Here is a 57671-nt window from a genome sequence, read left to right as displayed (position 1 = left end):
ATATACAAACCAATTGATACCAGCAACAGTAAAATCTTTTCCAATACCTAAAACTGTATTGGCAACTATAAGTAATACACAACCTATTAGAAACAAAACAAAATGCGCATACAAACGTTTCTTTTGCTTAACGCGTTTTTGAGCATTTTCAATGAGTTGAAGTTGTTCTCTGTCAATTTGCGGTTGTTGTTTTTTCTTCCCGAACATATCGTATATTAAAAGGGTAAAGTTAAAGCTTTTTTGGAGAAACCTATAATAAGAAAAACGAAAACGTTTTAGTTTGGAAAGCTCTGTAAATCAGTATAAAACAATATTTTTTTATTGTTAATACCTTAATTTTGCTCTTGTTTTTTTGCATACTGTAAATTAAACAGAGTGCATATTAACAAATTGATAATTCTTTAGATATAAGCCCTTTAAATGTAGATGACATAACAATCTTTTATAAATTTGTTTCATAATTAAACACTTATATTATGGCTATTAAAAAACAGTATTTAAAGAGTAAACCTATATGTAAAGTAACATTTTCTATTGAAGCTCCAGAAGCAAAGAAAGCTGTTGTTGTAGGAAGTTTTAATGACTGGAACGTTAAAAAAGCACCTCTTAAAAAATTAAAAAACGGCACATTTAAAGCTACTGTAGATTTAGAAAAAGATAATTCTTATGAGTATAAATACATCGTAGATGGCGAGTATGTAAATGATGCTGCTGCTGATGCTTATGCTTGGAATGATTATGCTGGTGCTGAAAACAGTGTTGTTACAGTTTAATAAGTTTACCTTAAAAACCACATTAAAAAAGCGCTTCCTAAGAAAGGGAAGCGCTTTTTATTTAGCTTTTTTCAGTGCTATAAAGCCTCTATGAGTTATTAAAACTTGTAGCTTAAACCAAGTGTCCAATATGTTTGTAAGTCATTATCAACACTATCAAACGTTTCTCCAGCATTTCCTAATATATTTCTAGAATAGTTCAAGGCTTCTTGCTTGTTGTTTCTCAAACCAAAATCAAAACCAACACCAATCATTTTCCAAAGCGTGTAGCTAAATGAGTTGGTCCATGTCCAATTAGATAAATCACTAGATTTGTAACTTTGGAAGGCAGACAGGTTTGTTTTAAAAGATACTGCACCAATTTGTCTTGTATAATCAGCAACAATTTTAGCACCCAAAGATGATTCGAAAATAGTATCATCATCAGCAAATACAAAGTTGTAGTTTAATGGATGTACAACCACTACTAAGTTTTCAATTGGAGTCCACGTAGCACCGATACCAAGGTCTAAATATCCAGGATCGTTAAAGTTATTAAGTATTGTTGTTCTATATTCTAATAAAGCAGAAGCTGCTAAATTTTTAGCAATATTTCTACCGTATAAAGATGATAAATTGAAGACATCAGTAGTTGGTTCAAAACTATCACTATCAGTATTGATATCTTTATTATCAAGTTTTGTCCAATTTAAATTTGTAGTTAAGGCGTTTCTCCAGAAAAAATTCTCTTGAATTAAATTTGCGAATCCATTGAGGGTAAAACCTATAGTTCCAGAAGAGTTATTTGGAGCGCCTTGAGCATACCAGTTGTTAAAGTTAGATAAACTCCCGCCAATAACACCAAAAGCTCCAGTCCTCCATCCTGGGAGTGCGTCTATTTGAGCTTGAATAGCATTAGCTTCGGCTTGTGCTGCATCAGCTTCTGCTTGTTTTTCAGCTTTTTGTTTTTCTAATTCTTCTTTTGTTTGTGCTTCAATTACAGATACACTAAGTAATAAAATTGCGAAAAATAATAGTTTTTTCATCATTGTTTAGTTTTTAAAATGTGGGCAAATATATATTAATTTTAACAAATGTTAATTCAAAAAGGCTTTTGAACATAACTAAACTTTAGACGCTTTTAGAAGAATAAAGTCACAAATTTTATTTCTTTTTGTATAGAGGAACGGAAGAACAAGCTTCTCCATACATAATAGATTTAGCTATGGGTTTAAGCTTATTGGATAGCATAATATATGCGTTTTGAGGTACGGGTTTGTTAGCGCAACCCTTAATAATAATAGGTTTTCCTTCGTATTCTGAAATATTTAGATTTGTAATAATATCTTGATAAATAGATGTTTCTAGTTGTTCTAAATTACCAATAATTACCTTTTTAGCATAAGGTTCTAAGTTAATGCTTAGCAACATATAGGCCCAACCTGGAATAATAGCATCAGTGCTACAAGTTAACGCGATGTAGTTATCTTGATATTGACTCCAATTAAATTCAGAAACTTGAGACCTGAAATCTTTTTCTCGAAGTACAAAACCTTCAAACAACCAGTCTTTTATATCGAATAGTACACGTTTGCCCTCAGGATAAAAATCCTCAAGATCTAAAGTGATTAATTTACTGTTCGCTACGCGATTTATGATTTCGTCTTTCAAAAGTGCTTTGTTAAGTTGTATTTACTGAAAACTTAGGTTGTGACTGGTAACTTTTCCAATCTTAAAGCATCCCTAATTCTAATTTAGCTTCTTCACTCATCAAATCCTGTGTCCAAGGAGGGTCAAACGTAATCTCTACTTCTGCATCATTTACGTCGTTTAATGATTTTACTTTCTCCTCAACTTCCAGAGGTAGTGTTTCTGCTACTGGACAATTAGGTGTAGTTAAAGTCATTAGTATTTTTACGTCGTAATCTTCATTAACAAAAACATCATAAATCAATCCCAATTCATAAATGTCAACTGGTATCTCAGGGTCGTAAATTGTTTTTAAAACGTTTACTATTTTTTCGCCTAATTCGGCTGTATCTATTTCTTTACTCATTTTCTTTAATTTGTTTAATCGTTTATTTGTTTAAGTGTTTAATTGTCGCATCAACGATTAAACGAATCAACACATAAACTAATTAAGTTGTGTTTGGTATGCTATAGCATACATTTTTAATTGCTTAACCATACTCACTAATCCATTGGCGCGAGTAGGAGACAAATGCTCTTTTAAGCCTATTTTATCAATAAAATCGGTATCAGCATCAATAATATCTTTTGGATGTTGATTTGAAAATACTCTTATCAAAATCGCAATTATACCTTTGGTAATTATAGCATCACTATCTGCTGTGAAAGCTACCTTGTCATCATCCATTTCTGCATGCACCCAAACTTTACTTTGACAGCCTTTTATAATATTGCTATCAGTTTTATATTGGTCGTTAATTAAGGGTAATTCTTTCCCTAAATCAATCATATATTGGTAACGCTCTTCCCAATCGTCAAACATTGAGAATTCGTCTATAATTTCGTTTTGAATGTCTTCAATACTCATACGTTCAATTTTATACAAAAATACAACAAGAAATGTTGCTATTCAATGTTTTCAATAGATGATAAGATTTCTTTAACTAAAGGCTCAATTTCTTTTGGTGGATTGTCGTGATCGAAGGGAACAGATTCGTAAGTAGTTCCGTTTAAAGTTATTTTAAGATGTGCTAATGGAGCTCCATCATATTGAAAGGCTTTACTAGGGGATGTAAGGTTAGATATGTTTTCAATATTTATAGTATTACTTAGTTTGATTAATTTTTGCCAGTACAATGTGTCACAAGGCAGCTTCAAAGAATTTCCTTTTCTTTTTTTTGAAAGTAGAATAGTGTCTTTTTTTATGTTGATTTGTTTATAAGATCCTCTTGAAGTTGCAGTATATTCAAAACTGATTTTTTTATCAACTTTACTAGCTGAAAGTAAAGTTTTCTTTTTATTAAATAGGGTAAAACCATTTTTATAAAAGAATACCTTATCCGCTTCATTGAATGTCTTTAACAACTCAGTTTCCATATTGTTTTTGTCTTCGGGACACAACATTTTTGTTGATGCTAATGGACTAAATTTTAATGTGTTTTCATTTAAAGTATATGTTCCAAAAAAGCGATTACAACCTGAAAATCCAGAAACTTTTTTAGTGTTATTATCAAAAGAAACTGTAAGCTTAAAATCGGAAACTTCTATTTGGTTTAAGGTATTAATATTGTATGTGCCATTTAGAGTTTTCAAAATTGTATCGTCGTTTTGTAATTGCTGCATAAGTTGGTATTCTGTTGGTCCCCAACAACAGCGTAGTGTTATCATACTAAAAACTAGTATTATAGCTTTCATTGTAATTTAATTTAAGATGAATCTACAAAAAAGAAGCCAAAGATTAAGATAGCATCATTTTAGCTTTCTTAACCCCTTCAACTAAAGCATCAATTTCTGCTTTTGTATTATAAAATGAAAAAGATGCGCGAATGGTACCGGGAATTTTGTAAAAGTCCATGATAGGTTGCGCACAGTGATGCCCAGTTCTAACAGCAATTCCCAGTTTATCTAAAATTGTGCCCACATCGTAAGGATGAATATCTTCTATATTAAAGGAAATAACTGAGGTTTTTTTATCTGAAGTACCGTAGATTTTTAGGCCTTCTATCTCTAACAGTTTTTCTGTAGCATAGGTTAAAAGCTCAGTTTCGTAAACTGATATATTTTCAAAACCTACATTATTCATATAATCTATAGCGGCACCAAAAGCTATACCTCCACAGATATTTGGAGTTCCAGCTTCAAACTTATGAGGTAAATCGGCATAGGTTGTTTTTTCGAAAGTAACTTCGTCAATCATCTCGCCACCACCTTGGTAGGGCGGTAATTTTTTTAACCAAGCTTCTTTCCCATAAAGCATTCCAACACCTGTTGGTCCGCATATTTTATGGGCAGAGGTTACGTAAAAATCAGCATCAAGTGCTTGTACATCTGGAACAATATGCGGAGTGGATTGTGCACCATCTATTAGTACTGCTGCTCCAACCTCATGTGATTTTTTGATGATATACTCAATAGGATTTATGGTTCCTAATGCATTAGATACATGGTTTACAAATACCAATTTTGTGTTTTTAGACAGTAGCGCATCAAATTCTGAAAGGATTAATTCGCCATCTTCATTCATGGGAATAACCTTTAAAATAGCACCTGTGCGTTCGCACAGCATTTGCCATGGCACTATATTACTATGATGTTCTAGGGCAGAAACTATGACTTCATCGTCTTTTTTTAAGAATGATGAAAAGCCATTGGCAACCAAATTAATACCGTGTGTGGTACCAGATGTAAAAATTATTTCGTGTGCGTGTTTTGCATTAAAATGCGCTTGTATTTTATGTCTTGCGGCTTCGTATAAATCGGTAGCTTCTTGGCTTAATGTATGTACACCACGATGTATGTTAGCATTGTAGTTAGAATAATAGTCTACAATAACATCAATTACCTGTTGAGGTGTTTGCGATGTTGCAGCATTATCAAAATACACCAACGGTTTTCCATTTACTTTACGAGAAAGTATCGGGAAGTCTTGTCGTATGGTTTCTACATTAAACATAGCGGATAGCGGGACATAATCTTAAAATAAAAATTTTAAAGGTCGAATCCGATATTTACGCCCAACTTATTCGCGATAATTTTAGTGATACGCTGTTTGAGTTCTGGAATTTTAACGGATTCAAGCACGTTGTTACTAAAAGCAAACATTAAAAGTGCACGGGCTTCTTTCTCTGGAATACCGCGCGAACGCATATAAAACATGGCACTTTCGTCTAGCTGACCAATTGTACAACCGTGAGAACATCTTACATCGTCTGCAAAAATTTCTAGTTGAGGTTTTGTATTAATTGTTGCCTTGTCACTAACTAAAATGTTGTTATTAGCCTGAAAAGCATTGGTTTTTTGCGCTTCTTTTTCTACAACAACTTTGCCGTTAAATACGCCTGTAGATCGGTCGCCAAAAATACCTTTATAGTCTTGATGGCTCTCGCAATTAGGCTCTATATGATGAACCAAAGTATTATGGTCTACATGTTGTTTTTTACCAATAATGGTTATGCCTTTAAGTGTAGAATCGATACGTTCTCCGTTCTGGTAAAAATTTAAATTGTTTCTAGTAAGTTTTCCACCAAAAGCAAAGGTGTGTACTGATGCTAAACTTTCTCTTTTTTGTTTAATAAATGTATTATCAATAAGTGAGGCAGTTTCTTTATCGTTTTGGATTTTGTAATAATCTACAATAGCGCGTTTGTTTGCAAAAATTTCAGTAACGCTATTTGTTAGTACAGGGTTATCTGTTAAACTTTGATGACGTTCTATAATTTGTACATGAGAATTCTCATCCACTACAACCAAATTACGAGGTTGTAGCATAGTTGCCGATTCGTTTCCTGTTGAAAAATGAATGATTTGTATCGGCTTCTCAACCACTTTATTCTTAGGAATATGGATGTATGCACCTTCTTGAGAAAATGCTGTGTTTAATGCAGATAGGCTATCTTTTTCGGCAGCTTTATTAAAATAGTTCTCTATTATTAGTTGATATTTTGGTTTGCTTAAAGCTGCAGACATTAAACATACATCAATACCATCATGTGTAGTTTGCGATAAGTGCGATGAGTATTTCCCATCAATGAAAATAATCTTGTACGTATCAATGTCATGTATAAAATACTTTTTTACTTGATGATATTCTAAGGCATTTTCTTGCTTTGGAAAAACGCTGTAATCTTCTTTTAAAATAGTATTTAAAGACGTGTATTTCCAAGCTTCGTCCTTTTTAGAAGGAAAGCCTTTTTCTTCAAATATTTTGATAGCATCAGATCTCACATCGTGAGCGTAAGCATCTATATCTACTTTATTTTCGAATGCTAGAAATGATGATACTAATTTTTCTTTTAAATCCATTTTCTTCAGTTTTCAGTCGCAGTCTCAGTTTTCAGTAAAAAAACTAAAACGACTGTTTACTTTTTTAAAATTGTTGAATATCAGTTTCGAGTAGGCAACTGCCAACTGAGGCTGATTACTGCGACTATCTAAGCGCCAACTTCTTCTTTTATCCAGTCGTAACCTTTCGCTTCTAACTCGTGCGCTAGTTCTTTTGATCCAGATTTTACAATTTTACCGTTATGTAAAACGTGTACAAAATCAGGTACTATATAATCTAATAAACGCTGGTAATGTGTAATTACTACAACTGCATTGTCTTTGCTTTTTAGTTTATTTACACCATTTGCAACGATACGTAGTGCATCAATATCCAACCCAGAATCGGTTTCATCAAGTATAGCCAATTTTGGTTCTAGCATTGCCATTTGAAAAATCTCGTTTCGTTTTTTTTCTCCTCCAGAAAAACCTTCGTTTAAGGAACGTGATAAAAACTTTCTGTCAATCTCTAAAAGCTCTGATTTTTCACGTATTAATTTCAGCATGTCTTTTGCAGGCATTTCTTCTAAACCTCTTGCTTTACGTGATTCATTAATAGCAGTTTTCATGAAATTGGTTACTGATACTCCAGGTATTTCTACTGGGTATTGAAATGATAAAAAGACGCCTTTGTGTGCTCGTTCTTCAGCAGCTAATTCTTCAATATCTTCGTTATCAAAAATGATATTACCTTCAGTTACTTCATAGTCTTCTCTTCCAGCTATAACAGATGCTAGTGTACTTTTCCCAGAACCGTTTGGTCCCATGATGGCGTGTACCTCACCTGGTTTTACTTCAAGGTTAATACCTTTTAAAATGCTTTTATCTTCAACACTTGCGTGTAAATTATTTATTTTCAACATAGCTTTTAGCTTCCTAGTTTTACAATATTATTTTTGGTGTCATCAATAGGTTTTACATTGATGATTTCAACAACTTCAACCTTATTTTCCCAAAGAATGGTTTCGTGCTTTTCGTTTGTGATTTTACCTCGTATTTCTACTTGAACCATATCGGTTGGTTCAGTTTTAAATGCTTCTGCTTTTCTACTTAACTCTTCAAATTTATTTACTGGTAGTACACCGTATATTTCGGCATGTGTTTGTAAAACAGCTGCGCCACCATGATATACAAAATCTCCTTTTAAAAGTGTTAATCCGTCACTTTGTTTAGCGGTTCTTTCAGAGCTCTCAGCAGTTGTTTCAACTTCTTTTTTTTCTGACTTAACCTCTTTTTTACAGCTTATAGCTGTCGCGACAATTAATGTGATAAAAAGTAATTTTTTCATTATAATTTTAATAAGATCTACAAGGTTACCAAAACCTTGCAGGTGTGTTTAACCTACACTTCCTTCTAAGCTTATTTCTAACAATTTTTGAGCTTCCACAGCAAATTCCATAGGTAATTTGTTAAGTACCTCTTTACTGAAGCCATTCACTATTAAAGCAATTGCTTTTTCGGTATCAATACCACGTTGGTTACAATAGAAAATTTGGTCTTCTCCAATTTTACTAGTTGTTGCTTCGTGTTCTATTTTAGCAGATTTATTCTTTGCTTCTATATAAGGGAATGTATGTGCACCACACTCATTACCCATTAGTAAACTATCGCATTGTGAAAAATTACGCGCATTTTCGGCTCTTGAGTTAACCTGTACTAATCCACGATAACTATTTTGTGATTTACCTGCTGAAATACCTTTGGAGATGATTGTTGATTTCGTGTTATTTCCTAAGTGAATCATTTTAGTTCCTGTATCTGCCTGTTGGTAATTATTAGTTACTGCTATGGAATAAAACTCTCCTACAGAATTATCACCTTTTAATACGCAACTTGGGTATTTCCATGTCACAGCAGAACCTGTTTCAACTTGAGTCCATGAGATTTTGGCGTTCGTTTCACATAATCCACGTTTAGTAACAAAATTGTAAACCCCTCCTTTTCCTTCTGCATTTCCAGGAAACCAGTTTTGTACCGTAGAATATTTTATTTCGGCATCGTCTAAGGCAATAAGTTCAACTACAGCTGCGTGTAATTGGTTTTCATCTCGACTTGGAGCTGTACAACCTTCTAGATAGCTTACGTAACTGCCCTGGTCAGCAATTACCAAGGTTCTTTCAAATTGTCCTGTTCCTGCTTGGTTTATTCTAAAATATGTTGATAATTCCATAGGGCATTTTACCCCTTTTGGAATATAACAAAACGAACCATCACTAAATACAGCCGAATTTAAAGCTGCATAGAAGTTATCTTTTTGTGGAACAACAGTACCAATATATTTTTTTACAAGTTCAGGGTGTTCTTTTATAGCTTCTGATATACTCATAAAAATAATCCCTTGTTCCGCCAAGGTCTTCTTAAATGTTGTTGCTACAGAAACTGAATCTACTACAACATCCATAGCGACACCTGCTAATTTCTTTTGTTCATCCAAAGAAATCCCTAACTTTTCAAAAGTGGCTAATAATTCTGGGTCTACTTCATCTAAACTATCATACTTTGGCTTGCTATTTGGTGCGGAATAGTAAGAAATACCCTGAAAATCTGGTTTTTCGTAATTAACGTTTGCCCATTCTGGTTCTTCCATTGCTTTCCAAACACGAAATGCTTCCAAACGCCATTCTGTCATCCATTCTGGTTCTTCCTTTTTATGTGAAATAGCCCTAACAATATCTTCGTTCAAACCATTAGGGAATGTTTCAGACTCTATATCTGTGTAAAAACCATATTCGTACTCTTTGGTTTTTAGCTCCTCACGAAGATCATCTTCTGTATACTTCGACATATGCTTTTATTGTTTTATAATGAAAATGATTCTCCACAACCGCAAGTTCGGTTAGCATTAGGATTGTTGAAAACGAATCCAGTTCCGTTTAATCCTCCTGAATATTCTAAAGTAGTGCCAATTAAGTATAAAAAACTCTTCTTGTCTACAATGATTTTTACACCATTATCTTCAAAAACTTTATCATCCTCTTGTTGTTCTTTATCAAATTTTAAATCGTAAGACAAGCCTGAACAACCTCCACTTTTTACACCTACTCTAATATAGTCTGTTGATGCATTATAGCCGTCATCGGTCATAAGCTCAATCACTTTCTTTTTAGCTGTATCAGAGACTTTTATCATATTATTTTGTTTGTTAAATTTAGTGTTGTCTTGATTAGTGTGTTGAGACAATTTCTAAATAGAGCACAAATATACGATATAAGTCAGGGAATTTCGAATAACCTAACATTATATTAGCATATAGTTTGATAGGTTTTTGTTATGCTAATTATTAGATTAACTAATGATTGTTATTGTTAGTCTAAATCTACTCTAGATAATTTAATTTTAGTATCCTACAGTCCAAAGTATTTGTGTAATCTTGAAGAGGCTTTTTTGGGTTTAAAGTAACTATCAAGTTGATTGTTTTTCTTTAATACAGGAACGCTTACCAAATGGTCGTTTTTTGTGTAGATGAAGTGTTCGTGGCAGGATTTACAGACTAGTTCGACTGTTTCATGATCAATATCTGCAACATGTTTCAGGTTATGACCAAACATGGCGCAAAAACGATTAGTAGGTTTTTCTTGCATCATTGTTCTTTGGGAGATTGGGAACATAAAGATGCATAAAAAAAATTACATTAACGCTGAAAAGCTAAATTATTCGATGAAATACAAATAAAAAATTAATTATTAAACCAGCCTTATATATTAAACCGCTTTTTTAAATTTTTGCTTTTCTACAATATTATCCGTAGAGTTAAAACAAAAAAGCTTTCCACATGTTTTACAGACTATCCTAGATTGTGACTCATCTTTTCCGTCTGATATACGTACATAATTGTGTCCATACATTACACAAAAAAGATTGATATTTTGCTTAGGGAGCATGATCTTTATTAACATTATATTATGTTAATATAGTAAAAAAAGTATTTAAATAAAAATTTACGTACAAGTAAAATAAGAATAATTGTATTTAATTTATGAACTCATAGTCAGTAAGTGTCATCAAGAACGCCTTTAAATCTGATTTATCTTTCGCAGAAAGTTGAACTCCTCCTTGGGCTACTTTTTTCATAAGAGGATCTATTGTAGAGGAGTTTTTTAAACCTTCACTATAATGATCAATAACTTCCTCTAAAGTATTAAATCTACCATCATGCATATAAGGAGCTGTAAATACTAAATTTCTAAGTGAAGGGGATTTAAATTTTCCATTATCAGCTGGGTCTCCTGTTATAGCTCCTAATCCTAAATCTTTAAATGTTTCGTCTAACCCATTGTTATGAAATGCATTATCAGTCCAAAGCGGATTTTTGTCACTACCATGACAATGAAAACAATCCCCTTTAGCTTCATCCATGAATACGTCAAAACCGTTCAGTTCTTCAGGTAATAACTCTATTTTACCTAAAAGAAATTTATCAAATTTTGAATTAGCTGAAATTAAGGTTCGTTCAAATTGAGCAATAGCTTTTACTACTAACGTGGAGTCTATTTTTGAAGTATTGAAAGCTTGTTCAAATAACAATGGGTATTCTGGGTGTTGTTGGAGTTTTTGTTCTACTTCTGGCCATGTGCTTTTCATTTCTAAAGGATCAGTAACAGGAATAAAGGCTTGTTGCTCCAAGCTGAAAGCATTGCCATCCCAAAAGAATTTTTCATCGTAATTCCAAGCCAGATTAAATAACGGCATAGAATTTCTTTTGCCTAAACTTCCATCAATACCATCGCTGAATCTTGAAGTATCACTAAATGCATTTTCTGGTGTATGGCAATCAGCACAAGCTTGTGTGTTGTTTCCTGATAGAATAGGATCGAAGAATAGTTTTTTTCCTAAGGCTATACCTTCTTGTGTTTGTGGGTTATCACTAGGTATAATAGGAGCAATGATATTGTCTTCGAATAACTTAGGGACTTCTAACGCAACTGGTTTAGGTTTATATTCTTTTATGTTTTCATTTGAACAGGAAATACAAATGAAGCTTATCAGCAAAATGATATTTAAAACATATTTATTCAAAAAAATTTAATCTACCGAAGTTAATTTAAATACATTTTGGCCATTTTCAAACATTGAAATTTGTGCATCAAAATTTGGCATAAGAGCACTATTAAGTTGATTTAAATTCCATTTGTTTGGGGTTTTAAACCATTCGGCAACATTCATATCAATATTTATAGTTGTGTTATTTGAGATTTCTATATCACCTAAATTAATATCGAAGAATGTATCTTGAAAAACAGGGGTGTTTCCTGTGATATCAACTGCTCTTATAGCATGATATGCATAACCTGTTTCAGAGCTAGTATTATCTATAAATTTACCTTCTAATTGCATGTAATGGTATCCTCCACCAAGCATTTCTGGTACATTCCAAGACGCTGAATTTAAGTCTTGGTAGTTGTTGTAATTATCTTCATTATTAAAACCAAAGGTAAATTTTACATTTTTATAACTTCCAGAGGGTATAGCATTTTGTAATTCATACCTTAAACTTGAGTTGTTTGTTAGATCAACTAAATTATATGCGTTTAAATTTAACTCTTCTCCAGAATTTCCAACAAATGTAATTCCAGATATGAGATAACGTAGTTTAGAAATGCTTAAATTCTCGCCATTAGCATTAATAAACTTTATAGTATTGAAATCTGTATTACTAATAGTAGTGTCATCCCATGAATGGGTAAAGTTAAAAACAATGCTTGTACTCGCCATTGTTTCGCTATTAGTATCGTCGCATGATAAAAATAATATGATGAGTAATATAATTGTTGCACTAAATCTTTTCATGGTAATTATTCTTTTATTTTAAAAATAAGGAGGTCTGAAAAACCTTTATTTGCTGAAATATCTATATCTGAACTGCTGGATTCTCCAACAATAATTATAGATCCATCATTCAATTCAGTAGCGTCAAAAGCCAAATCTATATTGGAGCCTCCAATAGTTTTTTGCCATTCTAAATTTCCTGCACTGTTGAGTTTTATAACTAATGCATCATTTTGTCCATTGTTATTTGTAAGGTCTATGTTTGAACTCCTTGAGTTTCCTGATATTACAAAGCCTCCATCTGATGTTTTTGAAATAGATTGTGCTGCATCAAAATTGGTGCCTCCAAAAGATTTATTCCAAATTAAGTCCCCGTTTGGTGTAATTTTGATAACAAAAATATCAGCAGCACCATTATTCTCAGATATATCTTGGTTGTTACTTCTCGTATCTCCAGCGATAACTAAATTTCCATTGTTAGATAATATGATGCCCCAGGCTTCATCAATTTCAGAGCCTCCAAAGGATTTTTCCCAAAGTAAATTACCGTTTTCGGAAATATTTACTATCCAAAAATCATAAGCGCCTTTGTTGTTTTTTATGTCTACATCATCACTATCTGATGAGCCAACAATTATATAATTATTATTAGGAGTTTGAATTACATCATAGGGTGTATCTGTAAAAGTGCCTCCAAAAAATTTGCTCCATTCTTTCTGTCCGTTAGCATTAAGTTTTATTACCCAATAATCGCCTCCAGCATGAAGGGTACCATTTGATTTGCTATTGCCTTGACCATTAGAAGCAGATACATCTAAAACTCCAGTAATTAAATAGCCATTGTCATTTGTTTTTGTTAAAGCATAGCCTATATCTGCTCCTAAAAAACCATAAGATTTTTGCCAAGATATGTTACCAGATGTATTGAGTTTACAGATCCAAAAATCATTAGCTCCAGCATTTTCACTAAGATCGCCATCTGCACTCTTGCTATATCCTAAAACCGCATAGCCTCCATCTTGTGTTTGAATGATATCTTGACCTCTATCATCTCCCGTTCCTCCATAGGTTTTTTGCCATTGTAATGTGTCATCTTTATCGAATTTTAAAAGCCAAAAATCAAAAGATTGATTTGTTTTGTTGTCAATATCTCCATCATTACTTTGTGTATACCCTAAAATTGCATAGCCACCATCTATAGTTTCAGTAACAGATTGTGCGCTTTCATTTAGACTGCCACCAATTGTTTTTACAAAACTTGTGTTTTTTAAAATTATGGGTTTTGTGCTAGTATCATCATTATTTGAACAGTTAAATAAAAATATGATAACTAGTAAAAACGAATAATATTGATGTGGGCTTTTAATTTTCATTCTTAAGTAGAAGAATTAGTTACTTTTTCTAACTACAAAAAGCCCTCTGTTGATATCGCTGATTACAATGTTTCCGCTTTCAAAGTAAGGGTATACATTCCAAGCACCGTCAAATGCGGTGGCATTGTCTTCAGGAAATGTATCAAAGTATCCAATTTCAGTATATGTCTTATTTTCAATATTGCTAATATCTAACACACGTAAACCAGCTCTGTAACTAGCTTGAAAATAGAGATTATCTTTGATGTAACCATTGTGGTCTATTGATGCATTGGATGCTAGATAATCAAAATGATACAATGGGTTGTCTAAATCAGAGAAGTCAAAAGTGATAATTCTAGTATTGTTTCCTATTCTAATTTCATCAAGTTCATCTCCTAAAATAAAATATCTCATGTCTTCCGTAAACCATCCTTGGTGCGCATATCTTACATTAGGATAGGATATTGTTGAAATTTTTACTGGATTACTTTTGTCGGTCACATCTACTAAAACCACTTCGTTTTCATTACTACCAATTAAAATTTCTCTTCCTGTGTAATCCGTATCGGGTCCATTGTAGGTTACAACTTGGGCATCATGTGAATAGCCACCTTCAGCAAAACCACCTTCAATAACTGGAGATTTAGGGTTTTGTATATTTATAAAGATAGGACCGCCAGCATATACGGAATTTCTATTTCCGCCAACGGTATAGGCGTAACCACTATCCTCGTTTATAACCACATTATGAGCTCGTCCAATTTCTTCAAGACGAGCATCGGGAATAAATATTTCAGGCGGATTGTTTACATTTCTTAGTCGAGTTAAATCAAATACTTGTAATCCATGACTGTCTTCTCCTGTATTATTATCAGCAACTATAAACGCATGATTTTGGTATACCTTTACATCTCTCCAAGGACTGGATGTTGTTGCAGTAGGTATATTTCCTAAATAAATAGGGTTTTCTACATCTGAAATATCTACGAAAGCCGTATTTCTATCTGTAGCAATAAGTGCATATTCTTTTCCTGAGTTAGGATCCGTCCATCCCCAAGAATCATTTGCTTCTGCAGCACCAAATGTTTCTACAGGCATGTTGATTAGCAAATCATAGCCACTACATGGAAATATTCCAGCAAAACCACCTTTGCATTCTATAAGAGAGTTTGTTAAAGACGAGTTACAAGTGTCTCCAATACCATCATTGTTACTGTCTTCCTGATTTGGGTTTGGAGTATTTATACAGTTATCAATATTATCTAAAATTCCGTCATTATCTGTGTCTAATGTAAATATACGCTCTACAGGTTCAATATTACAAGAATAAATTGTTATTGAACTAATAAAAGCAAATAGGAGAACTTTTATTGTTTTTTTTAAATTAGACATAAGGAGAGTTTTTTTCTTTTTCAATAGCTTAAATAAAACGTAGAATATATATGTAATATTGCAGTGTCTTATCTCAAGTTACACAAATTTAACGTATTAAAATTAAATGGTTTATTACGGAAGTTAAATTAAAAAGCCTTCTTATTTTTGCAGTTATGATAGAAGATAAAAATCAACAACGAACAGATCTAGGGAATCTTGGCGAATTTGGCCTCATTGAGCACCTTACCAAAAACTTTAACATAAACCAAAAATCTACTATTAGAGGTATTGGAGATGACGCGGCTGTATTGGATTTTAAAGATAAGCAAGTGGTGCTAACAACTGATTTGTTAGTTGAGGGTGTGCATTTTGATTTAAGTTATGCGCCGCTAAAGCATTTAGGGTATAAGTCGGTAATGGTAAATTTATCTGATGTTTATGCTATGAATGCAAAAGCAACACAAATTACAGTTTCCATTGCTGTGTCTAATAGATTTCCTCTAGAAGCTTTGGAAGAGTTATATGAAGGAATTCAAACAGCAGCAAAAATTTATGGTGTAGATGTTGTTGGTGGAGATACAACTTCTTCATCTACAGGGTTGCTGATTTCTATCACAGCATTAGGAGAGGTTACAAAAAATGAGGTTGTTTACAGGAAGGGAGCGATGCCTAACGATTTACTGGTAGTTTCTGGGGATTTAGGGGGTGCTTATATGGGCTTACAAGTGCTAGAAAGAGAAAAGGAAGTGTATAAAGTGAATCCTACTAATCAACCTGATTTGAGTATGTATACTTATATGATTGAGCGTCAATTAAAACCAGAAGCTAGAAAGGATATAGTAAAATTGCTTAAAGATTTAGATGTTAAACCAACTTCACTGATAGACATAAGTGATGGTTTGTCCTCTGAAATACTTCATATATGTAAGCAAAGTAAAGTGGGGTGTGACTTATATGAAAGTAAAATTCCTTTAGATCCCCAAGTGATTTCTGCTTGTGAAGAGTTTAAAATTGATAGTACAACGGTTGCTTTAAATGGAGGAGAGGATTATGAATTATTGATGACTATAAGTCAAAAAGATTATCCTAAAATTAAAGCCAATCCAAATTTAACAGTGATTGGTTTTATAACTGAGGAATCGGCTGGTAAACACTTGGTAACGAGAGCCGATACTAAAATAGAATTAAAAGCGCAGGGTTGGAAGAGTTTTAATGACTAAAAAGGAGAAGTCCTTTATTAGGTTGTTTAGTTTTTAATCGTATTCTGTTTTTCTTTTGGTGTATACGTTCTAAAACGTCATTAATTTCTTTAAATTTAGGCGTAAGCTCAGTAAGATTTCCTTTGCCATTTGTTGTAAGTTGCTTGTTGCAATTTTGACAGGTGTATTCTTTTACATGATAGGTTACATGTCTAGATATTTTGTAGTTGTGTCCAAATACTTTACAATGTATATTCTTCATGTTGTTCGCATATTAATAATTTATTAGAGAGAGGTGTGAATTTATTAAAAACGAAACAAAAATGTTAATAAAGAGTTAATAAATCGATGAAGCGAATGTTTTTTTCTTTGAACGATTCATTCTAGATTGATGTATGCGTTCCAAAATGGCATTTATTTCTTTAAACTTAGGAGTAAGTTCAACTAAATTTCCATTACTACTTGTGGTTAATTGTTTTTTGCAATGAGTGCAAGTATATTCTTTTACGTGGCGGGTTACTTGTTTTGTAACTTGATAATCATGACCAAAAATACTACAGTATATTTTGGGTACGAAAGTATTTCTAGTACTTTTATCTTGCATAGGTTAAGTTTTAAAAGTTGATTAAGAGGACTTAAAGTTATAAAACAAATACAATATAATCGACATAAAGCTTAATTATTCGATGAAATGCAAAATATTTTGTAGTAATTCTTCTTTATTTTCGATAAAACTCATATGGCCATCTGGAAATTCAACAACTGTAACTTCAGTGTTTTTAGTTTGATTAATTAAAATTTTATAATCCAAGATAGGGTCTCTTTTACCTATTATCATCTGTTTTTTATAAGCTATATTTAACAAAAGATGGGTTCTATCTTTTCTAATTTTCATACCTTCCAAAGCAGCTATGATACCTTGTAATGGGGTTTTTAAAGCTTCTTTTTTTAAATGTTCAATTTCATCTGAAAAAATTGATCTGTTTTTTGATGTGAATAAATTAGGAATTGCAATTTGTATAAATGTTTTATGATTTTTTTTTACTGCAAGAATAGCCCTATCTCTATTTTGTTTTTTTTCGATACTGTCCGCTTCAGCTGTAGAATTAATGAGAGTTAAAGCTTTAATCTTATTTGGGTTGTTTTCAGCAAAAGCTAATGCAACATAACCACCCATGGAGTGTCCAAAAATTGAACATTTTGTTATTTTAAGGTGGTTTAGAACAGCTTCTATGGTTTCAGCTATAAGTTCCATAGAATGTATGTATCCTAAGCATCCCGTTTTACCATGTCCGAGTAAGTCAATACAAATAACTCTATTCTTTTTTGATAAAGCAGGAATAAAAGGTTTCCAAATACTATTGTTTTCTAAAAAACCATGTAGAAATACAAGAGTCTCTCCTTTTCCTGCATCAGTATAAAAAATAGATGTTTCTTTATATTGTAAAACCATAATTAATTTATCTTGAGCAAAGATAAAATCATCACATGAAAAAAACTAAGGCATTATTAGTAACTAGCTTTGCATTGTTCTCACTGTTTTTTGGAGCTGGAAATTTATTGCTTCCACCATTTTTAGGATATAATGCTGGGGATAATTGGTTTTGGGTAAGTGTTGGGTTTATACTTACAGCAGTATGCGTCCCTATTTTGGGCATATATACGCATTCAAAACTACAGGGTACTTTATATGATTTTGGAAAAAAAGTATCTCCAAAGTTTAGTCTTTTATATTGTGTTATTATTTATTTAATAGCTATATCAATACCTTCTCCTAGAACAGCTGCTGCAACTTTTGAAATTGCAATAGCTCCTTACTTTAGTATTGATTCTTTATTAATGAGCATAGTTTACTTTTTATTGGTTTTAGTTTTTGTGTTAAATCGTTCAAAAATTTTAACCTTAATAGGTAGATATTTAACACCTATTATAGTCTTAGCGCTTTTGTGTGTTATTATAATTAGCTTGTTTAAATCAACTTCAGAAACAAATACATCATCATATAATTTTTCTCTATTAAGTGGTATTTTAGAAGGGTATCAAACTTTTGATGCTATTGGTTCAGTGGTTGTGGGCGCTGTAATTGTTATCTCTATAAATACCAAGTTCGATTATAGCTTTGAAGAAAAGAAAAAGTTAATTAAACATTCAGGAATAATAGCGGGTTTTGGTTTATTTTTAATTTATTTGGGTTTGATTAGTACAGGAGCCTTCTTTGGTTCTGATACTAATTTCAATACAGCTTTAAGTACTGATATGCAGAGAGCTAATTTACTTAGAGGAATAAGCACGTCTGCACTAGGTAATTTAGGAAATTCTATTTTAAGTATTTTAATTGCCTTAGCATGTTTTACTACTGCAGTTGGTATAGTTACTGGAACTGCCGACTATGTTAAAGGATTGTTTAGAAACTCACATAGGGCATATGTAATAACTGCAGTACTATCATCTGCTATAGGTGTTATTGTTGGGCAGCTAGATTTTAATTCTATTGTGATTATTGCTATCCCTTTTTTATTACTTGTTTACCCAATAACAATTGTTTTGATTTTGCTAAATGTGATTCCAGAAAAATTTGCTTCTGTTATGGTGTTTCGCTTGGTGGTATTAGCAACTTTAATTTTTAGTATTCCTGATGTTGTTGGTTTTATATTTCCGTCTCAGATGTTAAAAACTATTATAGCATACATTCCTTTTGCAGAATATAGTTTTGGATGGGTGTTACCAGCTTTATTGGCTTTTCTAATTTGTAATATTTATTTAAAAAAAGTTAAGATTTCACTTTCTTAATCGCTGAAAAAGCTTTGTCTACAAATTCATCTTCAACTAAAATAGTAAACTCATTTGTAGTAGATAGTACCTCATATAAAACAACACCTTCCCAAGCTAATCTCTTAAAAAAGTGATAATATAAACCTGCAATTTTAGAATTATCCTGCGGTAAGTTAATGCTAATGGCTGATAGGTTTTCTTGAATAACAATAAAGTACTCGTTTTTTAGATGCTCTTTTACGAAGTCGTTCAAACTGCTAGAAACAACTATATTGCTTTCATGGATGCCTCGTGTAAAAGTGTAAAATAGTTTATCTTCTTGATTAATACGATTTAATATTTTTGCATGATTATCAATCAATGTAGATGAATTTTTAACCGTAAAATCTGTGAGGTTAGAGCGTACTGTGATGTCTCCCAAATTTTGAATAACACGCTTCATTTTTATAGTATTACCCAAAGTAGGAGGAGGATTGTAGCGTCTCAACGCCATCATTATAGCGCCAGGTTTCACATCTTTTTTGAGCATTTTACTTATAGGTTCTGTAAGTTCTACAGCCAGAGCACTAAAATTAATTATATTCCTAGCTAAAGCTTCTTCTAAGTAAGGTTGAGTTATTAAAATGTCTTCAACACAATTTGAAACAGTTTTCATGTTAAATATTTAACAATTTGTGCAAAAATAAACTTTTTTTTATATTAATATCTAAATTCTTCGTTTGAATTTTACATTTGCACTGTAAAATTATATACAATATGAAAGTTTTAAAATTTGGAGGCACTTCTGTAGGTTCTGTTGAGAATATAACAAACGTTAAAAATATTATCAACGATGGGAATAAGAAGATTGTAGTGCTTTCTGCAATGTCAGGTACAACAAATAGTTTAGTTGATATTGCAAACGATATAAAGGTTTTAAATAATGATAAAGCTTTAAAAGATATTAATGCACTTCATGAGAAATATGTACCAGTGATTGATGCACTTTTATCTGATAAATCGTTAAATGATGTAACCAAAACGTATATTTCTGAACGTTTTAATTTTTTAGTTGAGTGCACATATAAGCCATTTTCTAAAGTTATGGAAAATGAAATTTTGGCTCAAGGCGAGTTAATGTCAACCTTCATATTTAATTCATTTTTACAGCAAGAAGGCATAAATTCTAGTTTATTGTCGGCATTAGACTTTATGAAGATTGATGCGTATAAAGAACCTTCATTTAATTACATAAAAGAAAATTTAAATACTGTATTAAATAGCGCTAATAACTCTGAAATATACATTACTCAAGGTTTTATTTGTTTAGATAATAATGGAGAGATTTCAAATTTGCAGCGTGGAGGAAGCGATTACACTGCAACAATTATAGGAGCTGCTATAAAAGCAGAAGAAGTACAAATTTGGACCGATATTGATGGTATGCATAATAATGACCCTAGGTTTGTAGAAGGGACAAAACCCATTTCCGATTTGTCATTTGATGAAGCTGCTGAATTAGCTTATTTTGGAGCTAAAATTTTGCATCCACAAACAGTATTGCCTGTAAGAGAAGATGGAATTCCTGTGAGTTTAAAAAATACAATGGAGCCTTCAGCAAAAGGTACTTCTATAACAGGTAATCATTTTGAAACTGGTATAAAAGCCATTGCAGCAAAGGATAATATTACTGCTATTAAAATAAAATCGGGACGTATGCTGCAAGCACATGGGTTCTTAAAAAAAGTATTTGAAATTTTTGAAACGTATGAAACATCAATAGATATGATTACTACTTCAGAAGTAGCCGTATCATTAACAATTGATGACGATAGAAACTTAGAACAAATTATTTCAGAATTAGAAAGCTTTGCAAGTATAGAAATAGATAGAAATCAGAGTATCATTTGTTTGGTTGGACATGCGATAGTTGACCATGAAGGTACTCACAAGCTATTTAAAATCCTTAAAGATGTAAGAATAAGAATGATATCTTACGGTGGAAGTCGAAATAATATTTCTTTGCTTGTTGATACTGAAAACAAGATAAAAACGCTTCAAAAACTTAATAGTTATTTATTTGAATTAGTCACTCTTTAATAATACAAGTGTTTTTGAATTAAGGGTTGCTCAATTTGAGCGACCTTTTTTTATGCATTCATTAAGCTTTCAATCTCTTCAACTTCAATAGGTATATTTTTCATTAAATTTAATGGGGAGCCAGTTTCTTGAATAACAACATCATCTTCTAACCGAACACCAAACCGTTCTTCTGGAATATAAATTCCAGGCTCAACTGTAAAAACCATATTAGGGACCATCGGATCCGTTAAAATACCATAATCGTGTGTGTCTAGTCCCATGTGGTGACTTGTACCATGCATAAAATACTTTTTGTAAGCAGGCCACTCAGGGTCTTCATTTTGCACATCAGCTTTATCTAGAAGTCCTAAATTTAATAATTCTGAAGTCATCAGTTTGCCAACTTCTACATGGTAATCAGCCCAAAGAGTTCCAGGAACTAACATTTTAGTAGCTTCATTTTTCACTCTTAATACCGTATTGTAAACAGCTTTTTGCCTTTCGTTAAAACGACCAGAAACTGGAATTGTTCTTGTCATATCACTGGCATAATTGGCATATTCAGCACCAACATCCATTAAAATTAGATCTCCAGATTTACATTCTTGGTTATTTTCAATGTAATGTAGTACGTTGGCGTTATTTCCGGAGGCAATTATTGGTGTGTAAGCAAAACCTTTTGAACGATTTCTAATAAATTCATGAATATATTCTGCTTCAATTTCGTATTCCATTACTCCCGGTTTTACAAAGTTTAGAACACGTTTAAATCCTTTTTCTGTGATGTTGCACGCTTTCTGAATTAAATCAATCTCTACATCTTCTTTCACAGAGCGTAAACGTTGTAAAATAGGATTGCTTTTTGCAGCTGAATGTGCTGGGTATTTTGCTTTCAACCACTTTGTAAATCGATCTTCACGAGTTTCTAATTCAACTGAAGCACGATAATGCTCGTTTGTATTAATATATACAGTATCACATTGCGTCATTATTTCAAACATAACTTTTTCCATATCCTGTAGCCAGTATACGGTTTTGATACCGCTAGTTTCAAAAGCCTTTTCTTTGGTCAATTTTTCACCTTCCCAAACAGCTATATGCTCATTGGTTTCTCTTAAAAAGAGAATTTCTCTGTGTTTTTCTTTTGGACAATCAGGAAATATAACTAGAATACTTTCTTCTTGATCAACCCCACTTAGATAAAAAATATCTCTATGTTGTTGAAACGGCATAGTGCTATCGGCACTTATGGGGTAAATATCATTTGAATTAAAAACAGCCAAGCTATTTGCTTTCATTTTTGTAGAAAATTTCTTTCTATTTCGAATAAAAATATTGTTATTTATCGATGAATATTTCATTTTGTCGATTTTTTGTTTCAAATTTCATTGTAAAAATAACTATTATTTCGTTATATTTGAATCTTCCCTCAACCAATTAAATGAATATTTAAACCTAAAACCGATGAAAAAAAATACGTTTATAAGCTATTTTTGTTTGCTGCTTTTATGCTTAACAGGGAGCACCCTTTTGAATGGCCAAGCATTGATGGAAAAAGTTCCTTTAAAAACTCAAATTGAAAATTCTAATTTGGTCGTAGAAGGAAAAGTTATTGCGAAAAAGTCTACTTGGGATGACGATCGCAAACTTATTTATACAATAAATACTGTTGAGGTATATAAAGTCTTTAAAGGAAATGCATTGTCTACTATTGATGTGGTCACATTAGGGGGATCAGTTGGTTTAGATGCTTTAATTGTAAACCCTAGTTTAAAATTAAGAAAAGGAAATGTGGGGGTTTTCATATTAGAGCATGATAATACTTCTTTTTCTAAGACAGCAAGCTCAAAAAACAAAAAATTTAAACCTTCTGAATTATCTCAAAGCTTTTACAAATATAACTTGAATGATAACTTGGTATCTAACCAATCTGAAATAAAACAAAACATAACCAAAGATTTTTATAACGAAATTCAACAATACACAAAATCTGATTTTATAGCACTAAAAACTTTTGATGCTGCCTCAAAGTCTTCAAAAACTGCCTCGGGAAAAGTGTTTTTACCACCTGGAGCAATCTCTTTAGATAAAACAACTGTTAGTGGAGGAACTAAGGATCAACTCACTATTACTGGTACTGACTTTGGGAGTACTCAAGGTAAAGTTCAATTTAGAGATGCTGATGATGGGGGAGCTTCCTTTATTGATGCATTAGACTCACAAATTATAAGTTGGAGCGATACTCAAATTGTGGTTGAGGTGCCTTCTGGTGCTGGAACTGGATCGATAAGGGTAGAGGATGATTTAGGAGGTTTGTCTCCACTTTCTTCAATACTCACTGTATCGTATTCAGAAATAAATGTAGAAACAGATCCTGATGATGATACCGGCGGTGGGGGTACAAATGGTCCTATACCTTTTACAGCATACCAGGTACAACATGTAGATGAAAATGCTAGTGGAGGTATGACTTGGGCTATGCAAACCGATTTTTTTAATGATACTGAGGTTCCAGGTGCTAAAGCAGCTTTTATGAGAGCTTTTGATAATTGGGTCTGTGAAACAGGAATTAATTATGAAGTGAATTCTACTGCTACAGCAATAGATACAGCAGGTTCTTCAACGGATGGAACTAATGTTATTAGATTTGATAACGGTAGTGAATTAAGCTCAGGTACATTAGGGATTTGTTACTCGTGGTATGCAGGCTGTTTTAACTTATCTGGAGGTATAGATTGGTATGTTTCTGAGTTAGATTTGGTTTTTAATGATACTACAAATTGGTATACAGGAACAGGAACACCAGGAGTTAGTCAAATTGATTTTGAGAGTGTAGCATTACATGAGTTAGGACATAGTCATCAATTAGCCCACATAATTAACCCCGATAATAATGCTGTGGGAAATAATGCTGAAGACGTAATGCATTTTTCGTTTAGTAATGGAGAATTTCAAAGATTAATTACGGTAAATAATAGTACAGCAGCTAATGGAATACAAGACAGAAGTACTAATAATGCTGTTTGTGGTCAAGATTTGATGATTGATGCCTCTTGTCCTTTAAGTGTAGATGAGACAGTATTTGAGGAAAGTATTAGTATCTATCCAAATCCTGCTAGTTCTCAACTTTTTATAAGGAATGCATCTAATAAGTTACTTAGAAGTGCAACACTTTTTGATTTGAGTGGTAGGCACATTGTAAATTATGATATTTCTGAATCACCTAAAGTAAAAACTATAGATGTTACAAATATCTCAACGGGCGTGTATTTTATAAGAATAGCTACAGATACCGCTTCTATAACTCAAAAACTAGTTATAGAATAAATAGTTAAAAACAAAAAACAATATATAGGCGTTTCATCATATTGAAACGCCTTTTTTATTATTAATATTCTAGTAAGCTGTATAGAGGGGTACTTAGTTTTTGCTAAAAACTAAGTATTATTACTTAAAATCGTTCTAAATAACAAAAACATGACATTTGTTATTTGTCTAAGAATGTGTCTGTAATTACCTTTGCAATTCTAAAATATATAGTTTAACAATGGGTGGATTTTTTAAATCTTCGATTGGAAGAAAAGTAGCCATGGCGCTATCAGCGTTCTTCCTTATGTTTTTTTTGCTGCAACATTTAGCAATTAATTTATTATCACTAATAAGTCCTGATGCTTTTAATGAAGTTTCTCATTTTATGGGAACAAATCCTTTAGTGCAATTTGCGTTACAACCAGTGCTAATTTTTGCAGTTGTTTTTCACTTTGTTATGGGATTTATCTTAGAGTTGAAGAATAAAAAAGCTAACGGTGTATCTTATGCAAAGAATAATGGCGGTGCTAATTCTAGTTGGGTAAGTAGAAATATGATTTATAGTGGATTGGTAGTTTTAGCCTTTATCATTCTACATTTTATCGATTTTTGGATTCCTGAAATTAATACAAAATATATTGTAGGAGATATGTCTGGTTTGCACAATGGGGAGTACAGATATTTTCATGAACTAGTAGAGAAGTTTCATAGCCCACTTAGAGTTGGTGCTTATGTAATTTCTTTTGTGCTTTTAGGCTTGCATTTAGCGCATGGGTTTACATCAGCGTTCCAATCTGTTGGTTCTTCAGCAGGTCGTAAAAAAACATTACAAACTATAGGTAAGGCATATTCAATAATAGTTCCGTTAGGTTTTGTTATTATAGCGCTTTATCATCATCTTAATCCTCACCATTAATCTTAATATAATTATGGCTTTAAATTCAAAAGTACCTAAAGGTCCAATTAAAGATAAATGGACAGATTATAAAAATAAAATCAATCTAGTAAATCCAGCCAACAAACGTCATATAGATATCATCGTTGTTGGTACAGGTTTGGCAGGAGGTTCTGCAGCCGCTACGTTAGCGGAATTGGGATATAATGTTAAAGCTTTTGCTTATCAAGATTCCCCACGTCGTGCACATTCCATTGCTGCTCAAGGTGGTATTAATGCAGCAAAGAACTACCAAGGAGATGGAGATTCTACATACAGACTGTTTTACGATACTGTTAAAGGAGGGGATTATCGCTCTAGAGAAGCAAACGTATACCGTTTAGCTGAAGTTTCAGCAAATATTATAGATCAATGTGTGGCACAAGGCGTGCCTTTTGCACGTGATTATGGTGGGTTGTTAGACAACCGTTCTTTTGGTGGTGTATTAGTTTCAAGAACCTTTTATGCTAAAGGACAAACAGGTCAGCAATTATTGTTAGGCGCCTATTCTGCGATGAATCGTCAAATTGCACGTGGTAAGATTGAGATGTTTAATCGTCACGAAATGCTAGACGTTGTAATTGTAGATGGAAAAGCAAGAGGTATTATTGCACGTAATTTAGTAACTGGTGAGATTGAGCGTCACTCAGCACATGCGGTTGTTGTAGGTTCTGGTGGTTATGGTAATGTATATTTCTTATCCACAAATGCGATGGGTAGTAATGTTACAGCAGCGTGGAAAATTCACAAAAAAGGAGCATATTTTGCTAACCCATGTTATACACAAATCCATCCAACATGTATTCCACGTTCAGGAGATTATCAATCTAAGTTAACATTGATGTCTGAATCTTTACGTAATGATGGACGTATTTGGGTACCTAAAAATATGGATGATGTTATCGCTATAAGAGAAGGTAAAAAGAAACCAACAGACTTATCAGAAGAAGAAAGAGATTATTATCTAGAGCGTCGTTACCCAGCTTTTGGAAACTTAGTGCCTCGTGATGTGGCATCAAGAGCAGCCAAGGAACGTTGCGATGCTGGTTACGGTGTAAACGCCACAGGAGAAGCGGTATATTTAGATTTTGCGGCAGCTATTGAGCGTTATGGTAGAGAGCAAGCTAAAATACAAGGTATTGATAACCCGTCGAAGGATAAAGTCATAGCACTTGGTGAGAAAATAGTAGAAGCTAAATATGGTAACTTATTTCAGATGTATGAGAAGATTGTAGATCAGAATCCATACAAAACACCTATGATGATTTACCCTGCAGTGCACTACACTATGGGAGGTGTTTGGGTAGATTATAATTTAATGACTACCGTTCCTGGATTGTACTGTATTGGTGAAGCAAATTTCTCTGATCATGGTGCAAACAGACTTGGAGCTTCTGCTTTAATGCAAGGTTTAGCAGATGGTTATTTTGTATTGCCTTACACTATCGGAGATTATCTATCAGATGATATTAGAACAGGTGAAATTCCAACAGATACTAAGGAATTTGATGAAGCTGAAAAAGAAGTAAAAAGTAGAATAGATTTCTTTGTAAATAATAACGGGACCAAATCGGTAGATTATTTCCATAAGAAACTAGGTAAGATAATGTGGGATAAATGTGGAATGTCTCGTAACGAAAAAGGCTTAAAAGAAGCTATGGCTGAAATAAAAGCCATTCGTGAAGAATTCTGGAAAGAAGTATCAGTTCCAGGTGGTGCAAACGAAATGAATCCAGAATTAGAGAAAGCAGGTCGTGTTGCTGATTTCTTAGAATTGGGCGAGTTGTTTGCAAAAGATGCGTTAACAAGAGAGGAATCTTGTGGTGGACATTTTAGAGAAGAATCTGCTGAAGAATCAGGGCCACAAAAAGGAGAAGCTAAACGTAATGATAAAGATTTTGCTTTTGTTTCTGCTTGGGAATATAAAGGAGAACCAGCTGATGCGGTTTTACATAAAGAAGAATTAGAATTCAAAGACATTGAACTAAAACAAAGGTCTTATAAATAAGAAAGTTATGTCAGGAAAAGGAATGAATTTAACATTAAAGATTTGGCGTCAAAAAGATGCAACATCTAAAGGTAAGATGGAAAGTTACAACGTAACTGATATTTCAGAGCACATGTCTTTTTTGGAAATGATGGATGTTTTGAATGAGCAATTAATTGCTAATGGAGATGAACCCGTTGCTTTCGATCATGATTGTCGTGAAGGTATTTGTGGCATGTGTTCTATGTATATTAATGGAGAAGCTCATGGACCAGATAGGGGTATTACAACATGTCAGTTACACATGAGAATGTTTAACGATGGAGATACTATTACTATAGAACCATTTAGAGCAGCTGCGTTTCCTGTAATTAAGGATTTAGTTGTAGATAGAAGTGCCTTTGATAGAATTCAACACGCAGGGGGGTATATTTCGGTAAATACTTCGGGAAATACTCAAGATGCTAATGCGCTTCCAATTTCTAAGCATGCAGCAGATGAGGCTATGGATGCTGCAACTTGTATTGGTTGTGGTGCATGTGTGGCTACTTGTAAAAACTCTAGTGCGATGTTATTTGTAGGCGCTAAAGTATCACAATATGCATTATTACCTCAAGGGCAAGTTGAAGCAGCTGATCGTGTAAAAAATATGGTCGCACAAATGGATTTAGAAGGTTTTGGTAACTGTACTAATACTGGTGCTTGTGAGGTTGAATGTCCTAAAGGAATTTCGTTAGACAATATTGCTAGAATGAATAGGGAGCTAATGAAGGCGTCTGTTTAAATAAATACTTCAAAATAAGTATATAAAGAGGCTCATGGATGATTTCCATGGGTCTTTTTTAGTTATTAAAAATAAGCCTTCAATTGAATATTCCCTGTATGGATAGTTCGGCTAGTTTCGGTTTTCCTGCCAAAGTAACTCAAATTTAAATCTAAAAACTTGGTTAATTTCTTTTGCGCTAATAGTGTCCAAGTAAAGTTGTTTCCCGGCTGTAAACCTTCCAGCATTTGAAATGCTACAGGTGTGTTTGGATTACCCGTATAGTTGTTAGAAAAATAATTAACTTCTCCGTTTATAGCACCTTTTTCATTTTTTGATAGATTGAAGCCTAAACCAAACTTCTGTTGTTTTAGGTTTTCTAAATTTCCAATAGTGTTGTCTTTTACAGTATATTGATAAAACACATCAAAACGACTATTTTCATTAAATAGGTATGATAGTTTAGGATTGAGTAGGGCTTCATCAAATTTAAAATTTTTGCTTGTGAAGTTTTCGCTGGAACTCTCATTTGAACCTATTACAGATTGAAGTGTTATTAACCAATTTTCTTTTATCTTATGATTAAAATTTAATTGATGGCTTCTTAGGTTATTTTCTAAAAGCCCAACTGAGAGGGTATTGCTAGATTTATTTGAAAGATACGTGTATGAGGTTGTATAGTTTTGCTTACCTCGATTAAAGAATAATACATTTCTAAAATTAAGTTGCAAACCCAATTGATTGTCCGCATCACTTTTGAAAGGGTTTAAGTTAAAATTATTCCCATTTCTTTGAATTTTTCTATCAATTAAATAACTAGTTTGATTATAAAAATGAGACCAAAATTTTTGAGATTTTTTTTCTGAAATACGCCATTGAGATGGATTTATGGTTAGTGTTTGGCTAAACCTGTTTTGATGTGTCTTGATAAATACACGGTTTGGTAATAGCACACGTATATAAGAGCCTTGATCTTGAAATTGAGCAATCTCAAATTCCTCTAATTCTTGAATGCCATTGTTGTTATAATCTATCCAAGTATATGTGCCTTGTCCAGGTTCAACTTCAACATAAGTAAAATCTTGTTGGGGTAGCGTTCCAGAATTGGTTTCAAAAACTGTATTACTTTGTATAATATTTTTAAACAGTTTTTGGTTGTATTGTAATCTTGAGTTTAAAGAGTTTTCATCTTGTATAGTATTGTCTTCATGATTTAAAGTTCTGTAGTTAGCATAAAGAGATAGATTTGTGTTTTTATTTTGAATAATTTTTGAATCTATATAGAACGTGTTAGATGTATTTACCTTTTGTAATTGATTGTTTCTAATACTATCATTTACTCTCTTTTTGTAACCTATTTGTGCAAATATTTTTGTGCTATCTCCAACGCCTAAAAAGCCTTCATAAGATGTGAATTTTTGACTTAAGGGTGTTAAAGTTTCAGTAGCGATTTGAGTTTGCACATTGTTTTCAATAGAAAATTTTGCACCTGTCCAACTTTTTTTCATCCCATAACTAATAACATTATGAGATCGTAAAAAGGATGATTTGTTTATGCTAGATTCTGCATCTAAAACGCTAGTTTTAGAACTAATTCTAAGATTTTTCAAAAATAAATCTGCATTTATAATATGTCGGTTTCCACTAAATCCTTTGGTAAAATCTAAATATTCAAATTCATAATTGATACGTCCTTTTTTGTAATGGTAAAGATTTATACCTGAATTTAAAAAGGTTTGACTTCCAAGATCTCTTACGCGTTGATTGCCTCTAGGCTGTTCTAGGTTCCAATCTCTGTTAAATTCGGCATTGTATAAAATTTCAATACTTCTAAAGTTATCTTGAATATAATCAGCATTTACATAGGCATCTATATTCCATAGACTATCTTTTTTGATGAGGTTTTGTGCTACATTAATTTTTCCGGCAAAACCGTCGTTGTTATCATCATCTAAACTTGAAAATAAATTCAAATCGTTTTTACTACCTGCAAGTTCAAAAGCAACTGAGGTGTGTTCTGAAGGTGTGTAGTTTCCATTAACAACTGCCATCTGTAATTTTACAGGCGCAATAAGCTGCACAATTGGCGCATAATTGCCTTGCATTTCTCCAACATATTCATAAATATTATTTATGGCATTGGTGTTAGATAGCTCATAGTCGCCTTGATTTGGCCCCACAAGCGTAAATGACACCCTGAACAATTCATCATTTGGATCGTTGGAGAATACAAAAATTTCATTCGCTCCGACCAGCTCTTTTCTATATAGAATTCTATTTTCGCTGAAAGATTCTTCAATTTCTGATGGCGCAATCATTTGCGTTCTATCGTCTCCAGCATTTGATAAAATTTGTACTTGACTCTCTGATAAGTTTTGTTGTAAGGGTTGATTTTTAGCATCATTTTCAGAGTATACAGAAACACCTATTTTTAGTTTTTCACTACTGTAATTTCCACCACCATAAGCCACCAAACGAGAATAGTTTCGATCGCTAAATTGATAATCTACTGTAACTCTCATTTCAGAAGTTATAGGGAAAGTAGTATTGAAAATAATCTCTCCTGCGTTATAATCTATGATGTAATCTTTGTCCTCACCACGCTCTGCAACCACACCATTTACATAAACTGTTTCGCTACCTGAAACAATGAGTACAAATAACTCACCATTTTGACCCTGTAATTTGTAGGGACCTTGGTTGCCTTCTTGAGCAATAAATTGACTTGTGGTAAATTGACCGCGAACCAAAGCCCCAGCAGCAAACACGTTGGTTTGAGAAGTATTACCACCTAAATTAGCATTAATGGATAACCCTTGTACGCGTTTAGAAAAAGCACCAAAAAATGAATTATTATTTTGCAAATCAATATCACCTGCCCGAATGTTCCAATTGTCACTAAATAATTCTATAAATACTTGGTCAAATTCATCTAAACGTTGACTATAACCGCTTTCTTGTAGCGGAATATTTGCGTCTTGAATAGATGCTCTTAGTGAAACTTTATCATTTAATTTACCAGTTATTTGTAGATCTAATTCACTATTAAGTACTGAGTTTTGATTGTTCCCAACAGTTACACCTCTAGAAATACTACCTGATGTGGTTAACCCATTAAAAGGCACAAAGTTTCTTGAAGTATTAGGCTGAGAGAGTTGGTAGAGTTTTTCTGTGGCATCATTATTTTTTACAATAATGCTTTCGTCCAATTGCTTATAAGTTTTAGTGAGAAATTCAGGGAATTTTAAATAATTGATGGTTATAGAATCTGTGTTAATGGGCTTTTTAAATATAAGTTTTGCAGTAGAAAAGTCAATTTTATAAAAAGAAGAATCTATAATATTATCATCTTTTGGTTTAATAGAGAACCAACTAGAATTTATACTTACGCTATCTACAAAAATCGTATCACGAATAGCTACTTTTTTAGTTTTGTATTTGGGGTTTTGGTTTTGGGAAAAACTACCAAAACTTACTAGCACAAACATAAATAGCAGGACATACTTCATTAGGTATTTAAACTAAGATTAGCTTAAAATATTTTGTTAATAGAATTCGTTAAAACTCCTTTGATTAAATATAGCGTAAAAGTAAGGTATTATTTATTTTAGCTGAAATAGCAAAAGTGTTTGTAACAAATTTTGTGTTTAATTAAATTTATTTGGGTTTCTCATTTTATAAAAAGGAAAAATGAAAATTATATCGTACAATGTTAATGGTATTCGTGCTGCTATAAATAAAGGTTTTATAGATTGGTTAAAAAGTGCAAATCCAGATGTGATTTGTTTACAGGAAATTAAAGCCATGAAAGAACAATTGGATTTAAGTTTGTTTGAAGAAGCAGGCTATACCTATAACTACTGGTTTAGTGCTCAAAAAAAAGGATATAGTGGTGTTGCTATTTTAAGTAAAATAGAACCTAACCATGTAGAATATGGTACGGGTATAGAGTCTATGGACTTTGAAGGGCGTAATTTACGAGTAGATTTTGATGGTGTTTCTGTGATGAGTTTGTATTTGCCATCTGGGACAAACGATGCACGATTACAACATAAATTGGATTATATGGCTATGTTTCAAGAATACATCAATGATTTAAGGAAAGAGGTGCCTAACTTGGTAATTTGTGGAGACTATAATATCTGTCATGAAGAAATAGATATTCATAACCCAAAAATGAAAGGTGTTTCAGGTTTTCTACCTGAAGAACGTCAATGGATTGGACAGTTTATAAATAGTGGATTTGTAGATTCTTTTAGGTATATTAATCCTGAGCGACAAGAATATAGCTGGTGGAGTTATCGTGCTAATGCAAGAGCGAATAATAAGGGTTGGCGATTAGATTACGCTATGGTATCGCAACCTTTACAAGAAAATATAAAAAGAGCCGTTATACTAACCGAAGCAGTGCATAGCGATCACTGTCCAATATTAGTAGAAATAGAAAATTAAACCTATAAATCAGTAAAAAATAACCCAAATGAAAATTAAATATAGTGTATTAATAGCTTTAGTGTTTGCAAGTATTACCTCATGTGTGTCTCCAAAAGTATACAAAGACTTGGAAAGCAAGTATGCTACTTTGAAGCAAGAAAATAGAAAATTGAATAAGGAAAACGAATCATTACTTGCTGGAAAAACTAAGGCTGAAAATGAACTTGATAAGTTAAAAACAGCTTACGATGAAGCTGTTGCAGAGCGAGATCAGTTACGAAGCGATTACGCAGCAACTAAATCTAATTTGGATAATTTAAAGGCATCTTATGCTGCTTTGGAAAAGAATAGCTCTGCAGCTATTGCTAAAAACTCTCAAAAAAACAGAGAGCTTTTAGCACAGTTAGAAGCGAAGGAGCAAGCTTTATCAGCTGAAAATGAGCGCCTAGAAAAATTGAAAAAAGCTTTAGAAGAGCGTTCTAGTCGTATTGCGGAATTAGAAAACGTAATTGCAACTAAAGATGCTGCAATGACACAGCTTAAAAACGCTATTTCAAGAGCCTTAACAGATTTTGAAGGTAAAGGATTAACTGTTGAGCAAAGAGGCGGGAAGGTTTATGTGTCTATGGAGAACAAACTTTTATTTCAATCAGGTAGTTGGGCAGTAAATACAGATGGAAAAACGGCCGTAAGAAGCCTAGGTAATGTTTTAGCTGAAAATCCTGAAATTGCAGTTTTAATTGAAGGACATACCGATAATGTACCTTATTCTGGTAACGGTGCGCTAACTAGTAACTGGGATTTATCCACCAAACGCGCTACGGCAATTGTAAATATCTTAAGAGAAAATGCAGCCATAAACCCTGAAAATTTAACGGCAGCAGGTAGAGGAGAATACGCTCCTATCGCAACTAATACAACTGAGGAAGGTAAAGCAAAAAACAGACGAATAGAAGTTATACTAACACCTAAGTTAGACGAATTATCGCGTTTATTAAATGAGCAGTAGTCAAGAAATTCTTGGGATAAGTATTTTAGCTAGAGCATCAGGTAATATTAAAAACTGATATTAATATATTTTGGAATTATCTGGATATGGTAGATGTCAATATCCAGTTACCAATAAACGTTTTGCGCCCTTAATTCCACATTTTTGATAATGATTGTAGGCTTTTGCTGCACGTTCTCTAATTTCTAAATCTGTTTCATCTTTTACCCAACCATCTAATGCCCATTTTAATGTGTAAGCCTCTGGTGACATTAGTCCTGTAGACCAAACTAAAGGGTTTGCTTTTGTTGAGTTAAGATACGGTTTAAAATAAGGTTTACTTGCACAAGCTAAAATAATAGCATCTCGGTTTTTTTTATCAATCGGTTCAAAATTGCCAGTAACATCAAATTCCATTAACCCGTCGTGTCCTATATAAGCTATTAAGTTAGCACTGCCTCCAAATTTGAATTTTTGGGTTCCATTGGTTACGCTAATAGGGTTTCGCCCAGCTGTAGCCTCCAAAAAATCTTTTGTGGATTGTTTTATGTGCTTACCATCATAGGCATCAGCAAGTAGATAAGTGTTTGTTGTGGAGTGTTTAAATAAAATACGCTCTAGAATATGACTTTCTGGATTTTTTATAGACGATACTAATGTCCAATCTTTACTTCTTTTAAAGTAACTTTTTACACCAAACATAGCTCCCCAATATAGATTGTTTTTAGGATCTTGTCCGTTTCCTAGTTTAGCAGGAACGGGAACTATACCCTGATTTATATTGTCGCATAAGGCAACAAAAACATGAATGCTCTTGTAGTTAGAATTTGATTGACTAAAACCAAAGCTTACAAGAAATAGCGCAATAAAACATAAAATATGATGCATCAGGAAGTAGGTATTACTAGTTTTTCATTTAAAATCCACTTTTTTACTAAAGTGTTATTTGTAGTTATTTCAGCAAACACATAAAAATTAGAATTAAAACATGGCGATGTTTCTGCCAATTCAATCATCACTTTATCATCATAATAGCTTGAATGTAAAAAATAAAGTTCTTTGTCTTTTAATAAAATATACCCCACATGATTATCTAATCCTACAAAATAAATACCATTGGTATATGTAGTGTTCAATTTTTGTTTTAAAACTTCAAAGGATACATTTGAAAATAGCTTTAGTTTATCTTTAGCTTGTAGAGCTTGTGCTTCAATTAAACCTGCTTGCTGTGCCATTTTATATCTATTTATATTAAAACCTAAGTGTTTTAGGGTTGTTGATACAAAATAACCGCAAGCTATATCGCCTACATTAGGAATATTGGTATGTCCATTAAAATCCCAAGAAGTCCCATACCAATGAGGTACTATGTTATTTATAAGTTGATCATATATAAAATGAGAAGCACTATCTATAGCTTTTGTGGAATCGATGCTGTAAAGTATTTTAAAATGGGTTCTTTTTTTTAGAATGTGTGTTTTTAAGGTATTGTAATTACCTCTTTTTTTGTAATTGATATTTAATTTCAAACTATCTATTACAGGATGACTTTCTTTAATGATTTTAACTTTTACAATATTGCTTTTAGCTATAGTAGGAGAGCTTTCTTTAGAATGTTTGCATCCAAAGCATAGCATAAAGATGATTATAAGAGGTAATACTTTGATAATAGAAAAGCGTTTGGTTTATAACTATAACTCAAACGCTTTGTACTATATTGTTAAAAGTGAAAATTTATATTTTAATCAAAAGGAATTCCCCGTATGCTTGCATCGGGGTTTCAGTTGAAATTGTCATTCCCGTGAATACGGGAATCTAAAATACAGAATTTCGATTTTTGGCTTAAAGGCAAAATGAAACCAGTGAAATACTCCTACGGCTTGCCCTGGGGATGGTTGGTTTCAAGAAATTCTTTATTCCACTAAATCTTCTTCAAAATACCACCACAAACTAGAATCGATAGATGTTTTCATTCTGCACACATCCACATTATCTTTAAAGAATACTGTTAAATGTTCTCCAACTCGGTTGCGTTCTACACTTTTTCTAATTTCAACAGTATCTACTTCGTTAAAATGCTCTAAATGTTTTTTTATTCTAGTGTCTAACGATTCGTCACCAAGAAAAATTTTAATCGTAGGTTGCGTTGGGGAGTTTCTAATTTCTGATCTAAAGGGAAGCATAAGCATTAATTTTTAAGGTAAAACATCTCTAAGATTACAAATGCAATACCTTAAAGTTACTAAAATATTTTGGAATTATATGCTTACATTTAGGTATGCCAAACACAAATATTAAAAAATTACGGGTACAGTTATCACAAATTGAAGCTTTTATGCCTCATTTTAGAGCTGTAAACACTTCAGTTTCTAAAGTTTCTGTAGGATGGCAATTAGACCATAGTTTGAAAGTTATTAATGGCGTTTTTAACACTATGGCTAATTCTAATCCAAAACATTACAAACGTAATTTCAACTTAAGCCGCATTATTCTTTTTAGTTTAAACTATATTCCTAGAGGAAATGCAAAATCGCCAAAAATAGTAGTGCCACCCAATACTATTTTAGAGAAAGATTTAGAAAAACAATTACATACAGCAAAACGTCTCCTAGATGGTATCGGTACTCTAGATGAAGCGCATCATTTTAAACATTTTATTTTTGGTACATTGTCTAAAAAACAAACACTCAGGTTTTTAAGATTACATACGCATCATCATTTAAAAATTATAGGGGACATATTAAAATAAAAAACCCTTTCTAAATTAAAGAAAGGGTAAACTAATACTTATAAAAAAGTTGAATTTATTCCATTAGCTCAAGTTTTGCTAAATCATGAAAGTAAAAGTTCTTTTCATTATTCATACTTATAAATAAGCCATTTGGGAAGGTTTCTCCCAAGGCAATTGTAGTTACATCACAACCATCGGTTTCAATAGTGCCGAGATTAATTTCCTTAATAAAAGCATTGGTTTTAGCATCAAATATATTAAAAGTATGTGCTTGTTGATTAGAAACAATTAAGAATGCTCTATTACCATAATCTGCAATGGCGATACCTTCAATATCTTCTTTAAAGTATTCTCCTCCAAAACAGTAAATTTCATTAACGGTTTTTGAAGGTTCGGCATAGTATTTCCTGATGCAGTGACCTTCATCAGAATAGTAAACAATACCTTTTTTATCATCTACTGCAATGGCTTCTATTTCTTTTTTACCACTAAACTCGCCAAACTGTCGCACTAGTTCTACTTTAATGCCAAGACTATCCGAGATAAGCTCATATTGGTATAAATATCCATGATTAGGACCGGTTTTTCGTCCTACTATTGCATAAACCTTTTTTGTTTCTGGAGACTTATAGAGTGCTATACCCATAGGTAAGTTGTGTTCGGGTAGTTTGGCATCTTCAAATACTTTAAAGCCACCGCTATCTAGAGGTTTCATGTCAGGTACAGAAAACAATCTAATTTGCTGACGCTCTCTTTCTGTAAATACAATAATATCTACTTCGGTGGAATCATTCAGTTTAAATCCATATTCCAGATCAATATTATTGGGGCGTTTCAAACCTCTTATGGTTTTTTCTTCAATAATTTCCCCTTTTAAATTAAAGGCATAAATTGCTCCTTCTGTGTTTTTGTCTGTACCAAAAACTATACTTTTTGAAGTATCGTTTGGGTTTATCCATATAGCAGGATCATCAGTATCATGTAAAGTCTTTTCTGTTATTACATCAGGGGCAACAACAGGCAACGTTTTCGCACATGATACCAGCAGTAATCCAGCTATAATTATGATGTATTTTTGCATATATTACTTGTTCTTTCTTTTGAATAAATCGTACTTTAAACCAATGGATAATCTTTGACTATAATATTCCATTTGCATGGTTCTGCTCTTAACACCTTGGAAGTATCGTAGAGGTTGATCTGTAATATTATTCAAATCTACATATAAACGTAAATTGTCATTAAAAGCATAAGAAGCATTAAAATCCAAGAAGAATTGCTCGTCGTAGTAACGATCTTCAAAAGCATTTCCTCCAATTTCATCTATGTAAGCATCAGAGAAGTTTGCAGATAGCCTTAAGTTTAATCGTTTTCCTCCATAAGAAATAGAGCCGTTAAACATGTTTGGTGCTGTTCCAGGTAAATCCAGATCTGTACGTTCATCACCATCTTCGTTTCTAATGCCGTCTGCACTTGATGTTAAATAGGTGTAGTTTAAGAAAATGCTGAAATTTTTAGCAAACCCAGGTAAGAAGTCTAACTGACGTTGAAAAGAAACTTCTATACCTGTAATAGTGGCATCGTCTCCATTTTGCGGTTGGAATGCATCAAACCCAGTTGAGCTATCTGTAAACTGTGATGTATAAATGAAGTCCTCAATATTCTTATGAAAAATTCCACCAGAGATTAATCCCACGCTTTTAAAGTAATGTTCTGCCATCAAATCGAAGTTCATAGATTTTGTAGCGCTTAACTCTGGGTTACCAATGCTTACCTCTTCATCCTCTCTAACTACATTTCTAAACGGTACTAAATCAATATAGTTGGGTCTAGCTAGTGTGTTTGTCCAAGCAAAGCGTAATACGGTATTATCAGTAATATTATATTTAAAATGTATACCGGGTAAAATGTTAATATAAGAGTTATCGTCTTTAATCTCACCAGAGGCGTTAGGATCGAAATCTCCATCTTCATCAAAAACAACTAAGTTTCCAGTGGTTTCAATTTCACTATTCTCTAGACGAATACCGGCTAAAATTGATAGTTTATCAGATACCTGTTGATTAATCATGGCGTAACCAGCATATACATCTTCTTTTACCAGATAATTGCCTGATAAAAATTCGTCTACTATGGATTCACTCTCAAACAAGTCTGAATTTTGCAAATCTAAGGTTCCTAAATATTCAGGATCTACATAAGGTCCAGCAACATATTGACTGCCAGCTAAAAAGTCGTCATTAGTTTGATCGACAAGTGGCAATTGCGACATATTATTAAAAATGCTGGATTCTGGCGAAAATTCGAAAAAGTTATTATCCCTGTTTTTTTCCTTAAATCTTAATCGTCCCCCAACTTTTATAAATCCTTCTTGCTCATTTACAAGGCTTAAAGGTATTTGTAAGTTAGCAAAGAAGTTCCAATCTTTTTCTTCAGTAAATTGATTTTCTTCTGTTATTTCATTTAAGCTGTATCTACTAAGAATAGCATCACTGGGATTAGCTGGTACAATTACAGGAAATCTTGTATTTGAAAAATCTGCTGAAAAAGGTATAGGGTTACCATCTGCAGTTTCTTCCAATTCATATTCAATATAACGCTCATTTAAACGTTCCTCAGAAGCACTTGCGTAAGATCCCATCCAATCGAATTTCATCTTTCCAATTAAATGTTCTCCCCCTAAAGAGTAGTTTTGCATGCGCTGGTCTTCCAAACGTGTATTTTGGTTTCTGTCATTATCGATACCACCTTTAGTTTGTCTTCTTATTTCGCCTTGAAAGCCCGTTATGTTTTCTGTGCCTTCTTCAAAAATAGGCTCTATAGAACGGTAGCGTAATCTATAACGATTTTCTCTATCGTCTCTCCAATTGTACATGGTTTTTAAGTACAACTTATTGTTAGGGTTAAAAGTATAATCAAGATTAGCAGAGAAACTTCTTCTGATACGTTGCACTAAATATGTTCTAATATCTGATTCTTCTACAAAAGGATCAACATCTATATCCTCTCCAGATAATGGACTTTCAGCTTCATTTACCCATTCGGCTTCGACATTATCGGAACCAAAATCAGTATCATTGATTGAAGCTGCTAACATAAAGCCAAACTTTCCATCGTCAGTTCTGTCCCCAATTAAGAAAGAACCGTTAACTATACGTCTATTGGTAATAAAATTAACACCAGAACCTGCTGTAGCAGCAACTCTAAATCCGTTTGGGGATGTTCTGGTTACTAAGTTAACGGAGCCACCAAGCGCATCTCCATCCATATCAGGAGTTACAGCTTTATTTACCTCGATAAGTTGAATCATATCCGCAGGGATGAGATCCATTTGAATATTTCTGTTGTCTCCTTCAGCTGAAGGAATACGGCTTCCGTTTAAAGTAACAGAGTTTAATTGAGGGGCCAAACCACGAACAATAATGTTACGGGCTTCACCCTGATCTACTTGCATAGTAATTCCAGGAATACGTTTTACTGCGTCACCAATATTTGCATCTGGGAATTTACCAATTTGATCTGTAGAGACTACATTTGTGATGTTTTGTTTGTTTTTCTGTGCATTTAAAGCTTTAACCTGTCCGCTATTGTAACCATTAATAACCACATCTTGAAGTTCAATAGATTTTGATTCTAATGTGATGGTCACAGATATAGTTATGCCTTCTTCTACAGCTACCTCTTTTTCTGCATTAGAATAACCTAGATACATAACTTTAACAGTTTGACTTCCCGTTGGGACGTCAACCAGTAGAAATTTACCATCTGCATCTGATATAGTGCCTTTATTTAAAGATTCTATAATAACACTAGCAAATGGAACAGCAAGACCTTCTTGGTCTGTTATAGTACCTTGAATATTAACACTTTGAGCAAATCCAAGCAATGAAAAAAATAATGATAGGGATAAAAATACGTAGTACTTTTTCATAATTAAATTGTCGATTAGTTATTCGAACGAAATAACAAAAGACTACTATGAATAAGTTTAATTGATTTTTAAGCTTGTGTTATGTGTGAGACAGAAAATACATAAATTTTAAATTGAGTTAACATTAACTAAAAGTTTAATAAACATTTCAAATATTGAGATAAAAAAACCCTTTCTGTACACAGAAAGGGTTTTAAAAACTTTTAAGAATAGTTTCTTAAGCCTCAAAAGGCTCTATAGAAACATAAGATTTGTTGTCTTTTTTCTTTGTAAATTTTACAATGCCATCAACTTTAGCATGTAATGTATGATCTTTGGAAGAATATACATTCTCACCTGGATGGTGTGTGTTTCCTCTTTGTCTTACGATAATGTTACCAGCAATTGCTGCTTGACCACCAAAAATCTTAACACCTAAGCGTTTCGATTCTGATTCTCTACCGTTTTTCGAACTTCCGACTCCTTTTTTATGTGCCATTTTATTTCGATTTTATATTTTAAACTTGATAGAAAGCTTACGCTTTACCACCGTCTAATTCGTCTTGCCATTTTTTTAGTTCGTCCCACTTACCTTCAGCAGCTAGTTTAGCTTGTGCAGGCCAAGTATCAGTAACATGGTTACCACGAACGTTTGCAATGATTTCTGAAATTGCTTCTGGCTTAGCCTTAGCTAATTCAGCAAAAGTAGCGATACCAGCTTCTACTAATGTTGAAGCGATTTTAGGACCAATACCTTCAATTTTCTTTAAATCATCTGCTTTTTCCTTTTTTGGAGCTGCTTTAGGTTTAGCTTCTGCTTTAGGTGCAGCAGCTTTTGTTTCTACTTTTGGCTCCGCTTTTTTAACTTCTTTTTTTGGAGCAGCCTTTTTAGCAGGCTTAGCACCAGAAGCTACAATGCTTTCAATTACGATTTCAGTTAAAGATTGTCTGTGTCCATTTTTTACACGGTAACCTTTTCTTCTTTTCTTTTTGAAAACTATTACCTTATCTCCTTTAAGGTGTTTTAAGACTTTTGCACTTACTTGTGCTCCGCCTATAGCTGGGGCGCCTACAGTTACATTGCTACCATCTCCAATTAAAAGAACGTTGTCGAAAGATACTTTCTTACCTTCTTCTGTTTGTAAACGATTAACAAAAACTTTTTGGTCTTTCTCAACTTTAAATTGATGCCCTGCTATCTCTACAATTGCGTACATAGCGTAACGTTTATATTAATTATTTATATTACAAAAACACCTTAATTTGTTTAAGGCGGGTGCAAATATAATTCTAATTAATTAATCTACAAACGTTTTACTTGTTTTCAACGTAATTATTACTGTTTTTAAAAAGTTGCATTACTGTTAGCGAAGATACTAACGATGTGGATAGGCCCATAACAGCAACTACAAACACTACCAAGCCAATATGAGATTTAAAACCCCAATTCATATTTTCTAATAAAGTTGGTAGAAAATCTGAATTGATTTCAGTTGTATAAAACAAGAAAAATAATGTAAAAACTATAGTAGCTGTCACACCAGTAATTACACCTGTTTTAAAGCCATCTCCATAAGAAAAATTATTAGGATATTGTAGTTTAGTGATTTTTATAGCTTCGTAAGTACCAAAGAGTGTAATTGCTGCATTTATTAAACTAAAAGCAGGGTTTGTATGCTTATTAAAAAGGGATAGTACTAAAAAGTAAGCTATTAAAACAGCACTAGTTACTAAACCAAAACGAATGGGAAGGATAGCATTTCTCATAAAAAGTTAAATTTTTAGTTGTTCTAAAATTGTGACTTACCAGTAATAATAGAATGTTACTGTTCAAAATAGAGGGGGTGTATTTAACCTTTTCAAATTACTTAAAGTTCGCAAAAAAAAATGACTTTAAATAATTTTTAATGAAATAATTGATATTTAATGCTATTTGCGTTTATGGGCTAAATACACACCAATTAGAATAATTAGAGTTGCAATGGCCTGTAAAAAACTAAAACGTTCGTTATCCAAAATACCCCAAAAAACAGCAACAATTGGCATTAAATATGCTACGGAAGAAGCGAATACAGGTGTGGAGATATGCACCAATTTGTTAAACATGACTTTAGCTATTGCAGTACCAAATAAAGACAATAGAACCATGTAAAACAATGCAGGTTTTAAAGTTGGTGCAGATAATACTTCCATCTTAAAAAAACCAGAACATAATAAGATAATTATAGCAGGTAAAACGATAACTGCAAAATTACCAACAGCAATTGTAAGTGCATTTACGTGTTGTAGATACCGTTTTAAAATATTTAAACTAGCAGCATACATAAATGTTGCTATAATTACAAATGCAACATAAAGGTAATTTTGATCTGGGTTTATAGAAGCACCATTCAATACCAAAAGAATTGCACCTAATAAGCCTATAAAAACACCTACAACTTGTCGTTTTGAAGATTTTACATTAAATACAAAAAAGCCTAACATGATGGTGTTTAATGGGACTAGTGAATTTAAGATAGAAGCAATGGAACTATCAATTTCGGTTTCTGCAAAAGCAAATAGAAAAGCTGGAAAAAAAGTCCCTAAAAGCCCTGTTAAGATTACCCATTTCCACTCTTTTAATTTTATTGATTTTACACGTTTAAACCCAAAAATGAATAGAAAAAATGAAGTAAAAATAATTCGAATTGCTCCTAATTGCACTGGAGTTAAACCTAATAGCCCTTTTTTTATCAAAATAAAAGAACTTCCCCAAATAATGGCAAGTACTATTAAATAAGCCCATTTTAGGGAATTAGTAGACATAATAAGCGAATATTCTTTTTAGAAGCACAAAAGTCAAGTTTTTAAAGTAATAAATAGCATTAATTAGTAATTTTGTAACATAATTTAAAAATTAATTAAAATGAAAGCTATAAAATATATTCTTGGGGTTTGTTTGTGTGTCTTTTTAGTAGTGAGCTGTAAAAATGAGAAGCAACCAGAAGTAAAGACCGTAGAGGTTGATACTGCTTCTGAGAAAACATTGGACCCTAATGCGACTTATGCTAAAGCTGAATTTACCGTTAAGGGTATGACTTGTGCTGTAGGCTGCGCAGCTACTATTGAAAAGAAAATAGCCAAGATGGAAGGCGTGAAATTTGCTAAAGTAGATTTTGAAAAAGAATTGGCAATGGTTGAGTATGATGAAGCTAAAGTAAATCCTGCGAGTTTGGAGAAAACAGTAACTAATGTTGCAGATTTATATAAAGTAGTTGATATGAAAACTGTTGAAGCGTTTTCAAATAAATAAGTAATAAAAATAAAGTCCTCAAATTTTAATTTAAGTGTTTATAAGTTAAAGCTTCTCTAAAAAGGGAAGCTTTTTTATTTAGATAACTGATTATTAGCATCAAGATCAATTTTCTCATAGGTGGTAAAATTTGCATTATTCTGCCACTTTATGCTTTCCATAATCCTTTGAATATCCTTTTTTAAATAAGAAGCTGCAGGTAAAATAGAATCGTAGTTAGGCTTAGTTTTAAAATACAATGAGCCTGTTAAAAAATGTTGTGTACTATCAGTCACATAAAACTGTACAGGAGAAGCTGCATTACCCTTAACCTCTGATAGCATACCATACACCTTAAGTTTGTAATTTTCATAAGGATAACGAGGAATTTCGTCAGCTTTTTTGGTATGTTCTAATGTTAGTTTTTGTGCATCTCTTAAAAAGGCGTTTAGGTTTTGCTCATTGTTCTCAATTGCTCTATATGTTAAAAAAACAGTAGCTTTTAAAGACGTGTACTCTAAATTTATACCATAACCTTCGGTTGTGCTTTTAAGCGGTATAACCTTAACATCATCAATTAAACTACTTATTTCAAAAGCTAAAGGTATGTTAGGCAATTGCTGCATTTGGTAGGATACCTTAGGGTAATCTAATCTTAAATACCCTTTTGGTTTTGGAGTGTAATCTTCCTTCCCACAGGAAAGAAATCCTAAAATTAGAATTAAAAAAAACAGGAGTTTAGTTTTCATATTAGTTGATAGTAACTTTTACGCGCTTTATCCGCTTTTTATCCATGGCTTCAATAGTAAAAACGTAGTCCCTGAAAAATATTTTAGATTGTAGTTTAGGAAAGCTACCAGATATTTCTAAAACAAAACCAGCAATGGTTTCAGCCTCACCCTTTTCGTCTTCAAAAATACTATCATCCTCAAGTTTAATTACTTTGTAAAAATCTTTTAAAGCAGTTTTACCTTCAAATACATAATTTTTATCGTCCAGTTTGGAATAGTTTATGTCTTCATCATCAAATTCATCACTTATATCACCAACAATTTCTTCTATAATATCTTCTAAAGAAATTAAACCAGAAGTGCCACCGTACTCGTCAACCACAACAGCTAAATGTACTTTTTTCTCTTGAAATTCTGCCATTAAATCGTCTAGCTTTTTGTTTTCAGGTACAAAAAATGGCTCTCGTAATAATTCTTTCCAATCAAACTGTTTTCTGTCAATATATGGCAGTAAATCTTTTATATAAAGAATGCCTTTAATTTGGTCTATATTTTCTTCGTAAACAGGAATTCTAGAATATCCATGTGCGATAATCTCAGGGATAATCTCAGTGTATTTTTGTTCAATATTTAAAGCAAAAATATCTATACGTGGGCGCATTACCTGCTTGGTATCGGTATTTCCAAAAGACACAATGCCTTGTAAAATTTTCTTTTCTTCTTTAGAAGTATCACCATGATCTGTTAACTCCAAAGCTTGCGATAGTTGGTCTACACTAAGATTAGATTTTTGTTTCCCCAACCGTTTATGGATACCTAAAGTAGTACTACGCATTGGTAAACTAATAGGAGATAATAGCGTATCTAAAACCTTTAAAGGATATGCCATAATACTTGCAAATTTCAGGTTGTTTCTGCTGGCATATATTTTGGGTAAAATCTCACCAAAAAGTAATATCAAAAATGTAATTAAAATTACTTTTATAAAGAAAACCAAATCTACTTTAAAAAAATAGAAATCAATTTCAGTAGTAATATCCCTAAACATAAAGTCTCCAAGATAATCAAACAAAAGTACTACCGCTATATTTATAAAATTATTGGCTACTAAAATTGTAGCCAATAGTTTTTTTGGGCGCTCTAATAGCTGTAGAATAATTTTAAAAGTTTTATTGTCTGCTTCAGGATGGTTATCAATATCCGTTCTTGAAAGCGAAAACATAGCAACTTCAGCCCCTGATATTAAGGCAGAACAACACAAAAGCACAAAAAGCAATAGAAAACCAGAGACAATTGAAATATCAACTGTTAAAATTAAAAATTGTAAACTCGGGGGTTCAGGATCCAAGGATTTCAGTTTTGGTTATACTTGAATTAAAAAGGGAGATCATCATTATCATCAATTGATGGGTTACTAGATGTAGATTGGTTAACAGTGGGGTTTGATGCGGGTAATGGGTTGCCACTATTAGCAGCTGCATTTGTTTCGTTTTCTTTTTTAGTGCTTAAAAACGTAAAATCAACACATTGTATTTCGGTAGAATACCTATCATTTCCCTTGTCGTCAGTCCACTTTCTTGTCTTTATGCGTCCCTCAATATATACTTTATCGCCTTTGCTTAAGTATTTTTCACATATTTCAGCACCCTTGTTACGCACCACTATATTATGCCATTCTGTATTTGTAATACGCTCGTTAGTTTGTTTGCTCATATAAGTTTCGCTAGTAGCCAGTGGAAATCTACCAACACAGCCGCCCCCCTCAAAATAATGCATCTTTACATCATCACCTAAATTCCCAATCAACATTACTTTATTTAACGAACCAGCCATAATTTTAAATTTTTAGAGAATGCAAAAATAGACATTCAAACTTCATAGTTCTAAAATTAATAAAAAAATAAGAATATTCTAAGATTTGTTTGTTTTTTGGGCGCCTGACTGCCGGTAGGCAGGCTTTCGGCTATATCTTTTTCTCGTGTCTCAAAAAAGGATGCCGCAGTAATCCCTAACATAGGTCTATCTGTAAATAATTGGACTAAACAAAAGCAATAATGTGTTTGCTAAAGCGTTATCAGCTAAAACAACCAAAGATTAAAGCATTATCAAAATACGAAAAAATAGGTTTAAGCATATTTGCTATAGTTATAGCATTCGTTTTAACTACTATGTCGAGTTCTTCCTACAACCTTCTCAAAATAAGTTTAATTGTTTTTATAGCAATTCTTCTAGGCGCTTTGACAATATCAATATTTATTATGGTATGGTCTCCAAAAAACTGGAAGTCAACATTTTTGCAAAGTTTTAATATTTCATTTGGTTTAAGTGCTCTACTTTTTATTTGTGGTTATTTGTTTACTGCGTTACACCCTATTATTTTAAAATGAGAATTTTTTACAAAATATTAACGATTGTTTTAGGGGTGCCAATTCTAGTTTTTGTATTTTTTTTAGGAAGCTTCCTGTTAGTAGAAGGGTACAATATATTTGACCCCTATATTGATACAGAATTTGCTAAAAACTACACTTTCGAAAAGTTTGATTTAATAGAAATGAATTTTACCAAGGAAGAGGTAATTAACATCCTTGGCGAACCATTGTCTAAGAATACATGGAAAAATGAAATTCAATTCATGTATACTCGCGACTCGTATTTAAGTAAAAAAAGTAAGCGTAAATACTTGATTAGAGATTTTGCTTGGTACCGTTCTAATATATATTTTGATACTAAAGGGGTAATTACGAGAATAGATAAAGGTTGGAGTTATGATTAGTATATATTCGTTCAATCAGAGAAACATATTTAAGTTATAAGACTAAGTAAACTCTAATCTTTAAATTCTTCAAACCCCTCAATAAACTTCCCAATCAAAATAGGTACAGGATATTCAGTTATCTTTTCAAAAGGAATTCCATTTTCAACTGATTCTACTGAAACCGTCCAAAATGTCGTATTCAGATGTTGGTGAGATAACTTATGTACTTTAGGTACATTATTATATTGGTGTAATTCAAAAGTCTTGTTTTTTAAAATAGGATGTGCTTTAGCTAGTTTTAAAAACGCATCATAATCAAGATGCTGTTCAGTTTCAATTAATGGAAACTGATATAGGTTTTGCCAAATCCCTTTTCCTTCACGTTTTTCCAATATAGTATGTTTGTCTTCAGAGAGAAAAACCAAAAAATTAAAGTAGCGCTGCTTAACCTTAGTCTTTTTCAATTTTACGGGTAGCTTATCAATTGTACCTTTATTATAAGCAACACAAGAATCTTGAAAAGGACAAAACATACAATCAGGGTTTTTAGGCCTGCATTGTGTTGCACCAAACTCCATAATAGCCTGATTAAAAGTTGCAGGATCCTTTTCATCAATTAATTCCTGAGCAAGCGTTTTAAATTCTTTAATGCCATTAGTGGAATTAATAGGTGTTTCAATACCAAAATAACGCCCCAATACACGGTACACATTACCATCAACAACTGCAGTTGCTTCCTCATAACATATTGAAGCAATAGCGCTGGCCGTATAATCTCCAACGCCTTTTAATTGTAATAGTCCTTTATAAGTATTGGGAAATTCTCCGTTTAGTTCATTAACAATATATTTTGCAGTAAAATGTAAATTTCTGGCACGAGAGTAATACCCAAGCCCCTGCCATAATTTTAGCACTTCACTTTCGCTAGCTTTAGCAAGATGAAATACCGTTGGGAATTCAGTAACAAAAGCTTCGTAATAAGGCAGGCCTTGTTTAACTTGAGTTTGCTGTAAAATAATCTCAGAAAGCCAAATAAAATATGGGTTTTTAGTTTTGCGCCATGGTAAATCTCTCTTATTGCTTGAGTACCAGTTGATTAAAATATTTGAAAAAGACATGCTTTTATTTTCTACCAAGTGCTAAAATAAACGTTTATAATCTTAAATTTTAGTGAATTAGGTTTGAAATATTGAATATTAAATGCATATATTTGCATCCCTTTTAAAATTTATATAACCCAAATAATAAAAAAGACTAAAAATGACAAAGGCCGATTTAGTAGCAAAGATTTCTGAAAAGCTAGGAATTGAAAAAGGAGATGTACAAGCAACTGTTGAATCTTTTATGGAGGAAGTAAAAACATCTTTAGAAAGCGGTGATAATGTATATTTGAGAGGTTTTGGAAGCTTCATTATTAAAACAAGAGCTGAGAAAACAGGTAGAAATATCTCTAAAAATACTACTATAAAAATACCAGCACACAACATACCAGCATTCAAGCCTGCAAAAGTTTTTGTTGAGGGTGTTAAAACTAACGTAGAAGTTAAGTAAAAAGCATTTAAAATAAATCATTAATTTAAAAGACACTATTTATGCCAAGTGGTAAAAAACGCAAAAGACATAAGGTAGCGACGCACAAGCGTAAAAAACGTAGACGCGCTAACCGTCACAAAAAGAAAAAATAAATAAAAAAAGTAGTGAGATAGCTACTTTTTTTGTTTGAAAACACAACAAAGTTCTTTGAAATGAGTTCATAAATTTTTAGCACTGTAATAGGTGTGTTTTGAACTCCACGGATTAAAATCCTGTGAAAAAAATAATGTTTAATCCATTCCGATAATTATTATTGGGATAAAAATTAACACAATGGATAAAGAATTGATTATTCGATCTAATTCAGAAGCTGTTGATTTTGCCTTATTAAAAGATGGAAAACTTATTGAATTACAAAAGGATGAAGATGATAACAATTTTTCGGTTGGCGACGTGTTTATTGCCAAAATCCGTAAAACTGTTCCAGGACTAAATGCTGCATTTGTTAATGTAGGTTACGAGAAAGATGCATTTTTGCACTATCATGATTTAGGTCCTAAATTACCTTCACTTTTAAAATTCACAAAACGTGTAAGCACAGGTAAACTAAAAGATTTTTCTTTAAAAAACTTCCCATTTGAAAAGGATATTGAGAAAGATGGCAAAATTGCCGACGTCTTAAAATCCAATCAATCGCTATTAGTACAAGTAGTAAAAGAACCAATATCTACAAAAGGCCCAAGAATAACTTCAGAGTTATCTATAGCCGGTAGATATATTGTTTTAATGCCTTTTTCTAACCGCATTTCTATTTCACAAAAAATAGAATCTCGAGAAGAAAAAGATCGTTTAAAACGTTTGGTAAAAAGTATCACGCCGCAAGGTTTTGGTATAATTGTTCGTACTGTAGCACAAGGCAAAAAAGTAGCCGAATTAGATAAAGATTTACAGAATTTGCTCCAGCGATGGAATGCAATGTGTAAAAAGTTGTACAAAGCACATCACCCTAGTAAAGTATTAGGAGAAATGAATAAAGCCTCGTCTATTTTACGAGATATATTTAACGACACCTTTACAGGAATAACAGTTGATGATGAAACACTGTACTACCAAATTAAAGATTATTTGCAAGAAATTGCACCAAAGAAAGAATCAATAGTAAAACTGTATCAAAATCGTGTTCCTGTTTTCGAAAAGTTCGGGATAGAGCGACAGATAAAAACCTCTTTTGGAAAAACCGTTTCCATGACAAAAGGCGCCTATTTGGTAATAGAACATACCGAAGCCCTTCATGTTATTGATGTAAACAGCGGTAACAGATCTAACAAATCAAACAACCAAGAGGAAACAGCTTTAGAAGTTAATTTAATTTCAGCTACAGAAATTGCACGCCAATTACGTTTACGTGATATGGGAGGCATTATAGTAATTGATTTTATTGACATGACAAAGTCTGATAACAGGCAGAAACTGTTTCAACACCTTCGAGAAGAAATGAAGGACGACAGAGCAAAACATAAAATACTGCCACCAAGTAAATTTGGTTTGATACAAATAACAAGACAACGCACGCGCCCAGAAATGAATATAAAAACCCGAGAGGAAAACCCCAACGGTTTAAATGGCGCAGAGGTTGAAGCACCAATAAGTATAGTGCAAAAAATTAACCAAGATCTTGAAAGACTATTCAAAAAAGACTATAAGAAGGTGACTCTAAACACACATCCTTTTATAGCAGCCTTTTTAACCAAGGGCTTTCCATCTGTACGTTCTAAATGGTTTTTAGAACACAAGAAGTGGGTTAAAGTTTTACCCCGAGATGCTTACACATATCTAGAGTACCATTTTTTCGATAAAGATGGTAATCAAATTAAATAATTAAAAAACCCGCTACTTTTTAAAGTTTGCGGGTTTTTTGTTTTTTGGGCGTTACCCCGATAAGGGGTCGGGCTTTCACTAGTCGCTCCTCCGTTGTCGGGAGCTCCAACATGCCGTTCAATCCCTAACGCGGGGCTTATTTACTTTTAAAAGTTCTAAACTGAAATAAATCTGTGCTTTTTTGGACTGGTTTTTTTACGTTTTTATCATATTAATCATTCCATAAGAATAACTACCTTTTGGAAGCCTTTCTCTGAAATCCTTGAAATATTTCCATAAATTAAATTCAGTATTTATTGCATTTAATATATTCCGAACATTTTTTATTTCTATCATTTCAGGGTTTTGATATCTTTTATTTTCTGGTTCCCAATAAGAATAAACTCGTCTTGTCTTTCCATCTCCGATTTCAAAAATATAAGTCTTTCCGTCAAATCCTTTTGGATAATTTTCAATTTCAGAACAATCTTTCAAGGTTTCGATATTTTCTGCATTTAGAAATTTGATTAATTTTTTAACAATTCTGTTTGGAATTTTAATTTTTTGATAAATGACTTCTGTTTTGTTCCTTTTTTTATTGTGTGTTATAAAATTCGTCAAAGTACCACTATAAGTTGAATCAGTTATTTTAATCAGTTCTACAACTTGATAATGTGTCCAAATTCGATAGGCTTTTTTTAAATTCAGACTATCGTAATGTTTTAATCCAATTTCAATTCGGTTAGACTCGATATATGTACTCCAAAAAGGTTCCTTTTCGGTTTGTCCAAATGCTAAAGTCGTAATCAAACTAAAAATTAATATGTGAATTTGTTTTTTCAATTGTTTACCAACTTTTGCAGGTATATATTACTTTAATGACTTATATTCAACGGCAAACGAAGTTCAAAAAACTTTCTTACAAAGTCAAGTACTGTACTAACTTAAGGCGCAGGATTAGGAATAGTACCATGCACCTCATTTATTTGCGATATAATATCCTCACTTAAATCGATATTAATACTTGCAATATTCTCTTTAAGCTGCTCTAAATTGGTAGCACCAATAATACTACTAGTTATAAAAGGACGTTGATTTACAAAAGCCAAAGCCATTTGCGCTAATGTTAATCCATTGCGTTCAGCGATTTCTAAATAGCGTTTTGCAGCTTCTGTTGCTTGCTTACCGCTATAACGTGCAAACCTTGGGAACAATTTTAGTCGTGCATTATCAGCTGCTTTCCCTTGTATATATTTCCCTGATAGTACACCAAAAGCCATTGGCGAATAGGCTAGCAAACCAATATTTTCTCTTAAAGACACTTCTGCCAAATCCCCTTCAAATGTTCTACATAATAAAGAATAGGCATTTTGTATGGTTATAGGGCGCGGTAAGTTATTTACTTTGCTTTCTTGAAGAAATCGCATCGTGCCCCAGGCTTTTTCATTAGATAAGCCTATATGTCTAATTTTACCAGCTTTTATTTGATGCTCTAAAGTGTGTAATACTTCATTAAAATTGTCTTCCCAAGTATCATTTGGGTTGTGGTTATAATCTCTAACACCAAAGGTATTGGTTTCACGTTCTGGCCAATGTAATTGGTATAAATCTATATAATCAGTTTCAAGACGTACCAATTCAGCATCTATAGCTTCAATAATAGAAGATTTGCTAAATCCAGTAGTACGTATATGAGCTGTATAATCTCCATTACCTGCAATTTTAGAGGCAAGTACAACCTTATCTCTATTACCTATTTTCTTTAACCAACTACCAATAATTTCACTTGTTTTTCCTTGAGTTTCAGGACTTGCTGGTACCGGATATAATTCTGCCGTATCAATAAAGTTTACACCTTTCTCAAAAGCATAGTCTAGTTGCTTGTGGCCTTCTGCTTCTGTGTTTTGGTTGCCCCAGGTCATAGACCCCAAGCATATTTTGCTAACTTTTATATTGGTATTTGGTAATGTTGTATATTTCATAGTAACTATTCTGTCATTCCTGCAAGGGCAGGAATCTTGTTGTTTAATATATATGTCTTATGTGGATTCCTGCCTTTGCGGGAAGGCATAATTCTTTAACTAAACAAAGATAAAAAACAGCTACCTCTATTTTAGATTTTAACGGTTTTTTTATGCATTAGGGAATAATACTTTTATCTGTGCTGAGTACAAGTTTCATATCAGGGTTCCAGACGTAAGAGTAGTGACAATCAAAATAGTTATACTCACGAGTTCATTAATTTAAAATGGAAGTCAATAAAAAATCCCAAACATTACTGCTAGGGATTTTATCTAAAATTCTAAATATCTAGTAATCTAATTAATCTATATTAATACCTGTAATACTCAGGCTTAAAAGGGCCTTCAACTTCTACACCAATATATTCAGCCTGTTCTTCTCTAAGTTCGGTAAGCTCAACACCAATTTTAGCTAGGTGTAATTTTGCTACTTTTTCATCTAAATGCTTAGGTAGCATGTATACATCATTTTCGTACTTGTCACTATTGTTCCAAAGTTCAATTTGAGCTAAAGTTTGATTAGTGAATGAGTTACTCATTACAAAACTTGGATGCCCAGTAGCACAACCAAGATTTACTAATCTACCTTCAGCAAGTATAATAATGTCTTTACCGTTTACAGTATATTTATCAACTTGAGGCTTAATAGTGTTTTTGGTATGTCCATGGTTTTCGTTTAACCAGGCCATATCAATTTCATTGTCAAAATGTCCAATATTACACACAATAGCTTTGTCTTTTAAAGCTTCAAAATGTTGTGCTTGAACGATGTCTTTATTCCCAGTAGTGGTAATTACTATATCAGCCACAGGAGCAACAGTTTCCAGTTTTTTAACTTCAAAACCATCCATTGCTGCTTGTAATGCACAAATAGGATCAATTTCAGTAACAGTTACAATACTTCCTGCGCCTCTAAATGATGCAGCTGTACCTTTACCAACATCTCCATAACCACAAACAACCACACGCTTCCCGGCAAGCATCACATCAGTAGCACGACGTATAGCATCTACAGCACTTTCTTTACAGCCGTATTTATTATCAAATTTAGATTTCGTAACAGAATCGTTTACATTTATAGCTGGTAATGGTAATGTACCGTTTTTTACACGTTCATATAATCTATGTACGCCTGTTGTGGTCTCTTCACTTAAGCCTTTAATTCCAGGAACTAGTTCTGGGTATCTATCTAAAACCATATTAGTTAAATCGCCACCATCATCTAAAATCATGTTAAGAGGTTGTCTGTCTTCTCCAAAGAAAAGTGTTTGCTCAATACACCAATCAAATTCTTCCTCGGTCATGTCTTTCCATGCATATACTGCGGTTCCTACATCAGCAATAGCGGCAGCAGCTTGATCCTGTGTTGAAAATATATTACAAGAACTCCAAGTAACTTCTGCGCCTAAAGCTTGCAATGTTTCAATTAAAACAGCAGTTTGTATAGTCATGTGTAAACAACCAGCAATTCTTGCCCCTTTTAAAGGCTGGGAATCTTTATATTCTTCACGAAGACTCATTAAGCCTGGCATTTCTGCCTCTGCTAATTCTATTTCTTTTCTACCCCAATCTGCTAAAGTGATGTCTTTTACTTTGTTTGCAACGTAAGGAATTGTTTTTGTACTCATAGTAACTTTTTTCTTTTATTTTAAACCTAAAGTTGATTGGGATTGGCCTATAATTTGGTTAAATTCGCCTACCCAATTATGTAACTCGTCTTAGGCGTTGCAAAGATAACTATTAAGTTTTAGAATACTAAATGCCACTTTACAAAACTATTAGTCCAAATTCACAAACTACTGTTAAAATCTGGAAGATTACCGAGTCTTTTGATGCGCTGATGGCACGTGTAAATTTAAAACCTAATTCCCTTGAGCGTGTTTTAGGGATGAAAAGCGAATTGCACCAAAGGGGATTTTTAAGTGTAAGATGGTTGTTGCAAGAATTTGGGTATTCTGATAAAGATTTGTTTTATGATGAATTTGGAAAACCACACCTAACAGATGGTAGACAAATATCTATAACACACTCCTTTAATTTTTCTGCGATTATTATTAGCGATTTTATTGTAGGGATAGATGTGGAGAAACAACGTGAAAAAATTTCGATAATAGCACATAAATTTGTGGATTATGAGTTTTCCTATTTAAAAGAAGTAGATAAAGATTATATCAAAAAATTAACCATAATTTGGTGTGTAAAAGAATCGTTATACAAGTTGTTTTGTACACCTGGATTAAGTTTTAAAGCGCATTGCCTTGTCATTCCATTTAATATTACAGATGTAGAAACAGTTGCTTGGATTGATTATAACGATTCAAAAAACCGGTATAATATTGAGTTTCTTGAGTTTGAAGGTTTTACCTGTGCTTACGCTATTGCATAATGAATGTTTACCAAAATATATTAAAGGCTAAAGAAAAAGGAGAACAATTATTTGCTGTGTTAATTGATCCAGATAAATTTGAATTGAAAAATACTGGAGGTTTCATTGAAAAAGTAAATAACTCTATTGCTACACATATTTTTGTTGGTGGCAGTGTAGTAGATGCAGATGCTACTGAGGCTTTGGTACATAAAGTAAAAAAGTTTACCAATTTACCGATTGTTTTATTTCCAGGAGATGTTACTCAAATCACTAATTCGGCGAATGCCTTGTTGTTTTTGTCGTTGTTGTCTGGGAGAAATGCTGATTATTTAATAGGAAAACATGTTGAGGCAGTTTCTAAATTGAGAGAGACTACTTTAGAAGTAATTCCAACAGGCTATATATTAATTGATGGAGGTGTAAAAACAGCGGTATCCAGAGTAACTCAAACAGAAGCTATATCAAGAGAGAATTTGCAAACTATTGTTGATACTGTCAAGGCAGGACAGTTATTAGGAATGCAATTGATGTATTTAGAAGCGGGAAGTGGAGCAAGTTATCCCATTTCCAAGGAAATCATTGAAAGAGTAAAAAAAGAGGCAAAGATCCCTTTAATTGTTGGAGGTGGTATTAAAACAAAAACGCAGTTGGAAGATGCTTTTGCTGCAGGAGCAGATCTGGTTGTTGTTGGCACTGCTTTTGAGGAAGATGAATCGTTTTTTGATAAATTATAGAAATGATTTGCCATGTTGAACAAGCTTCAGCATCATAATAATTTTATAAATAACCGTTTCTCTTCACTTTTGTGTTAAGTATAGTTTAGATAAAGAATGTAGAGGAGATAATGTGGTAATATCATTGGAGATAATAATGTTATTACTTATAATTATTTTGAATCGTCTATTATTACATCTTGTTGAAAAAATAAATTTTAAATGTAGTAGAAAACACCATTTATGATTTGTATTTTTAACTCGTATTAACAACCCATGTAAACTGATGATTTAAGTATTAAATCCTATGAAAGAGAAAAAATGTTTAAGGCATTTGAAACTAATTAATAAAATAAAACTGACTTAAAAGTAATAAAAAAACAACGCCTTAAAAGGCTATTAGCTATATCGATAATTTACTAAATTCTACAACTTAATGTTTACACAAAAAGACCTCAATCAAATTTCAACCAAAGGTATTACTGAAGCACAAGCTAATGACCAAGTATCGCTTCTGAAAAACGGCATGTCTTATTCCAATCTGGTAGCTGCTGCTAAAATTACTGAAGGTATTAACCAGTATAGTCTTACTGAAATACAAGATTTAATAACCTATTACGAGAGCGCCAAGGAAAATGTTAATATCGTAAAATTTGTCCCTGCTTCTGGTGCCGCATCAAGGATGTTTAAATTCTTATTTCAATTTTTAAATAATTTCAATCCAAAACAGGATACTCTAGAAGCTTACATATCTAAAAGCGGAAACACCTTAATGGAGGTCTTTGCTAGAAACCTAAAAGACTTTCCGTTTTATGATGAAGTTATAAAAACATTAGCTGAAGATACTGATGTTGATAGCTTAACTAAAGATGAATTATACTTAGCATTTGTAAAAACCATGCTTGCAGAAGAAGCCTTAAACTATAGTTTTTTTCCAAAGGGGTTATTACCATTTCATAAATATGAAAATGGGGCAATCACTGCTTTTCAAGAACATTTATATGAGTCTACTTTGTATGCCTCTTCAAAAGGTAAAGCCAATCTGCACTTTACGGTTTCAAAAAAACATCACGAGTACTTCAAATCTAAATTAGAAGCATTTAAATCAAATTTAGAAGCCGAAACCAATACAGTCTTTAATGTATCTTATTCTTATCAAAAGGAAGCTACTGAAACCTTAGCTTTAACCTTAAATGATGAGGTGTTTAGGTTGGAAGACGATTCTATTTTATTCAGGCCCGGTGGACACGGCGCGTTACTTCAAAATCTAAATGATTTAGATAATGACATTGTATTTATTAAAAACATAGATAATATAGTTACTGCACAAAAAAATATTAAAATTTCTGAATATAAAAAATTATTGGGTGGAGTGCTTTTAAAAGCTCAAGAACAAGTGTTTGCGTATCTAAAAGCATTGGATGAGGGTTCTGTTTCTGAAGAACAATTAGAAAACATAGTAGCCTTTTTAAGCACTACTTTAAATGTAGTTGTAACTAATAACTTTAAGAATTGGTCTACAGATGAAAAATTGGTATACTTAAAAGACAAACTTAATCGTCCAATTCGTGTTTGTGGCATTGTGAAAAATGAGGGTGAACCCGGAGGTGGGCCATTTTGGGTTAAAGATGACAACGGAAATGTGTCTTTACAAATAGTAGAATTTGCACAAATAGATTTTGAAAAACCGGATCAAAAAGATATTGCAGAAAACGCTACACATTTTAACCCAACAGATTTTGTTTGTGGTATTAAAAATTACAAAGGAGAAAGTTTTGATTTAATGAAATACGTTGATCCCTCAGCGGCGTTTATTACTATGAAAACACAAAATGGAATTGATATAAAAGTGCTAGAACTCCCTGGGTTATGGAATGGAAGTATGGCATACTGGAATTCTATTTGTGTAGAAGTGCCTTTAGAAACTTTTAGTCCAGTTAAAACAGTAAACGACCTAATAAAATCAGCTCATCAAGTAGAATAATGTTTGATGAAGATACATTGATAAAAGAGTTGGGTTTTAAAGCCGTCAGAAGTTCTGGAGCTGGAGGACAACACGTAAATAAAGTATCTTCGAA

General features: G+C 32.7%; 58 protein-coding genes (2 of these 58 only partly in view). 19 read left to right on the top strand and 39 right to left on the bottom strand.

Translation table 11 applies throughout. The features are described from left to right. Positions 1–207, bottom strand: partial view of a dihydrofolate reductase gene (locus tag EYD46_RS11925; RefSeq protein WP_130937370.1) — the 5' end (the start) only. Its footprint begins 726 nt before the window's first position; 207 of the gene's 933 nt are visible here — the first part of the coding sequence; the start codon lies at positions 205–207; the stop codon falls past the left edge of the window. 269 nt (positions 208–476) lie between these two features. On the opposite strand from EYD46_RS11925, the gene EYD46_RS11920 reads away from it, so the two are divergent. Then, positions 477–773 carry an isoamylase early set domain-containing protein gene (locus EYD46_RS11920; RefSeq protein ID WP_130937369.1) on the top strand — a complete coding sequence of 99 codons (297 nt, stop codon included), beginning with the start codon at positions 477–479 and terminating at the stop codon, positions 771–773. Positions 774–871: 98 nt separating this feature from the next. Here EYD46_RS11920 and EYD46_RS11915 read toward each other — a convergent pair whose 3' ends face one another. The 16 genes from EYD46_RS11915 to EYD46_RS11840 all read right to left on the bottom strand — a co-directional run bounded on the left by EYD46_RS11915 (position 872) and on the right by EYD46_RS11840 (position 15274). Then, positions 872–1798, bottom strand: coding sequence for a DUF3078 domain-containing protein (locus tag EYD46_RS11915; protein WP_130937406.1), 927 nt, complete (start codon positions 1796–1798; stop codon positions 872–874). 118 nt (positions 1799–1916) lie between these two features. Next, positions 1917–2423: a DUF2480 family protein gene (locus tag EYD46_RS11910; protein ID WP_130937368.1), complete on the bottom strand. Its 507-nt coding sequence runs from the start codon at positions 2421–2423 to the stop codon at positions 1917–1919. Positions 2424–2484: 61 nt separating this feature from the next. Continuing rightward, positions 2485–2808, bottom strand: a complete 324-nt coding sequence (locus EYD46_RS11905) for an SUF system Fe-S cluster assembly protein (protein ID WP_130937367.1) — start codon at positions 2806–2808, stop codon at positions 2485–2487. 78 nt (positions 2809–2886) lie between these two features. Then, on the bottom strand, positions 2887–3309 hold the full coding sequence (locus tag EYD46_RS11900) for a SufE family protein (RefSeq protein ID WP_130937366.1): 423 nt from the start codon (positions 3307–3309) through the stop codon (positions 2887–2889). Between the two features lie 38 nt (positions 3310–3347). Next, entirely contained in the window at positions 3348–4136 is a 789-nt protein-coding gene (locus EYD46_RS11895) for an META domain-containing protein (RefSeq protein WP_130937365.1), read from the bottom strand. Between the two features lie 43 nt (positions 4137–4179). Continuing rightward, entirely contained in the window at positions 4180–5394 is a 1215-nt protein-coding gene (locus tag EYD46_RS11890) for an aminotransferase class V-fold PLP-dependent enzyme (protein ID WP_130937364.1), read from the bottom strand. A gap of 35 nt (positions 5395–5429) precedes the next feature. After that, positions 5430–6743: a Fe-S cluster assembly protein SufD gene (gene sufD, locus EYD46_RS11885; protein WP_130937363.1), complete on the bottom strand. Its 1314-nt coding sequence runs from the start codon at positions 6741–6743 to the stop codon at positions 5430–5432. A gap of 128 nt (positions 6744–6871) precedes the next feature. Next, positions 6872–7624 (bottom strand): Fe-S cluster assembly ATPase SufC, encoded by a 753-nt coding sequence (gene sufC, locus EYD46_RS11880; protein WP_130937362.1) that lies wholly within the window; start codon positions 7622–7624, stop codon positions 6872–6874. A gap of 5 nt (positions 7625–7629) precedes the next feature. After that, positions 7630–8049 carry a hypothetical protein gene (locus tag EYD46_RS11875; RefSeq protein ID WP_130937361.1) on the bottom strand — a complete coding sequence of 140 codons (420 nt, stop codon included), beginning with the start codon at positions 8047–8049 and terminating at the stop codon, positions 7630–7632. A 48-nt stretch (positions 8050–8097) separates the two neighbouring features. Continuing rightward, on the bottom strand, positions 8098–9546 hold the full coding sequence (sufB, locus tag EYD46_RS11870; RefSeq protein ID WP_130937360.1) for a Fe-S cluster assembly protein SufB: 1449 nt from the start codon (positions 9544–9546) through the stop codon (positions 8098–8100). Positions 9547–9560: 14 nt separating this feature from the next. Continuing rightward, entirely contained in the window at positions 9561–9890 is a 330-nt protein-coding gene (locus EYD46_RS11865; protein ID WP_130937359.1) for a HesB/IscA family protein, read from the bottom strand. Between the two features lie 215 nt (positions 9891–10105). Further along, positions 10106–10369, bottom strand: coding sequence for a hypothetical protein (locus EYD46_RS11860; RefSeq protein WP_130937358.1), 264 nt, complete (start codon positions 10367–10369; stop codon positions 10106–10108). Positions 10370–10730: 361 nt separating this feature from the next. Then, positions 10731–11777, bottom strand: coding sequence for a cytochrome-c peroxidase (locus tag EYD46_RS11855; protein WP_229731341.1), 1047 nt, complete (start codon positions 11775–11777; stop codon positions 10731–10733). A 6-nt stretch (positions 11778–11783) separates the two neighbouring features. After that, the gene (locus EYD46_RS11850; protein WP_130937357.1) at positions 11784–12548 is read right to left on the bottom strand and encodes an MbnP family protein; all 765 of its coding nucleotides are present in this window, start codon (positions 12546–12548) and stop codon (positions 11784–11786) included. 5 nt (positions 12549–12553) lie between these two features. Next, on the bottom strand, positions 12554–13900 hold the full coding sequence (locus tag EYD46_RS11845; protein WP_130937356.1) for a hypothetical protein: 1347 nt from the start codon (positions 13898–13900) through the stop codon (positions 12554–12556). 15 nt (positions 13901–13915) lie between these two features. Beyond that, positions 13916–15274: a choice-of-anchor B family protein gene (locus EYD46_RS11840; RefSeq protein WP_130937355.1), complete on the bottom strand. Its 1359-nt coding sequence runs from the start codon at positions 15272–15274 to the stop codon at positions 13916–13918. Positions 15275–15429: 155 nt separating this feature from the next. On the opposite strand from EYD46_RS11840, the gene thiL reads away from it, so the two are divergent. Next, positions 15430–16476: a thiamine-phosphate kinase gene (thiL, locus tag EYD46_RS11835; RefSeq protein WP_130937354.1), complete on the top strand. Its 1047-nt coding sequence runs from the start codon at positions 15430–15432 to the stop codon at positions 16474–16476. Here thiL and EYD46_RS11830 read toward each other — a convergent pair. The 3 genes from EYD46_RS11830 to EYD46_RS11820 form a co-directional block, all read right to left on the bottom strand. Next, positions 16466–16717: a hypothetical protein gene (locus tag EYD46_RS11830; RefSeq protein WP_130937353.1), complete on the bottom strand. Its 252-nt coding sequence runs from the start codon at positions 16715–16717 to the stop codon at positions 16466–16468. The two genes, thiL and EYD46_RS11830, sit on opposite strands and share 11 nt — an antisense overlap. A gap of 75 nt (positions 16718–16792) precedes the next feature. After that, complete coding sequence (locus EYD46_RS11825) at positions 16793–17059, bottom strand: hypothetical protein (protein WP_130937352.1); 267 nt, start codon at positions 17057–17059, stop codon at positions 16793–16795. A 75-nt stretch (positions 17060–17134) separates the two neighbouring features. After that, a complete protein-coding gene (locus tag EYD46_RS11820; protein ID WP_130937351.1) occupies positions 17135–17908 on the bottom strand; it encodes an alpha/beta fold hydrolase in 774 nt (257 codons plus the stop codon). Positions 17909–17943: 35 nt separating this feature from the next. Here EYD46_RS11820 and brnQ point away from each other — a divergent pair, with 35 nt between their 5' ends. After that, positions 17944–19245 (top strand): branched-chain amino acid transport system II carrier protein, encoded by a 1302-nt coding sequence (gene brnQ, locus EYD46_RS11815; protein WP_130937350.1) that lies wholly within the window; start codon positions 17944–17946, stop codon positions 19243–19245. Here the strand turns inward: brnQ and EYD46_RS11810 are convergent. Then, positions 19226–19882 (bottom strand): hypothetical protein, encoded by a 657-nt coding sequence (locus EYD46_RS11810; protein ID WP_130937349.1) that lies wholly within the window; start codon positions 19880–19882, stop codon positions 19226–19228. The genes brnQ and EYD46_RS11810 overlap by 20 nt on opposite strands. Before the next feature lie 101 nt (positions 19883–19983). Here EYD46_RS11810 and EYD46_RS11805 point away from each other — a divergent pair, with 101 nt between their 5' ends. Then, positions 19984–21306: an aspartate kinase gene (locus tag EYD46_RS11805; protein WP_130937348.1), complete on the top strand. Its 1323-nt coding sequence runs from the start codon at positions 19984–19986 to the stop codon at positions 21304–21306. A gap of 50 nt (positions 21307–21356) precedes the next feature. Here the strand turns inward: EYD46_RS11805 and EYD46_RS11800 are convergent, their stop codons facing one another. Beyond that, positions 21357–22649, bottom strand: coding sequence for an aminopeptidase P family protein (locus tag EYD46_RS11800; RefSeq protein WP_130937347.1), 1293 nt, complete (start codon positions 22647–22649; stop codon positions 21357–21359). Between the two features lie 103 nt (positions 22650–22752). Here EYD46_RS11800 and EYD46_RS11795 point away from each other — a divergent pair, with 103 nt between their 5' ends. The 4 genes from EYD46_RS11795 to EYD46_RS11780 all read left to right on the top strand — a co-directional run bounded on the left by EYD46_RS11795 (position 22753) and on the right by EYD46_RS11780 (position 28302). After that, entirely contained in the window at positions 22753–24615 is a 1863-nt protein-coding gene (locus EYD46_RS11795) for a T9SS type A sorting domain-containing protein (RefSeq protein WP_130937346.1), read from the top strand. Between the two features lie 220 nt (positions 24616–24835). Beyond that, positions 24836–25513 carry a succinate dehydrogenase cytochrome b subunit gene (locus tag EYD46_RS11790; RefSeq protein WP_130937345.1) on the top strand — a complete coding sequence of 226 codons (678 nt, stop codon included), beginning with the start codon at positions 24836–24838 and terminating at the stop codon, positions 25511–25513. Positions 25514–25526: 13 nt separating this feature from the next. After that, a complete protein-coding gene (locus EYD46_RS11785) occupies positions 25527–27539 on the top strand; it encodes a fumarate reductase/succinate dehydrogenase flavoprotein subunit (RefSeq protein WP_130937344.1) in 2013 nt (670 codons plus the stop codon). Positions 27540–27561: 22 nt separating this feature from the next. Continuing rightward, positions 27562–28302 carry a succinate dehydrogenase/fumarate reductase iron-sulfur subunit gene (locus EYD46_RS11780; protein WP_130937404.1) on the top strand — a complete coding sequence of 247 codons (741 nt, stop codon included), beginning with the start codon at positions 27562–27564 and terminating at the stop codon, positions 28300–28302. Between the two features lie 65 nt (positions 28303–28367). On the opposite strand, the gene EYD46_RS11775 is transcribed toward EYD46_RS11780, so the two are convergent. Beyond that, a complete protein-coding gene (locus EYD46_RS11775; protein WP_130937343.1) occupies positions 28368–31790 on the bottom strand; it encodes a hypothetical protein in 3423 nt (1140 codons plus the stop codon). A gap of 181 nt (positions 31791–31971) precedes the next feature. Here EYD46_RS11775 and EYD46_RS11770 point away from each other — a divergent pair, with 181 nt between their 5' ends. Both EYD46_RS11770 and EYD46_RS11765 read left to right on the top strand, forming a co-directional pair. Next, the gene (locus tag EYD46_RS11770) at positions 31972–32733 is read left to right on the top strand and encodes an exodeoxyribonuclease III (RefSeq protein WP_130937342.1); all 762 of its coding nucleotides are present in this window, start codon (positions 31972–31974) and stop codon (positions 32731–32733) included. A gap of 28 nt (positions 32734–32761) precedes the next feature. Further along, positions 32762–33724 carry an OmpA family protein gene (locus tag EYD46_RS11765; protein ID WP_130937341.1) on the top strand — a complete coding sequence of 321 codons (963 nt, stop codon included), beginning with the start codon at positions 32762–32764 and terminating at the stop codon, positions 33722–33724. Positions 33725–33820: 96 nt separating this feature from the next. On the opposite strand, the gene EYD46_RS11760 is transcribed toward EYD46_RS11765, so the two are convergent. The 3 genes from EYD46_RS11760 to EYD46_RS11750 all read right to left on the bottom strand — a co-directional run bounded on the left by EYD46_RS11760 (position 33821) and on the right by EYD46_RS11750 (position 35886). Next, the gene (locus EYD46_RS11760; RefSeq protein ID WP_174719903.1) at positions 33821–34591 is read right to left on the bottom strand and encodes a hypothetical protein; all 771 of its coding nucleotides are present in this window, start codon (positions 34589–34591) and stop codon (positions 33821–33823) included. Continuing rightward, the gene (locus tag EYD46_RS11755; protein ID WP_130937340.1) at positions 34591–35340 is read right to left on the bottom strand and encodes a hypothetical protein; all 750 of its coding nucleotides are present in this window, start codon (positions 35338–35340) and stop codon (positions 34591–34593) included. Before EYD46_RS11755 ends, EYD46_RS11760 begins: the two co-directional genes overlap by 1 nt. A 276-nt stretch (positions 35341–35616) precedes the next feature. Next, positions 35617–35886 carry a hypothetical protein gene (locus EYD46_RS11750; RefSeq protein WP_130937339.1) on the bottom strand — a complete coding sequence of 90 codons (270 nt, stop codon included), beginning with the start codon at positions 35884–35886 and terminating at the stop codon, positions 35617–35619. Positions 35887–35981: 95 nt separating this feature from the next. On the opposite strand from EYD46_RS11750, the gene EYD46_RS11745 reads away from it, so the two are divergent. Next, on the top strand, positions 35982–36452 hold the full coding sequence (locus tag EYD46_RS11745) for a DUF1569 domain-containing protein (protein ID WP_130937338.1): 471 nt from the start codon (positions 35982–35984) through the stop codon (positions 36450–36452). A 55-nt stretch (positions 36453–36507) separates the two neighbouring features. Here EYD46_RS11745 and EYD46_RS11740 read toward each other — a convergent pair whose 3' ends face one another. The 6 genes from EYD46_RS11740 to EYD46_RS11715 form a co-directional block, all read right to left on the bottom strand. Further along, positions 36508–37515, bottom strand: a complete 1008-nt coding sequence (locus EYD46_RS11740) for a phytase (protein ID WP_130937337.1) — start codon at positions 37513–37515, stop codon at positions 36508–36510. Between the two features lie 3 nt (positions 37516–37518). Next, on the bottom strand, positions 37519–40365 hold the full coding sequence (locus EYD46_RS11735; RefSeq protein ID WP_174719902.1) for a TonB-dependent receptor: 2847 nt from the start codon (positions 40363–40365) through the stop codon (positions 37519–37521). 217 nt (positions 40366–40582) lie between these two features. Beyond that, positions 40583–40843: a 50S ribosomal protein L27 gene (gene rpmA / locus EYD46_RS11730; RefSeq protein WP_076698461.1), complete on the bottom strand. Its 261-nt coding sequence runs from the start codon at positions 40841–40843 to the stop codon at positions 40583–40585. Between the two features lie 37 nt (positions 40844–40880). Next, complete coding sequence (gene rplU, locus EYD46_RS11725) at positions 40881–41561, bottom strand: 50S ribosomal protein L21 (protein ID WP_130937336.1); 681 nt, start codon at positions 41559–41561, stop codon at positions 40881–40883. Between the two features lie 97 nt (positions 41562–41658). Continuing rightward, positions 41659–42111: a DUF4199 domain-containing protein gene (locus EYD46_RS11720; protein WP_130937335.1), complete on the bottom strand. Its 453-nt coding sequence runs from the start codon at positions 42109–42111 to the stop codon at positions 41659–41661. Positions 42112–42273: 162 nt separating this feature from the next. After that, entirely contained in the window at positions 42274–43149 is an 876-nt protein-coding gene (locus EYD46_RS11715; protein ID WP_130937334.1) for a DMT family transporter, read from the bottom strand. 100 nt (positions 43150–43249) lie between these two features. Between EYD46_RS11715 and EYD46_RS11710 the strand changes: the two genes are divergently transcribed. Next, positions 43250–43636 carry a heavy-metal-associated domain-containing protein gene (locus EYD46_RS11710; protein WP_130937333.1) on the top strand — a complete coding sequence of 129 codons (387 nt, stop codon included), beginning with the start codon at positions 43250–43252 and terminating at the stop codon, positions 43634–43636. Between the two features lie 74 nt (positions 43637–43710). Here the strand turns inward: EYD46_RS11710 and gldD are convergent, their stop codons facing one another. From gldD to EYD46_RS11695, 3 genes are read right to left on the bottom strand one after another with little or no spacing between them, the layout of a single operon-like run. After that, the gene (gldD, locus tag EYD46_RS11705; protein WP_130937332.1) at positions 43711–44364 is read right to left on the bottom strand and encodes a gliding motility lipoprotein GldD; all 654 of its coding nucleotides are present in this window, start codon (positions 44362–44364) and stop codon (positions 43711–43713) included. Between the two features lies 1 nt (position 44365). Beyond that, on the bottom strand, positions 44366–45694 hold the full coding sequence (locus tag EYD46_RS11700) for a gliding motility-associated protein GldE (RefSeq protein WP_130937331.1): 1329 nt from the start codon (positions 45692–45694) through the stop codon (positions 44366–44368). Positions 45695–45720: 26 nt separating this feature from the next. Next, positions 45721–46179, bottom strand: a complete 459-nt coding sequence (locus EYD46_RS11695; RefSeq protein ID WP_130937330.1) for a single-stranded DNA-binding protein — start codon at positions 46177–46179, stop codon at positions 45721–45723. A 550-nt stretch (positions 46180–46729) separates the two neighbouring features. On the opposite strand from EYD46_RS11695, the gene EYD46_RS11690 reads away from it, so the two are divergent. Continuing rightward, positions 46730–47119, top strand: a complete 390-nt coding sequence (locus tag EYD46_RS11690) for a hypothetical protein (RefSeq protein WP_130937329.1) — start codon at positions 46730–46732, stop codon at positions 47117–47119. A 53-nt stretch (positions 47120–47172) separates the two neighbouring features. Here EYD46_RS11690 and mutY read toward each other — a convergent pair whose 3' ends face one another. Next, positions 47173–48219 (bottom strand): A/G-specific adenine glycosylase, encoded by a 1047-nt coding sequence (gene mutY, locus EYD46_RS11685; RefSeq protein WP_130937328.1) that lies wholly within the window; start codon positions 48217–48219, stop codon positions 47173–47175. Positions 48220–48361: 142 nt separating this feature from the next. On the opposite strand from mutY, the gene EYD46_RS11680 reads away from it, so the two are divergent. Together EYD46_RS11680 and EYD46_RS11675 are read left to right on the top strand one after the other, a co-directional pair. Then, positions 48362–48652 (top strand): HU family DNA-binding protein, encoded by a 291-nt coding sequence (locus EYD46_RS11680; protein WP_116039361.1) that lies wholly within the window; start codon positions 48362–48364, stop codon positions 48650–48652. Between the two features lie 315 nt (positions 48653–48967). After that, a complete protein-coding gene (locus tag EYD46_RS11675; protein WP_130937327.1) occupies positions 48968–50512 on the top strand; it encodes an Rne/Rng family ribonuclease in 1545 nt (514 codons plus the stop codon). Between the two features lie 195 nt (positions 50513–50707). Here the strand turns inward: EYD46_RS11675 and EYD46_RS11670 are convergent, their stop codons facing one another. The 3 genes from EYD46_RS11670 to ahcY all read right to left on the bottom strand — a co-directional run bounded on the left by EYD46_RS11670 (position 50708) and on the right by ahcY (position 54140). Continuing rightward, positions 50708–51334, bottom strand: a complete 627-nt coding sequence (locus EYD46_RS11670; protein WP_130937326.1) for a hypothetical protein — start codon at positions 51332–51334, stop codon at positions 50708–50710. Between the two features lie 101 nt (positions 51335–51435). After that, positions 51436–52473, bottom strand: coding sequence for an aldo/keto reductase (locus EYD46_RS11665; protein WP_130937325.1), 1038 nt, complete (start codon positions 52471–52473; stop codon positions 51436–51438). A gap of 350 nt (positions 52474–52823) precedes the next feature. After that, positions 52824–54140 (bottom strand): adenosylhomocysteinase, encoded by a 1317-nt coding sequence (ahcY, locus tag EYD46_RS11660; RefSeq protein WP_130937324.1) that lies wholly within the window; start codon positions 54138–54140, stop codon positions 52824–52826. Positions 54141–54271: 131 nt separating this feature from the next. Here ahcY and EYD46_RS11655 point away from each other — a divergent pair, with 131 nt between their 5' ends. From EYD46_RS11655 to arfB, 4 genes are all read left to right on the top strand, one after another. Then, the gene (locus tag EYD46_RS11655) at positions 54272–54898 is read left to right on the top strand and encodes a 4'-phosphopantetheinyl transferase family protein (RefSeq protein ID WP_130937323.1); all 627 of its coding nucleotides are present in this window, start codon (positions 54272–54274) and stop codon (positions 54896–54898) included. Next, positions 54898–55614, top strand: a complete 717-nt coding sequence (locus EYD46_RS11650; protein ID WP_165454376.1) for a phosphoglycerol geranylgeranyltransferase — start codon at positions 54898–54900, stop codon at positions 55612–55614. Before EYD46_RS11655 ends, EYD46_RS11650 begins: the two co-directional genes overlap by 1 nt. 415 nt (positions 55615–56029) lie before the next feature. Next, on the top strand, positions 56030–57577 hold the full coding sequence (locus EYD46_RS11645; protein WP_130937321.1) for a DUF4301 family protein: 1548 nt from the start codon (positions 56030–56032) through the stop codon (positions 57575–57577). Further along, a protein-coding gene (arfB, locus tag EYD46_RS11640) for an alternative ribosome rescue aminoacyl-tRNA hydrolase ArfB (RefSeq protein ID WP_130937320.1) crosses the window boundary here: on the top strand, positions 57577–57671 show its 5' portion. It continues 313 nt past the right edge of the window; the window shows 95 of its 408 coding nt (coding positions 1–95); its start codon is at positions 57577–57579; its stop codon lies off the right edge, out of view. Before EYD46_RS11645 ends, arfB begins: the two co-directional genes overlap by 1 nt.

The organism is Hyunsoonleella pacifica, assembly GCF_004310335.1.
GTDB classification, from domain to species: Bacteria; Bacteroidota; Bacteroidia; order Flavobacteriales; family Flavobacteriaceae; genus Jejuia; species Jejuia pacifica.
This window is presented reverse-complemented; position numbering and strand designations above follow the sequence as displayed.

What these genes read in the sequence shown, in the direction of transcription:
- rpmA (WP_076698461.1), bottom strand. Translation starts at nt 40,843, where the DNA reads ATGGCACATAAAAAAGGAGTCGGAAGTTCGAAAAACGGTAGAGAATCA.
- EYD46_RS11715 (WP_130937334.1), bottom strand. Translation starts at nt 43,149, where the DNA reads ATGTCTACTAATTCCCTAAAATGGGCTTATTTAATAGTACTTGCCATT.
- EYD46_RS11795 (WP_130937346.1), top strand. Translation starts at nt 22,753, where the DNA reads ATGAAAAAAAATACGTTTATAAGCTATTTTTGTTTGCTGCTTTTATGC.
- brnQ (WP_130937350.1), top strand. Translation starts at nt 17,944, where the DNA reads ATGAAAAAAACTAAGGCATTATTAGTAACTAGCTTTGCATTGTTCTCA.
- EYD46_RS11675 (WP_130937327.1), top strand. Translation starts at nt 48,968, where the DNA reads ATGGATAAAGAATTGATTATTCGATCTAATTCAGAAGCTGTTGATTTT.
- EYD46_RS11750 (WP_130937339.1), bottom strand. Translation starts at nt 35,886, where the DNA reads ATGCTTCCCTTTAGATCAGAAATTAGAAACTCCCCAACGCAACCTACG.
- EYD46_RS11745 (WP_130937338.1), top strand. Translation starts at nt 35,982, where the DNA reads ATGCCAAACACAAATATTAAAAAATTACGGGTACAGTTATCACAAATT.
- EYD46_RS11690 (WP_130937329.1), top strand. Translation starts at nt 46,730, where the DNA reads ATGAGAATTTTTTACAAAATATTAACGATTGTTTTAGGGGTGCCAATT.
- gldD (WP_130937332.1), bottom strand. Translation starts at nt 44,364, where the DNA reads ATGAAAACTAAACTCCTGTTTTTTTTAATTCTAATTTTAGGATTTCTT.
- EYD46_RS11900 (WP_130937366.1), bottom strand. Translation starts at nt 3,309, where the DNA reads ATGAGTATTGAAGACATTCAAAACGAAATTATAGACGAATTCTCAATG.
- EYD46_RS11805 (WP_130937348.1), top strand. Translation starts at nt 19,984, where the DNA reads ATGAAAGTTTTAAAATTTGGAGGCACTTCTGTAGGTTCTGTTGAGAAT.
- EYD46_RS11720 (WP_130937335.1), bottom strand. Translation starts at nt 42,111, where the DNA reads ATGAGAAATGCTATCCTTCCCATTCGTTTTGGTTTAGTAACTAGTGCT.
- EYD46_RS11680 (WP_116039361.1), top strand. Translation starts at nt 48,362, where the DNA reads ATGACAAAGGCCGATTTAGTAGCAAAGATTTCTGAAAAGCTAGGAATT.
- rplU (WP_130937336.1), bottom strand. Translation starts at nt 41,561, where the DNA reads ATGTACGCAATTGTAGAGATAGCAGGGCATCAATTTAAAGTTGAGAAA.
- EYD46_RS11800 (WP_130937347.1), bottom strand. Translation starts at nt 22,649, where the DNA reads ATGAAATATTCATCGATAAATAACAATATTTTTATTCGAAATAGAAAG.
- EYD46_RS11920 (WP_130937369.1), top strand. Translation starts at nt 477, where the DNA reads ATGGCTATTAAAAAACAGTATTTAAAGAGTAAACCTATATGTAAAGTA.
- EYD46_RS11650 (WP_165454376.1), top strand. Translation starts at nt 54,898, where the DNA reads ATGAATGTTTACCAAAATATATTAAAGGCTAAAGAAAAAGGAGAACAA.
- EYD46_RS11810 (WP_130937349.1), bottom strand. Translation starts at nt 19,882, where the DNA reads ATGAAAACTGTTTCAAATTGTGTTGAAGACATTTTAATAACTCAACCT.
- EYD46_RS11860 (WP_130937358.1), bottom strand. Translation starts at nt 10,369, where the DNA reads ATGTTCCCAATCTCCCAAAGAACAATGATGCAAGAAAAACCTACTAAT.
- EYD46_RS11875 (WP_130937361.1), bottom strand. Translation starts at nt 8,049, where the DNA reads ATGAAAAAATTACTTTTTATCACATTAATTGTCGCGACAGCTATAAGC.
- EYD46_RS11740 (WP_130937337.1), bottom strand. Translation starts at nt 37,515, where the DNA reads ATGCAAAAATACATCATAATTATAGCTGGATTACTGCTGGTATCATGT.
- ahcY (WP_130937324.1), bottom strand. Translation starts at nt 54,140, where the DNA reads ATGAGTACAAAAACAATTCCTTACGTTGCAAACAAAGTAAAAGACATC.
- EYD46_RS11735 (WP_174719902.1), bottom strand. Translation starts at nt 40,365, where the DNA reads ATGAAAAAGTACTACGTATTTTTATCCCTATCATTATTTTTTTCATTG.
- EYD46_RS11655 (WP_130937323.1), top strand. Translation starts at nt 54,272, where the DNA reads ATGCCACTTTACAAAACTATTAGTCCAAATTCACAAACTACTGTTAAA.
- mutY (WP_130937328.1), bottom strand. Translation starts at nt 48,219, where the DNA reads ATGTCTTTTTCAAATATTTTAATCAACTGGTACTCAAGCAATAAGAGA.
- EYD46_RS11830 (WP_130937353.1), bottom strand. Translation starts at nt 16,717, where the DNA reads ATGAAGAATATACATTGTAAAGTATTTGGACACAACTACAAAATATCT.
- EYD46_RS11760 (WP_174719903.1), bottom strand. Translation starts at nt 34,591, where the DNA reads ATGCATCATATTTTATGTTTTATTGCGCTATTTCTTGTAAGCTTTGGT.
- EYD46_RS11915 (WP_130937406.1), bottom strand. Translation starts at nt 1,798, where the DNA reads ATGAAAAAACTATTATTTTTCGCAATTTTATTACTTAGTGTATCTGTA.
- sufD (WP_130937363.1), bottom strand. Translation starts at nt 6,743, where the DNA reads ATGGATTTAAAAGAAAAATTAGTATCATCATTTCTAGCATTCGAAAAT.
- sufB (WP_130937360.1), bottom strand. Translation starts at nt 9,546, where the DNA reads ATGTCGAAGTATACAGAAGATGATCTTCGTGAGGAGCTAAAAACCAAA.
- EYD46_RS11865 (WP_130937359.1), bottom strand. Translation starts at nt 9,890, where the DNA reads ATGATAAAAGTCTCTGATACAGCTAAAAAGAAAGTGATTGAGCTTATG.
- EYD46_RS11710 (WP_130937333.1), top strand. Translation starts at nt 43,250, where the DNA reads ATGAAAGCTATAAAATATATTCTTGGGGTTTGTTTGTGTGTCTTTTTA.
- EYD46_RS11775 (WP_130937343.1), bottom strand. Translation starts at nt 31,790, where the DNA reads ATGAAGTATGTCCTGCTATTTATGTTTGTGCTAGTAAGTTTTGGTAGT.
- EYD46_RS11895 (WP_130937365.1), bottom strand. Translation starts at nt 4,136, where the DNA reads ATGAAAGCTATAATACTAGTTTTTAGTATGATAACACTACGCTGTTGT.
- EYD46_RS11905 (WP_130937367.1), bottom strand. Translation starts at nt 2,808, where the DNA reads ATGAGTAAAGAAATAGATACAGCCGAATTAGGCGAAAAAATAGTAAAC.
- EYD46_RS11850 (WP_130937357.1), bottom strand. Translation starts at nt 12,548, where the DNA reads ATGAAAAGATTTAGTGCAACAATTATATTACTCATCATATTATTTTTA.
- EYD46_RS11755 (WP_130937340.1), bottom strand. Translation starts at nt 35,340, where the DNA reads ATGCTATGCTTTGGATGCAAACATTCTAAAGAAAGCTCTCCTACTATA.
- EYD46_RS11780 (WP_130937404.1), top strand. Translation starts at nt 27,562, where the DNA reads ATGAATTTAACATTAAAGATTTGGCGTCAAAAAGATGCAACATCTAAA.
- EYD46_RS11790 (WP_130937345.1), top strand. Translation starts at nt 24,836, where the DNA reads ATGGGTGGATTTTTTAAATCTTCGATTGGAAGAAAAGTAGCCATGGCG.
- EYD46_RS11845 (WP_130937356.1), bottom strand. Translation starts at nt 13,900, where the DNA reads ATGAAAATTAAAAGCCCACATCAATATTATTCGTTTTTACTAGTTATC.
- EYD46_RS11695 (WP_130937330.1), bottom strand. Translation starts at nt 46,179, where the DNA reads ATGGCTGGTTCGTTAAATAAAGTAATGTTGATTGGGAATTTAGGTGAT.
- EYD46_RS11890 (WP_130937364.1), bottom strand. Translation starts at nt 5,394, where the DNA reads ATGTTTAATGTAGAAACCATACGACAAGACTTCCCGATACTTTCTCGT.
- EYD46_RS11765 (WP_130937341.1), top strand. Translation starts at nt 32,762, where the DNA reads ATGAAAATTAAATATAGTGTATTAATAGCTTTAGTGTTTGCAAGTATT.
- EYD46_RS11770 (WP_130937342.1), top strand. Translation starts at nt 31,972, where the DNA reads ATGAAAATTATATCGTACAATGTTAATGGTATTCGTGCTGCTATAAAT.
- EYD46_RS11825 (WP_130937352.1), bottom strand. Translation starts at nt 17,059, where the DNA reads ATGCAAGATAAAAGTACTAGAAATACTTTCGTACCCAAAATATACTGT.
- EYD46_RS11820 (WP_130937351.1), bottom strand. Translation starts at nt 17,908, where the DNA reads ATGGTTTTACAATATAAAGAAACATCTATTTTTTATACTGATGCAGGA.
- EYD46_RS11840 (WP_130937355.1), bottom strand. Translation starts at nt 15,274, where the DNA reads ATGTCTAATTTAAAAAAAACAATAAAAGTTCTCCTATTTGCTTTTATT.
- sufC (WP_130937362.1), bottom strand. Translation starts at nt 7,624, where the DNA reads ATGTTGAAAATAAATAATTTACACGCAAGTGTTGAAGATAAAAGCATT.
- EYD46_RS11665 (WP_130937325.1), bottom strand. Translation starts at nt 52,473, where the DNA reads ATGAAATATACAACATTACCAAATACCAATATAAAAGTTAGCAAAATA.
- thiL (WP_130937354.1), top strand. Translation starts at nt 15,430, where the DNA reads ATGATAGAAGATAAAAATCAACAACGAACAGATCTAGGGAATCTTGGC.
- EYD46_RS11785 (WP_130937344.1), top strand. Translation starts at nt 25,527, where the DNA reads ATGGCTTTAAATTCAAAAGTACCTAAAGGTCCAATTAAAGATAAATGG.
- EYD46_RS11645 (WP_130937321.1), top strand. Translation starts at nt 56,030, where the DNA reads ATGTTTACACAAAAAGACCTCAATCAAATTTCAACCAAAGGTATTACT.